This is a genomic window from Erwinia sp. 198, assembly GCF_003937915.1.
Lineage (GTDB): Bacteria > Pseudomonadota > Gammaproteobacteria > Enterobacterales > Enterobacteriaceae > Erwinia > Erwinia aeris.
Genome location: NZ_RHUM01000013.1, coordinates 57319 through 112203 on the forward strand (window position 1 = coordinate 57319; position 54885 = coordinate 112203).

The following is a 54885-nucleotide window of genomic DNA, read 5'->3' on the forward strand; positions in this document are numbered from 1 at the left end:
TTCTGATTTTTGCCCCTGTGTCAGCGCGCAGGGGCCTCTCACTATCTGAAAATTTACTTTCTGTCTGTTTTATTTCTTAAATAAAGCTAATCTTTCTTTTTTTTATTTAAATAATGATTTCGTTCTCCACTACCATAAGCAATTCCTATGGTTTCCATCAGGATAGCCGCTGCGATCGCCGTTATCGGCCGATCAGGCAGGCATTTTTTCTGTCGTACTGTGATTTACCTTCCACTTTTGCTCTTCTGTTAAGTGAAATAACCATTTTGTGAAGGATTTCCCTGGCTTCGCGCTTATTTCCACTTTGAAACGGAAAAATGCGGTCTACAAAATCGCTACCTCCGGCGCTACTTTATTTCTCTCGCGAATAAATTCGGTTTACAGCCGAACCAAACCGGAAAATAAGGGGCGTTGCGTGAAAGACGGAGCAGTGGCGGTAAAAGAAGCCGACGAGCAACAGGCGGTTCAGGCGCTTGCCGACAAAGTGATGATGCAAATCAGCGAGCTGTTTGCTGCCAAAAATATTTATCCTGATGCCGTTCAGCAAAAAATGCTGGCTTCGCACGTGCGGGCAATGGCTTCGCGCTCGCTAACGGGCGAACCGCTGCCGGAAGTCGAGGCTGAACTGTTTGACGAGATCTCGCCGGGATCCATGTTGCTGGCCCAGCAGGTGGTGGATCTCTTTGGCAACTTGCCCCAGGAAGAAGCCTGGCTGCTTTCCGTTCACGTTGAAGTCGCAAAAGAAAACCAACCGTAAATTTACCAGCCGGAGAAAATGCTTATGTCACAAGTCATTGTTGTTATTGGCGATCGTTTAGGGAAAGGCCAGAAAGTCGCGGCAGGCGTCGAGAAAGCGGGCGGGAAGGCCGTGGTGGTGCCGGGCGTGGCGGCGGACATGAGGCTGGGCGACGTCATGAAAGCGGAAAATGCCACTTTCGGTATCTCTTTTTGCGGCAGCGGCGGCGCAGGCGCTATTACCGCGCAAACCAAACACGGCTACAAAGCGAAATATGGCATGCGCTCTGTAGAAGAGGGCGTAACCGCCATCAATGAGGGCGCGAACGTGCTCGGCTTTGGCTTTATGGACAAAGAAGAGCTGGGCGAACGCCTGGTGCAGGCCTGGAACAAGAAGCACGGTGCCTGACCGATGAAGGAGCAATTTACCACAGCGGTAAAGGTCAGCGGCAAAGGCAACAGCAAAGAGAAAGCGTTCGCCGATGCGCTGAGCCGTGTGCAGAGCACGCTGCTAAAGACGACCGGTAAGGTGCTGCTGCGCATTGAGCCGCAGGAGGTCAGGGTGGTGCTGGCGCGGGAAAGCGTCAGGAAAGAACGCTTTTTGTTTTTCTTTCTGGCGAGGGAGCGGCGGAGTTACAGCATCGAACTGGAAATTACCGTCAGCGTAAACGCTATCGATGTCGACAAAATCGATTTCCTCACGCGCTAGCCGGGCAAACATAACTTAAAAACGTTGGCGCAAGCCTGCAAGGAAAGTGTGATGTTTTTAATTATCCTTTTTAAATCTCTTATTATCGGCGGCCTGGTCGGAACAGGCGTTGGCGCTGGCGCCGCGCGTATGTTTCATGCGCCGGCGACTCAGGGCATGGGCGCCTTTCGCACGCTGGGTGAACTCAACTCCTGTGAAGGCGATCCCGCCTCTCACTTCTCGTTTGGTCTGGGCTTCTTCTTTAACGCCTGGGCTTCTTCCGTTGCCGCAGGCTCGTTTACCCAGGACGTCGACCACCGCATTATCCCGAACTGGGGCGCGGCGGCGCTGATGATCCGAAACCGCAACCTGGCAGAAACGCTGCACGATCCGAAAAAAATGGCCATCGCCTGCGGCCTGATCGGCATGGTGGTGGTCGCCTTTCTGAATTCTACCGCTTCGGCCGTGCCGGCGGCGCTCCAGATCACCGCCGTTAAGGTGCTGGTGCCTGCGGCTAACCTGCTGGTCAATACCGTGATGCCAGTGATCTTCTGGCTGGCGGCAATCGATGCCGGTAAAAAATCGGGTTTCTGGGCCACCATCTTCGGCGGCCTGGCGCAGCTGATTATGGGCAATGCGGTGCCGGGACTGGTGCTGGGCATTTTGATCGGCAAGGGCGTTGAGGAGAGCGGCTGGCATCGCGTCACCAAGGTGATGATGTTCGCCATCGTGCTGCTGTTTGTCCTGAGCGGCTTCTTCCGCGGCTTCGATATGAAAATGCTGGAATCTTTCCGGCTGGGCGTGCCGGACTGGCTGTCGATGTTCCATAACGCGCTGAGCGGAAAATAAGGAGAGGAAAATGGAAGCAAAAAGCGGTTTCTGGTATGCCGACTGGTCTTTCCCGATCTTTGTCGGGCTGCTTTCCGCCGGCGTGTTCGCCGGAACGCATATGTATTACGTCTATGGGCTGGGCGCGTTTAACGAGGTCGCCTTTGTCTCTATGCTGCGCGCGGGTATGGAAACCGGCGTCTATGGCGCGGTGGCGGCCTTTGGCGCGAGCTTTCTGTTCGCCCGTATTATCGAAGGGTCGCTGGTGGGCATTCTGGATATCGGCGGCGCCATCCAGACGGGCGTCGGCCTTGGCGTGCCGGCGCTGCTGTTGGGCGCCGGATTTATCTTCCCCGTGGCCAACTTTGCCGCCTCGCTGCTGACCGGCCTGATCCTGGGCCTGGCGATCGGCTACCTCATTATTCTGGCGCGCAGGTTCACCATCAATAACAGCGATTCAACCTATGGCGCCGACGTCATGATGGGCGCGGGCAACGCGTCCGGGCGTTTCCTCGGGCCGCTAATTATTCTCTCGGCTATGGCCGCCTCCATTCCCATCGGCCTGGGTTCGCTCATCGGCGCGCTGCTGTTTTATCTCTGGAACAAGCCTATTACCGGCGGCGCCATTCTGGGCGCAATGCTGCTGGGCGCATTTTTCCCGGTGGCGCTCTAGCCCGATCGCCAGGGCTCAGCGGCACTGGCGACCGCTTTTGCAGACGGAGGAGTTTGCCATGTTTGATTTTATTGTGCGCCGGGCGCGCCTGGCGAACGGCGGGCTGACGGATATCGCCGTACACAACGGAAAAATTGCCGCGCTGGGCGAGATCAGCGGCCAGGCCACGCGCGAGTATGATTTGGCCGGGCGTTTTTACCTGAGCGCCGGATGGATCGATTCGCACGTGCACTGCTATCCCAATTCGCCGATTTATCACGACGAAGCGGACTGCATCGGCGTTGCTACCGGCGTGACGACCGTCGTGGATGCGGGCAGCACCGGCGCGAACGATGTTGACGAGTTCTGTCGTTTAACCCGCAGCGCCCGCACGCAGGTTTACGCCTTGCTGAATATCGCGCGCACCGGCATCGTAACGCAAAACGAGCTGGCGGATATGACGCAAATCGACCGCGATGGCGTGCGTGAAGCGGTACAGCGTTTGCCGGGGTTTATTCTTGGCATCAAGGCGCGCATCAGCAGCAGCGTGGTAGGTAAAAACGGTGTGCAGCCGCTGATCCGAGCCAAAGCGATCCAGCAGGAAAACGGCGGGCTGCCGCTGATGGTGCATATTGGCAATAATCCGCCCGATCTGGATGAAATAGCCGATCTGTTGGAAAGCGGCGATATCATTACCCACTGCTATAACGGCAAGCCCAACCGCATCCTGACACCAGCCGGTCAGCTGCGCGCCTCCATTCATCGTGCCCTGGAACGCGGCGTGCGGCTGGATGTGGGGCACGGCACGGCCAGTTTCAGCTTTGACGTGGCGCGCGTGGCTATCGCGCAGGGCATTCTGCCGCACACCATCAGCTCGGATATTTACTGTCGCAACCGCCTTAACGGGCCGGTGCACTCGCTGGCGCACGTCATGGCGAAGTTCTTCAGCGTAGGCATGACGCTACCGCAAATTATTACCTGTGTAACCGCTAACGCGGCTGACGGCCTGCGGCTACCGCAGAAGGGACGGCTGAGGATGGGCTATGACGCCGATCTGACTATTTTCGACGTGCAGGATTCGTCCTGTGTGTTTACCGATTCCGAAGGCCAGCCGGCTACGGGCGAAAAGCAGCTGGTGCCGCTGGCCGCCGTGGTGGCTGGCCGCTGGTTTGTTACCGAAGAAGGGAAAAAGCATCATGTCTTCGATTTATGAGAAATATGGCTTAAAACAGGTAATTAACGCCTCGGGCCGCATGACCATTCTGGGCGTCTCTACACCTGCCGCCGATGTGGTGGACACGGTAAAGTACGGCCTTAACCACTATTTTGAAATGAAAGATCTGGTTGATAAAACCGGCGCTTATATCGCCAGCCTGCTCGGCTGCGAGGATGCGGCCGTGGTTTCCTGCGCGTCAGCGGGCATCGCGCAAGCCGTGGCGGCGGTCATCGTCAAAGATGACGACTGGCTGCTGGAAAACCTCCACGCCGCGCCGCCGATCGTTCCTCACGATATCGTGGTGCCGAAAGGCCATAACGTCAATTACGGCGCGCCCGTCGGCACTATGGTCACGCTGGGCGGTGGGCGGCTGGTAGAAGCAGGCTACGCCAATGAATGCTCCGCCGCGCAGCTTTCCGCCGCCGTAACGCCGCAAACGGCGGCCATTCTTTATATCAAATCGCATCACTGCGTACAGAAAAGCCACCTCAGCGTCGAACAGGCGGCCGCCGTTGCGCGCCAGCATAATCTGCCGCTGATTGTCGATGCGGCGGCGGAAGAAGATCTACAGCGCTACTACCAGGACGGCGCGGATCTGGTGATCTACAGCGGCGCGAAGGCTATCGAAGGCCCTACGAGTGGCCTGGTGATGGGACGCAAAAAATACGTTGAGTGGGTGAAGCGCCAGTCGCAGGGCATCGGCCGGGCGATGAAGGTCGGCAAGGAAGGCATCCTTGGCCTGACGCAGGCGATCGAAAACTATCTGCAACAGCCGAAAATGACCGGTGCGCAGATGGTGGAGAAGATGACGCCGTTTATCGACAGCCTGAACGCACTGGACGGGATCAGCGCGCGCGTGGTTTGGGATGCCGCCGGACGAGATATTGCCAGGGCGGAAATCCATTTCGACCAGCTTAAGTCAGGTCTGACCGCGGGCGATGTCGTGCAAAGGTTAAAAACCGGCGAGGTGGCGATCTACTTCCGCGGCTATAAGGCCAATGAAGGCATTGTCGAGGTCGACGTGCGCAGCGTCTCGCCAGATCAGCTGCATACTATTTACGTTTCCGTCAGGGCATTATTATCAGGAGGGAAAACAGCATGACGCTTATGCCAAATTTCTATCGCGATCGCGTTTGTCTGAACGTGCTGGCAGGATCCAAAGAGAACGCCCGCGAGATCTGGCAGGCGGCTGAAGGCCACGTGCTGGTTGGCGTGTTGTCGAAAAACTATGACAGCGTGGCAAGCGCGGTTGCCGATATGCGCGACTACGCGGCGCTGACAGACAACGCGCTCTCCGTTGGGCTGGGCGCGGGCGATCCGAATCAGTCGGCGATGGTCAGCGCCATTGCAGCCCGGCTGCAACCGCAGCACGTAAACCAGGTGTTTACCGGCGTGGCGACCAGCCGCGCGCTGTTGGGCCAGCGCCAGACGGTGGTTAACGGCCTGATTTCGCCGACGGGCAGGCCAGGCATGGTCAAAATTTCCACAGGGCCGCTCAGCTCGCAGGCGCCAGAGGGTATCGTACCGATAGCGACCGCGATTGCGCTGCTGAAAGATATGGGCGGCAGCTCGGTTAAATATTTCCCGATGGGCGGGCTGAAAGCGATCGAAGAGTTTCGTACGGTGGCGAAAGCCTGCGCCGAACAGGATTTCTGGCTGGAGCCGACGGGCGGCATCGACCTGGATAACTATGCCGCCATTATGCAAATCGCGCTGGAGGCGGGCGTCAGCAAAATTATCCCGCACATTTACAGTTCGATTATTGATAAGGCTTCCGGCAATACTCGTCCGGACGACGTCCGCGCGCTGCTGGCGATGACGAAAAAACTGGTGGGGTAAGCGCGTGATCGAGGCCGGGCGATCCCGGCCCGTTTCGTCAACGGAGAGCAACCAAGACAACCACAGGAAACCCGGTGAGATTCCCTAACCAACGCCTTGCAAGACTTTTCGATACGCTGCAAAACGAAACGCTGCCTCAGGACGAGCTGGCGCGCCGTTTTGCGGTGTCTACCCGTACCGTACGTACGGATATTACCGCGCTGAATGAGCTACTGGCCGATCACGGCATCCGCTTTGTGCTGAATCGGGGCGAGGGCTATCGGTTAAAAATTGAAGATGCGCAGCGCTATAGCCAGCTGCGGCATCAGTCGCCTTCGTCTTTACGTATTCCACGCACCTCGGCGGCGCGAGTGCATTATCTGTTAACCCGATTTCTCACCTCAGCCTTCTCCCTTAAGCTGGAAGATCTGGCCGATGAATGGTTCGTCAGCCGCGCCACGCTGCAAAGCGATATGGCTGAAGTGAGAGAGTGGCTGGCGCGCTATCAGCTGGTGATTGAAACCCGGCCAAGCTACGGCATGAAGCTGTTCGGCAGCGAAATGGCCGTGCGCACCTGCCTGACCGATCTGCTCTACCGGATTGCGCAGGAGGATGCCGACGATCCGCTGCTGCATCTGGAGGTGCTGAACAGCGGCATTCTGGCTACGCTACAGCCGCTGCTGAGCCAGTCGCTGGGGCGTTTTGCCGTCAGGATGACCGACGAGGGCGAGTTTTACCTGCGCCTCTACTGTGCGGTATCCGTCAGGCGCATCAGCGAAGGCTATCCGCTTTCCGATTTCACGGCCGACGACGTGGATGACGACGTGCGCGGCGCGGCGCGGCATCTGATCGCGCTACTACAGCCGCTCACCGGTAAAGCGTTCTCAGCCGCAGAAGAAGCCTACCTGCGCGTTAATATCGCGGCGCGGCGCGTTGAGGCGATTGCGCCGGATGCCATCAGCCCGGACGACGGCGAATCGCTGGTCAATTACATTCTTGGCTACATCAATACTCACTACAACTTTAATCTGCAAAGCGACGGGCAGCTGCGGGCGGATTTGCTGACGCATATTAAAACCATGATCACCCGTGTGCGTTATCAGATCGCTATTCCCAACCCGCTGCTGGCGAACATCAAGCAGCACTATCCGATGGCGTGGGATGTGACGCTGGCCGCCGTATCCAGCTGGGGAAAATACACGCCTTATACTATCAGCGAAAACGAGATAGGATTTCTGGTGCTGCATATCGGCGTCGGCCTGGAACGGCACTATGACGTCGGCTACCGGCGCCATCCGCAGGTGCTGCTGGTGTGCGATACCGGCAATTCCACCGTGCGTATGATCCAGGCGATGCTGATGCGGAAATATCCGCAGATCGTCGTCAACAATATTATTTCGCAGCGCGAGTATGAGCAGCAGCCGGGTATTGAAGAAGATTTTGTTATCTCCACTACGCGTCTGGCCGAGAAACAGAAGCCGGTGGTGGTGATGTCGCCTTTTCCCACGGAGTACCAGCTGGAGCAGATTGGCAAACTGGTGCTGGTGGATCGCACCCGGCCTTATATGCTGGAAAAGTTCTTTGACGCCGGCCATTTTCTTGTTATCGACCAGCCCGTAACCCAGGCGGAGCTGTTCCGTACGCTCTGCGATCGGCTGGAAAAAGAGGGCGCGGTCGACCAGACTTTTCACGATTCAGTCGTGGAGCGCGAAGCCATTGTCAGCACGATGTTTGGCGAAGGCATTGCGCTACCGCACTCGCTGGGCCTGCTGGCGAAGAAAAGCGTGGTCTATACCGTGCTGGCGCCGCAGGGCATCGCATGGGGAGATGAAACGGCCTCGGTGATCTTTCTGCTGGCGATCAGCAAAAGCGATTATGAAGAGGCGATAGCGATTTACGATCTGTTCGTGACGTTCCTGCGCGAGCGGGCAATGGTGCGGCTGCGCGACAGCAAGGATTTCGTCAGCTTCAAGGCGGTGGCGATGGATTGCCTGAGCCGGCTATAGCGGGCAGGGCGAACGGTAGCGGACAAGCGCGGTTCGCCCTGTCGGGTATCGCCTTTGGCCGCTCTTCTGGCCCGGATAGCACAGGGGCCGAACGCCAGACGCCATCTGCCCCAAACCTATCCCGCTCAGTGTAGCCCAAACCCTGTTGGATAAAGCGGCGAGACGCTGTCATGCGGTGATGCCGGATGCTGCTTCAGCACGCTTTCCTCCGACGAAGGAATTTCAAAAGGCAGTGACCCGCTGAACGGTCGACCATCCGTTAATGCGCGGAACAGGATCTCGTCACTGACGCCAAAGTTGCCAATCAGTATGGAAGCCTTCTCTTTTATCGGCGTTAGGATGGCCGGTCTGTCAAGGTAGACGGTGATAATGGTCGGTATTTTGCTGGCTCTTTGCACCGCCTGCCGGTCACGATTGTCAGCGGTAAACGCCAGGGACCCTTCATGATATTGAGCACCGAAAAAATAGTTTTTATGCGGCTGCTCATAGGGCGCTACGATGCGCATTAACGCGACATCAGCGCTTTCAGGGTTATCCATTACTGCAAAGCCGGCCTGCCTTGCCGCTTCGGGGTTTATACCGTAAAGCCAGACTTTCAGCCCTTTTCGCAGCGGCAGAAGGGGCGCTTTTTTCTCCAGCAGCACCAGCGACGCGCGCTGGGCGCTATCCGCTTCCGTCTGCCAGGCACGAGCCGCCAGCGTTTTTGCGGCTTCGGTCGGATCGACATAGGGGTTTTCAAACAGGCCGAGGGCGAATTTTTGCTCAAGGATCCGTATTACGGATTGATCAAGCCGGCTCTGACTTACGCGACCCGTTTTTACCGCCTGGATCAGCAGCGCGCTGTCCGCCACGCCGCCGAACTGATCGATACCGGCATTAACCGCCAGCGCGAAGCGGTCGGCCGTGCTCATATCCTCCACTCCCCACGGCATCCCCAGGCTGCCCGGGTCGGGCGTTTCACCGGGTGGATAGCCGTACAGGCATTTCTCTTTGCAGTCATTGGCGATCAGCCAGTCGCTGACGATTACCCCCTCAAACCGGTAGGCCTGTCGTAGCAGATCCTGCAACAGATAGCGGTTGAAGCCCGCCGCAACCGGTTCCACGTTCCGACCCTGATACTGCAGATTTTTCAGGATTGAATAGGTGGGCATCACGCCTGCGACACGGGCTTCAAAAGCGCCGGTAAACGGCAGAAGATGGTCGTCCAGCCTGCGCCCGGTAAAATCGGCATATTTGCCATAGCTGTGATGGCTGTCATAGCCTTTTTCAGCCGCGCCATAGCCTACCCAGTGTTTAACTATGGCGCTGACGCTGGCGGCATTCAGTCCCCGGGCGCCATGCTGCATCCCGGTAATATAACCGCGTACCATACGTCGGGTGAGCTGGGGATCGTCGCCGAACGTGCCTGCAATCCGTGACCAGCGTGGTTCCGTGGCGATGTCCGCCATGGGGGACAGCGCCTGCGTGATGCCAAGCAGCCGATATTCCTGACGAACGATATCCGCGTAGCGGCGAGTAAGGTTTTCATCCCCGATGGCTGCAATACCCAGGGGGCCTGGCCACTTTGAAAAACCGTCGTGGTCGGAGCCTGTTGCGGATGGATAGCTGTATACGCTGCGTGGATCGGTGCTCAGGGTAATTGGGATGCCCAGACGGGTTGATTCCGCTATCGCCTGTAGCCGGTTATTTTGTTCCGCCATCGCTGCAGGCGTCGTGTTCAGGCGGGTGATAAAGGTATTCACCTTTTGCTCGACAATCATCCCGGTTACGCTTGCGATATCGTATGTCTGTCCCTGGCCGATAACGCTGCCTGGTGCCGGTGCCGAGCCGTGCATCATGACGCCCGCTTTCTCTTTCAACGTCATGCGGGAGAGCAAGTCTGCGGCCCGCTGGCGAGGAGAAAGGCGCCAGTCTTCATAAGGGTTTAACGTCCCGTCTTTGTTTAAGTCTTTAAAAATGAGGCCCTGATGCGCAATCATTTTTACCTCCCTTTTACCTAAGGCAGGCTGGTTTACTGCATAAGCAGCGAAAGGGAAAAGTAAAGAGACGGCGATAGCCTGTGCGATAAGCCTGTTTTTCATTCTGCACCTTCCTGGCTCTGTTTAAGGAATGAAAAAAAACCTGGTGGCTTATGCTGTTGTCAGAACAGATAAGCCCCTCAGGTTTTGCTCGCTGGAGAGTACTTTAGCGATAACAACCCGCTGCTGTATAAAAAAGCAGCAGGGGGGAGATTAACACATATCATTGTTTGCCTGAGCGAATGCAATGTCTGGAATGTGAGTCGGCAGACAGTAATTCGCCCTCCGTATCGGCTTTTTCTGCGCTGAGCTCGTCAGGCTCGGCATCCCGTTGCAGGTGGCATAAGGCTAAGTAAGGGCTGTAGAAGCGCCTGTCATTAACCGTAATCGCGCACGGAAAGCAAATGAGCGGCAGGTAAGTGATGAGCTTCAGGAAAAGCAGAGCCGTTCGGGTTGTAAACACGCTGGATACTGCATTTAATCGGCGGCAGGTTGAGCAGAGTAAAGTTCTCAACAGGCGGGGCACTCTTTCGGATTAACTCTGCCTTGCGCCAGACGATTTTAAATTTATCGCGGTAATCCCTGCCAGGCAGGGATTACCGCGTTTGTGATGGCCTGGCCGGTGGCTCCGGTCGCCAGGATTACTGCAGAATAGTGAACGCGGTGGTGACGTGCTTCACGCCGCTGACCCGGCTGGCGATATCGGCCGCCGCTTTGGCTTCTGCGGTCGTCACCAGACCTAGCAGGAACACCTCGCCGTTTTCGGTGGTAACCTTCACGTTAGAGGATTTGACCTGGTCACTGGAAAGCAGGTTGGAACGCACTTTGGTGGTGATCCAGGTGTCGGAAGAAGCCGTGCCAAAGCTGGCCTTTTCGCTGGTGCGGATTTCGTTATAAACCTCGGTTGCGCCATCCACGCCGACGGCGATCTGTTTGGCGCGGTTAGCGACATCGGCGCTCGGCGCCTGGCCGGTCAGCAGCACTTTGCCCTGGTAGGCCGTTGCCACGATATGGGCTTCTTTTTTGATCTGGGCGTCTTTCGCCAGCGCGTTGCTGACGCGTAACTCCAGCGTGCCGTCATCAACCTGGGTGCCCACGGTACGCGGGTCGGTGGCCGTTTTGGTGGCGACCGCCGCGCTGCCGATCACGGCGGCGACGCAGCCCTGTAGCATCAGCGCGGTCAGCACGATGGCGGTTGCGGAAATCAGCTTCATCATAGCTCCTTAAACGTCCTGGTGGGGAAACAAGGTGTTATCGATCAAATCGCACAGGCAATTCACGGTTAACATATGCATTTCCTGAATCCTCGCGCTCCGGTGCGAGGGGATACGAATTTCCACGTCCTGTGGACCCAGCAAACCGGCGAGTTCGCCGCCGTCGTAGCCGGTCAGCGCGACAATCGTCATATCGCGCGTCACCGCTGCCTCCACGGCCTTCACAATATCACGGCTGTTGCCGCGCGTTGAAATGGCCAGCAGAATGTCGCCAGCATGGCCCAGCGCTCGGACCTGCTTGGCGTAGATTTCGTCGTGCAGGCGATCGTTGCCGATTGCCGTCAGCAGCACGTTATCCGCGCTCAGCGCTACCGCAGGCAGGCTGGGGCGCTCGGTTTCGTAACGGTTGATCATACTGGCCGCAAAGTGCTGGGCGTTGGCGCTGGAGGTGCCGTTGCCACAGCTCAGCACTTTATTGCCGTTCAGCAGCGACTGGACAATCGTCATCGCTGCGCGCGAAATAGCATCCGGCAGCGCTTCCGCTGCGGCTATCTGCGTCTGAATACTTTCGGTAAAACAAACTTTGATTCTTTCCAGCACGTTTTTCACCTGGCAAGTGGTTGGCGAAATTACTCCGCCGTAAAAGCATCGGACAACCAGTCCGTTCGTGCGCCGGTTATCGCTACCACATCAAAGCGGCAGCGGGCGCTCTCAAGGCTGCTCTGGCGACCGTTCAGCCATAAGGCTGCGGCTTTCAGCAGCTTTTGCTGCTTGCTGTGGGTTACGCTGGCGGCGGCGCCGCCGAACCGATCGTTACGGCGATAGCGCACCTCTACGAAAACCCACGTCTCACCATCGCGCATAATCAGGTCGATCTCTCCGACGCGAAAGCGGACGTTAGCCGCGATAAAAGTTAATCCTGCACCTTCCAGCAGGCGGCGGGCCTGTTGCTCATAGCCCGCCCCCGTTTGCTGACGGCTCAGGATGCCGGAACGATTTGTCCCTGGCGATACTGGCTCCATACCAACTTCCTGTTGATGACGCAGTCCTGGGTGGCGCTCAGGTTGCCGGTTTCCCCCTGCAGCCTGAAGCCCGGCAGCTGGCGCACTTCATTGAAGTGATTGGCCAGGGTCCAGGCATCCACGCCCATGGCATAGAGACGAACCTGAGAGTAATCGTTGTTAAAGTTTTTAGCCGCCTGCTGCATCAGCGCGGGATTAGCGCCCGACAGCAGCGGGATATCGCTGAACTGCACGCCTTCCATCTCCAGACGATAGTCCGGGCCGCTGCCTGCCTGATAGCTGCGCGAGCTGGCATAAATCTGTGCCATATTGCGGCTGCTGACGCGCATGGAGAGGGAAGGCTTGATGAGCGCCATCTCGTCCTGCGTCGCCACCACATACAGCGAATCTACGCTGCCGTCGCCCGCCGCTGGCGTATCCGCCTGCGGCGCCGGAATGGTCAGGCCCGCAATGGTCACGCCCTGCGCCTGCGGCGGCTGAGCAACAATTGGCGTACCGGTCAGACGTAAGCCCGCGCCGCTATTAATGCCCTGCTTCAGCTCGCCCTGCGAGCCGAACTGCTGTTGCAGCACGGTCGCGCCGCCCAGCTGCTGCCATTCTGCAGCAAATGCTTTGCTGACGCGATCGCCTAACGAGCTGCGCGGCACCAGCAGCAGCGGCGAACGCTTGCCCTGATCCCACATATGATGCGCGGCGTCACGCGCTTCGTCTTCAGGAGAAAGCGCAAAGTAACAAAGATTCGGATGGTTCTGTACCGACTCCGGCTCGTTAAGCGCCAGGATATTCAACGGCGTTTGTAAGGCAGCTAAACGCTCGACGTTGCTTTTCAGCAGCGGGCCGACCACCAGCGTGGCGCCGTCTTTCTGCGCCTGCGCCAGCACCTGATCTATCGGCTGGCTGCTGGTGTCGTAGACCTGAACCTGCGCCGAACTGGATGGCGGCGCGGTTTGCGCCACGCTGCCGTTCTGCGCGGCGGGCTGAGCTGCGCTATCGCTGTTTTGCGTAGCCGGCTGGGCGCTATCGGCGGCCGGACTGGCTGCTGCTGGCGCGGCGTTGGCATCGGCAGGCGTGGCGGTATTAGGGGCAACGGGCGTGGTGCTGGCGGCGGCCTGCGGCTGTACCGCTGGCTGGGCCAGCGCACCGTTGCGTGCGTCGTCAAACCCCTTCTGAATCGCTTTAGCGAAAATCTGCGCCTGGCCGCTTAATGGCAGCAGCAGCGCAAGTTTACCGGTCGACGACTGCTGGAAGTTCTGTACCTGGCTCAGCGCCGTTGGCAGCATTTTCGCCGCCGGGTTGTTGGGATAGCGCGTCTGCCAGTCGCTGATGCCCGCTTTCAGCATCGTGGGATCGCTGACGTTGGCCTTGTAGACGTTGAGCAGATCCAGCCAGCCCTGTAGCGTGTTTTCATCGGCGTTGATCACCAGGCCGTTGGCCTGCTCTGGCGTCATCTGGCTCAGCGCCAGCCAGGTTGCATCAATATTTTTCTGCTTATCAGCCGGCGAGCTCAGCAGCGGTTCCTGCGCAATATAAGCGCGCAGCTGCGTTAATCCCTGGCTGCCGGCAATTTGCAGCTGGTAGTAACGGGCCTGCTGCTCCTTCGACAGGGAGGCGGCATCAATCTGCTGTAAAAGTTGCGCCGCGCCGCCCGCATCCTTCTGCATCACCTTGAGCTGCGCCTGGAGCAGCAGCGATTCCTGATGCTGAACATCATTCAACTGCTGCGGCAGGCTGGCCAGCTGGTCGCTGGCCTGAGGAATTTTTCCTTCGTTCAGCAGCGCCCGGATTGCGAGTAATTGCCAGTCAACCTTGTTATCATCTGAACTTTGCTGCATTTGCTGCAAATAAGAGTCGGAAGTGCCTGTCGCGGTGCCCTGCACGTTGACCGTCGGCGCCTGTGGGCCCTGGCCGGAACAACCGGCAAAAATCAGGGCCGCCAGCAGCAGAGGCACGCAGCGTCCTGCTTTGTTATGAATGACTTTCGAAGGAAGCATACTGTATCCAGTTATGTTTTTTTCAAGATGCTCAATATTAAATCGGCAATTCGGATCAAACAATGAAACAACGCGAAGAGATTTCGGCCAGCACGCTCTACATCGTTCCCACACCGATTGGTAACCTGGGCGATATTACCCAGCGTGCGCTCTCGGTGCTTGCCAGCGTCGACCTGATCGCAGCGGAAGATACACGTCATACCGGGCTGTTGCTACAACATTTCGCCATCAATGCGCGCCTGTTCGCATTACACGATCACAACGAGCAGCAGAAGGCAGAAACGCTGTTGGCAAAGCTGCGGGACGGGCAAAGCATAGCGCTGGTTTCCGATGCCGGCACGCCGTTAATTAACGATCCCGGCTATCATTTGGTTCGTCTCTGCCGTGAAGCGGGCGTAAACGTGGTGCCGTTGCCTGGCGCCTGCGCGGCGATTACAGCATTAAGCGCGGCGGGGTTGCCGTCCGATCGATTCTGTTACGAAGGGTTTCTGCCCGCCAAAAGCAAAGGCCGTTGCGACACGCTGCGCGCGCTGGAGCAGGAATCCCGCACGCTGATTTTTTATGAATCCACCCATCGCCTGCTGGAAAGCTTACAGGATATGGTCAGCGTATGGGGAAGCGAGCGCTACGTAGTCCTGGCGCGGGAAATCACCAAAACCTGGGAATCGATTCACGGCGCGCCGGTGGGCGAGCTGCTGGCCTGGGTTAAAGAGGACGAAAATCGTCGCAAAGGCGAAATGGTGCTGATTGTGGAAGGCTATCAGGCCGTGGAAGACGCGCTGCCGCCGGAAGCGCTGCGTACGCTGTCGCTGTTGCAGCAGGAGCTGCCGTTGAAAAAAGCGGCCGCGCTGACCGCCGAAATTCACGGCGTAAAAAAGAATGCGCTCTATAAGTATGCGCTGGAGCAGCAAGAGGGGTGACAAACCGCGCGGAATGCCCTATTATCCGCGCCGAAGCTGACCAGACAGTCGCCGCTTTGTTGCCGTCCTCCTTCGGGGGAGACAGACAAAGGGGAGGAAAGTCCGGGCTCCATAGGGCAGGGTGCCAGGTAACGCCTGGGGGGCGCAAGCCCACGACCAGTGCAACAGAGAGCAAACCGCCGATGGCCCACTTGTGGGATCAGGTAAGGGTGAAAGGGTGCGGTAAGAGCGCACCGCGCGGCTGGCAACAGTTCGTGGCACGGTAAACTCCACCCGGAGCAAGGCCAAATAGGGGTTCACAAGGTACGGCCCGTACTGAACCCGGGTAGGCTGCTTGAGCCAGTGAGCGATTGCTGGCCTAGATGAATGACTGTCCACGACAGAACCCGGCTTACCGGTCAGCTTCAACATTTTCAGTAAAAAACCCGCTTCGGCGGGTTTTTTGCTTTCTGCGGCGGGATAGCTGTCCACGACGCTTTTTATGAAAGGAAAGCGGCTTACCGGTCAGCTTCAACATTTTCAGTAAGAAACCCGATTCGGCGGGTTTTTTGCTTTCTGCGGCGGGGATAGCTGTCCACGACGCTTTTTATGAAGGGAAAAGCCTAAAAGCGCGAATCTTTGCAGCGCGCCGCTATGGCGGAAACCGCCGCGCTGACGTCAGGATCCTTAGCGTAATAGAAGGTCACGCTGGATTGTTGACGGCCTGCCACCGAAATTTCAATCCATGCCACGTTGTCGTAATTTCTGTCCGTCAGATTATATTTTTCAATGCCCTGAGTCAGGCTACCGTCCCGCTCCAGCCGAAGGCGCTGACTTTGCGCCGCAGCAAAAAGACAGTCGGCAACATTGTGTGGATATCCCTTCAGGTAGACCTGTTTCATGTCAGGATGCATCCCAACGCGCCCTAAATCGACACAGCCAACCAGTAAAAACACAAACGTCGCAGCCAGCTTTTTCATTCCCTGCTCCTCGTGTTGTCGCTCGCCTCTGGCAGTATGCCAGAGAAAATCAACGTGCGATTAACGAACGAAATTTACCTGAGGATATAAAATAACTACGGCGTTTTGAAAATTTTAACCGTAAGCGTAACGCTCAGGAGATAAACGATGAAAAGATCGATACTGGCTACCCATTTAGGGCTGTCTGAAGAAGAGCTGGACGAGATGGATCTGGATCCGGAAGATTTAGACGAGGGAAAAGTAGAAGAAGAGAGCAACACCTTCTTTTTTAACGTGCCGGAAAACACGCCTCAGCATATTTTAGGCAAAAAAGGCTGGTCAATCGGCGAAAGAGTCGCCGTACCCATCAGCTTATTTGACGTATCAGGCAGCTAAACCCGTCATGCCCCGCTGGCGGGGTTTACAGAAGCAGGCAACGGCGGCTACCCGGCTAAATCAATCACCAGCGCGCGCGTTGGCGTGGTTGCCGCTATCGTCACGTTCTGCTCTTTTTCGATAAATGCCCCGTCGCCGCAGGCAAGCGCCTGCCGATCCGCTGAAGATGCAGTCACGGTAAAGCCGCCGTGAATCGATTGCAGATAGGCGCGCGAACCGCGTAACGGTAGCGTAACATCTTCGCCCGGTTCCAGTCTCAGATGATAAATCCAGGCCTGTTGGCGAAGCTGCAGGCTCTGTTGTGCGCCGTCCGGTGAGGCCAGCAGCATGGTGCTCGCGTCAGTCGGGAGCGACAGGCATTGTATCGCCGCGTTTTCCCTGTCGGGACAGGCATCCAGCCAAAGCTGCATACGCGTCAACGGCTTCTCGCCACTGATATTATGCTCGCTGTAGCTGATCCCCGGTTGGGCAGCCAGCAGCAATGCTTCGCCCGCGCGCGCCACGACATGGTTGCCGTCGCTGTCGCGGTACTCCGCTTCGCCCTGCAGGATCAGATTAACAACATCGACCTTTGGCCAGGTTCTGGGTTGAAAGGAAGCCCCTGGTGTCAGCACTTCCTGATTGAGCACGCGTAAAGAGGCGTAGCCCAGCAGTTGAGGATCAAAATAGTGGCCGAAGGAAAACGTGTATCGCGCCTGGAGCCAGCCGTAATCGGCTTGACCACACTGCTGTACGGTGCGACTGGTAATCATATTTTCCTCCTTATTAACCGGCAAACCGCGTCGGTCATTTATTATGCCGCTATAGTAAGGCGCTGGACGCCAGATTGTTAGCCAGTTAATCTGCTTGCCATATTCAAAAATCCTGAAAGAGAACCGCTATGGCAAAAGATCGCGCTCTGACGCTGGAGGCGCTGCGAGTAATGGATGCTATCGATCGACGCGGCAGCTTTGCGGCGGCGGCAGATGAACTGGGCCGCGTCCCTTCTGCGCTCAGCTACACCATGCAAAAGCTGGAAGAGGAGCTGGACGTGGTGCTGTTTGACCGCTCCGGTCACCGGACTAAGTTTACCAACGTAGGCCGCATGCTGCTGGAGCGTGGCCGGATTTTGCTGGAAGCGGCCGACAAGCTGACCACCGATGCGGAAGCGCTGGCGCGGGGTTGGGAAACACAGTTGACTATCGTTACCGAAGCGCTGGTTCCTTGCGAATACCTCTTTCCTTTGATTGATAAACTTGCCGAAAAAGCTAATACGCAAATTGCGCTGGTAACGGAAGTGCTGGCGGGCGCCTGGGAAAGGCTGGAGCAGGGACGTGCGGATATCGTTATCGCGCCGGATATGCATTTTCGCGCCTCTTCAGAGATTAACACCCGCAAACTTTACAGCATTATGAGCGTGATCGTCGCCAGCCCGGATCATCCTATTCATCAGGAACCTGAACCGTTATCGGAACCATCACGGGTGAAATATCGGGGAATTGCCGTAGCGGATACGGCGCGCGAGCGTCCGGTACTGACCGTACAGCTTCTGGATAAGCAGCAGCGGCTGACCGTGAGTTCAATCGAAGATAAGCGCCGTGCACTGCTGGCCGGGCTGGGCGTGGCGTCCATGCCGTACCCGATGGTAGAAAAAGATATTGCTGAAGGGCGTCTGCGTGTTGTCAGCCCTGAATACAGCAAAGAGGTCGATATCATTATGGCCTGGCGGCGCGACAGCATGGGCGAAGCCAAATCATGGTGCCTGCGGGAGATCCCTAAGCTGCTGGCGAAACGTCACGCGCCGCTCAGGGGATAACGCCGGCTAGCGAAAGCGTTCATCGCGCCCGTGCGGCTCGTCCCAGTCAAAAGCCGGGCCGGTCGAGATAACGCCGTAGGGATTGATCGTCTTGTGGCTACGGTAATAATGGTGGCGGATATGCGCCAGATCGACCGTTTCAGCGATGCCCGGCAGTTGATAGATTTCTCGTAAAAAGCCGCTCAGGTTCAGATAGTCGCCAATACGATAACGATCGCATTTGAAATGCGTCACATAAACCGGATCGAAGCGAACTAAGGTCGTCCAAAGGCGCAGGTCCGCCTCGGTCAGACGGTCGCCGGTCAGGTAGCGATGCTGCCCCAGTATTTGTTCAAGCCTGTCCAGAGACTGAAACAGGGCGGTGACCGCCTCGTCATAGGCCGCCTGAGAAGTGGCGAACCCCGCTTTATACACGCCGTTGTTAACGGTGTCGTAAACCCAGCCGTTTACCTCATCGATTTTGGCGCGTAAGTCTGCCGGATAGTAATCGCCGGCACGGGCGCCTGCCGCGTCGAATGCGCTGTTAAACATTCGCAAAATATCGGCTGATTCGTTACTGACAATAGTCTGCTGCTGCTTGTCCCAAAGTACCGGGACGGTAACCCGGCCGGTATAGTCCTTATCAGCATGCAGATAAAGTTGATAAAGGAATTCGTTCTGATAAAGGCTGTCGCCTGTCGCGCCCGCAAAATCTTCATCAAACGTCCAGCCGTTTTCCAGCATCAGTGGATGGACTACCGACACGGTAATAAGCTTTTCCAGCCCTTTCAGCTTACGCATCAACAACGTTCGATGCGCCCAGGGGCAGGCAAGCGAAACATAGAGGTGATAGCGATCCGCCTCGGCATGAAAACCCGCTTTGCCATCAGCGCCAGCAGAGCCGTCGGGCGTTACCCAACTGCGCCAGGCGGAATCAGAACGTTTAAAACGCCCGCCAGTGGATTTTGTGTCGTACCAGTTATCGTGCCAGACGCCATCAATAAGCTGTCCCATATAAACTCCCTGATAATTAAACGATAATATAAGAATATAACCTGTTATCAGGAAAAAGCTCGTTACTTTCTCCTAAAAATATTTATGTCATAAAATATACCATATCAGGTTTTGTTAACTTTGCCGGCTAATATGCTCCGGCTTTATAATTAAAGGTGCCCATTGCGTTTTGATGTGTACCATTAACGTAACGCTCATTTTAAGTTACTTTTATTGTTTGTTAATATTGGTCTGCAGATATTTGACTTTTTTTGCTGGCTGTCATTAGAATAGTTCCTCGCCTGTTTTATGGCGTGGAGTTATTAATAAACAAGGAGAGGTTTATGCGTGAATTAAACAGCCGGGAGGTTGAAGTTGTCTCAGGTGCTGGCTTTTTTGCCGATTTAGGTAAAAGCATCGGCGCAGCCATTGGCGGTATTGTCGATCAGGGCACGCTAGCCGGCGGTTTGAAAACTGATGCGACCACGGCGGCGGGTACGCTAGGGTCCGGTATCGGCAGCCTTCTGGAGCTGGACGTCATCAGCGCTATTACGAATATCGGTTCCGGTATTGTCGGTATCGTTAATTTTGGCATTAGCGCTATCTCACAGCTCAAAAATAAAACGGCTTAACTGGCGTATGGTTCGCTGAGTGACATCTTCAGGTGTTATTGTTATACCGTACAGAAAACTGTACGCTGTAGGCGTCTGATTGAGAGATTGATTAATTCTTTAATCAGCTATGCTGGCGTCTATTGAAAGCAGGGCATAATGCCCTGCTTTAATCATGCTTTATTTTTTTCTTTTAATTAAGCGATCGAGGCTGTATGCGCCAGGGCCGGTAATAAAGAGCAGCAGATAACCACCAGAGATACTCATATTTTTCATAAAGTTAATAGAGTTACCGTCCACGCTGAAATTACTGTGAAACACAAATGCGGTAATCAACGTAAAAATGGCGGTGGAGATAGCGGTAAAGCGCGTCAGAAAGCCAAACAGGATAGCCAGACCGCCGCCGAACTCCAGCAAAATGGTCAGCGGCAGTAAAAAGCCCGGTACGCCCATTGCTTCCATATACTGTTGCGTGCCCGCATAGCCGGTAATTTTCCCCCAGCCCGCCACGATGAACAGGACAGGCATCAAAATACGTGCGACCAGAAAGCCGATATCTTCTAATTTTTTCATGTTAATCCCCGATAAATTTTATCTGGCCCGAAAAGCTCCTGGCCGCATGAAGCCCGGTTGTGACGCTGAATGCGCGTTAATCACCGGTCGTTGCAGAAGATAATATTCGTCAGGAGAGAGGATTGTAAGCGAGTTAAACTGTTAAAGTTATTCAGAAAAATTGATTGCTCAGGTTCGGCGAGGCCGAACCTGAAAAAGAAAAGAAAGAATCAACGGCCCGGCAGAAAATTGCGCACCATACGTACCGTGCTCCAGATACCCAGTCCGCGCCTGGCCCAGCGGGTAATTCGGCGTGGATTACGTACCGACCAGATGGCCGCCAGGCCGCTGCCGACCGCAATATAACGCTTCAGGCTGAGCAGCGTTAGCCACCCGCGATCGTAACGGGCGGTACTTTCCAGCCAGAATTTCTTTTGGATGCTGAGATCGAGCCGCTGCTGTTGGATCTGACGCAGCAGTTCGGCCTTGCGCTCGTCACGCTCGCGGCTCATTAATCGTTCTCCAGTAGCTTACGATCGGATTTCAGTTCTTTACGGGTAGCGCCCAGAAGGGTGGAACGACGAGATTTGGCCAGCGTCCAGAGTCCGAAGAACAGGGCTAATGCAAAAAGCACCGCCGTGGTAATGCCGATCGCCATCAGGCGATACTGCGCATCCACCGCCCAGATAATGAGCACCATCAGGCTCATCAGGCCAAAAGCGGTAAAGAGCATGGTCAGCCCTACCATGATCAACAGCTGGATCAGGTTCGCCTTCTCTTCTTCCAGCTCCACGACGGCCAGCCTGACGCGGGTTTCTACAATCCCGACCAGAGTGGTGACGAGGCGCTGCCCGATATTGATGACCCCTTTGCCTGGGCCCTGGCTTTGCTGGGAATCTTTCATTGTTATCGACGCGTCAGCAGCACGCCCAGCACTACGCCGATAGCGGCGCCGATGCCCACGCTGGTCCATGGATTTTCGCGCACGTAAACATCCGCGTTATCGGCAACTTCACGCGAAGTTTTGGCGAGACGATCGCCGGAGTCGCCTAAACGCGCGCGGGTATCTTTCAGCGCGCTCTGTGCTTTGCTACGCAGCTTGTCCAGCTCGTTTTTTGATTTGTCAGTGGTGTTGCTCAGCACTTCTTCCAGCGTATCCGCCAGGTTCTTTAATTCCGCACGCAGATGATCGGAAGTGATATCTTTTGACATAACAAACTCCTTTATAATCAGTAATAAGAACCCTGCCTGCCTCAGTAAGGGGCGGCCTGGACTTCCTTCAGTTCACGTTTTGCTTCTGCCAGCTTGCGTTCACGTTTAGCGATTTTCTCTTTATCATCGCCATCCGCTCTCTCCTGGTTCAGCTCTTTTTGCCGCTCTTCCACTTTCTGCTGCAGCTCATCGATCTTTTCCTGATGGCTGGCCTTCAGTTTGTCGTCCGTACAGCCCGCACGAGCCTCCGTCAACGCCCGCTCCAGACCAGTAACGCGGCGCTGGTTGTCGTGCTGACGGGCTAAATCGATCTCGTGCTGAATGTCCTGCTCTTTTTGCAGGCACAGCGAGTCTGCCGCCTGGGCGAAAGTAGTCAGGGATAAAAGGCTGAGGCCAAGGATCGTGCGGTATTTCATAAAGTGACCTTCCATTGTTTGGGTATCGCTGATACAACCCCGTTAATCCTGTCATGCTTGCCGCTTACGCCGGCCAGTTAAGCATAGTCAGGAAATGCGGAAAGCTCAAAAAGAGAGAAGATTCTTAAGGATAGAGACCCGGCAGGGGCACTGCCGGGCACGTTTCTTAGCCGATGCTCTGCTTATGCGGGGTGATGCGGCCAATCCACCTGGAAGATTGTTCGAGCTGGGCGATATCGAAGCCTTCCGGCAGCAGGCGGCGCAGCACTTTCTCGGCGGCGGTACTTTGCTCCTGTGAATCAAATTTAATCACCAGCGTATTTTTATCCGGCGTGATGCTTTTAATATGGATGCCTTCCGCGTTGAGCCGCTGATAGACATAGAAGCCGTCCGGCACCGTAATACCCTGGCGAGAGGCCCGAATTTGCAACGCCGTTTCACCGCCAAACAGGGCAGGCAGAAGCGCAATCATTGTCAGCGCGACCGATGCCAGCGCCACCAGGCCCAGTATTCGTTTGCGGGAAGCGTGATTTTTCATCATGAGTTTCCTTTCTCATTCATAGTGCGTTTCTTTTTCCATAAAACATAAAGCGACCCAAACAGGCCGACAACCAATAAAATCAGCGGCAGCATCATCAGGCAAGCCATCAGCTGATCTTCATACCGCTGGAAAAGAGGCGTTCTGCCCAGCGCAAAGCCCAGCACCGTCAGGATCAGTACCCAAAGCAGTCCGCTCACCCAGTTGAAGAACTGAAAGCGCGCGTTGTTTAGGCCGGACAGCCCGGCAATGGTCGGCAGCAGCGTACGGACAAAGGCAATAAAGCGGCCGATCAACAGGGCCGAAAGCCCGTGACGGTGGAACAACGCGTGCGCCCGCTGATGATACTGCGCGGGTAGATGGGCGAGCCAGCGCTGCACCGTGGCCGTATTGCCCAGCCAGCGCCCCTGAATATAGCCTACCCAGCAGCCCAGGCTGGCGGCGGTAGTCAATACCAGCAGCGTGAGCGGAAAATTCATCGTGCCTTTGGCAATCAGCACGCCGACCAGGATCAGCAGGCTGTCGCCCGGCAGGAAAGCGGCAGGAAGCAGGCCATTTTCCAGAAATAAGATCATAAACAGCACTAAATAGATTGCCCACACCAAAGAGGGATCGGCCAGCATGACATAATCCTGGTGCCAGAGGGCGTGAACAAGCGCTTTTAAAGTATCCATAAGATTCCCTGAACATCATTGTCGGCCATGTTCCGGCAAAATTCGTCACATTTTAATGATTGTTAGTATGCGTGTTGAATGGCTTCTTAACACGAACGATTTAACCGGCCAGATAAAAAAGGGGCTTTCCATCCTGAGAGAAAAGGGCAAAAACACCCATTTCACAGGTAAAAGCTGGAGATAGCCAGCATATACTTGTTGTACAGGTGTGGCAGGCAGCTGCAAAGAAGTTTTACACAGGCTGACACAATTGCAATTAATTTGATGCAGCAAGGCTGGATCGCTAAAGAAGAAAGCTTCTTATCAGGATCTGACGGGATATTAATGCTTAGTGGCTTATTTTAACATGAAATATAAGCAGCAGGGAGCAAAAGCCGGATTGTTCAGGATGGTTTATTACGGTATCAGCCAACAGGATATTACACTGAATAATTTCCGCCGCGTACCGGACGCGGCGGAAAAAAGGTTAATTCTGCTGCGCTTCGCGACGCTCTTCGGCCATGCAGGCCGCGGCGGTAAACAGAATATCGGCGGAAGAATTTAGCGCCGTTTCGGCGGAGTCCTGCAGAACGCCGATAATAAAGCCTACGGCCACCACCTGCATCGCCACATCGTTAGGGATGCCGAACATATTACAGGCGACGGGGATCAGCAGCAGCGAACCGCCCGCCACGCCGGACGCGCCGCAGGCGCAGATGGAGGCCACCAGACTAAGCAGGATCGAGGTGCCGATATCTACATGGATGCCCAGGGTATTCACCGCCGCCAGCGTCAGCACGGTGATAGTGATGGACGCGCCCGCCATACTGATATTGGCACCCACGGGTATCGAGACGGAATAGGTATCTTCATCCAGATTAAGCTTCTTCGCCAGCGCCATATTAACCGGAATATTGGCCGCCGAACTGCGGGTAAAGAAAGCGGTGACGCCGCTTTCCCGCAGGCAGGTAAAGACCAGCGGATAAGGATTACGACGGATTTTCCAGTAGACCAGAATGGGGTTGATAACCAGCGCCATCAGCAGCATACAGCCCAGCAGCAGAGCAAGCAGATGCGCGTACTGCCACAGCGCCGAAAAGCCGGTAGAGGCCAGAATCGACGCCACCAGGCCGAAGATACCGACAGGGGCGAAGCGGATCACGATACGCACCAGGTAAGTCACGGCGTCGGAGGCATCATTCAGGAAAGCACGCGTTGTATCGCTGCTGTGGCGGAAAGCGAAGCCCAGGCCAATCGCCCATACCAGGATGCCGATATAGTTGGCATGCATCAGCGCGTCGATCGGGTTGGAAACCATGCTCATCAGCAGGCCGTTTAAGACGGCCAGGATACCGGACGGCGGCGTGATTTCATTATTGGCGGCGCTCAGCGTCAGCGTTTGCGGCAGCAAATGGCTGAACGCCACGGCCAGCACGGCGGCAAAAAACGTGCTCAGCAGATACAGCATCACGATAGGGCGGATAGAGGTCTTCTGGCCCTGCTTGTGGTTGGCGATAGAGGAGATCACCAGCACCATGACCAGCAGCGGCGCTACGGCTTTCAGCGCGCTGACAAACAGCGAGCCGAACAGGCTGACGGAAAGCGCGCTCTCTTTGGAAAACCACGCCAGCGCCACGCCAGCGACCAGACCGATTACGATCTGCGTAACCAGGCCTGCCTGCATCAGACGCTGCAACAGGCCGGGACGATTCTTTTCAATACTCATATAAAAACCAGCTGTAAAAGTGATGGAATGCGCCTCAGCGTCGTGTGCGCTGAACTGACGGCATCGGTGTGTTTGCGCAGGCAGTATAAGGAAATGTGTTGGCAGGGGAAGCGAAAAGTGGCCCGACGGCGGCGGAATATTCTGCCGTCGGGCCTGGTTGTTACCTCAGGGTAAAAGTTATTTCCGCTGCGCTAAACGATCGTTGCGACGGTTAACCAGAGCGTTAATCAGCAGCGTCACGGCCAGGATACCGCCGACGATGCTCAGCGAAACCGCTACCGGAATATGATAGAAATCGACAATCAGCATCTTGATACCGATAAAAATCAGCACGATCGCCAGACCATATTTCAGCATAGAGAAACGCTCCGCCACGTTCGCCAGCAGGAAGTACATCGCACGCAGGCCAAGGATAGCGAACAGGTTAGAGGTCAGGACGATAAAGGGATCGGTAGTCACGGCAAAAATAGCCGGGATGCTGTCCACGGCAAAAATGACGTCGCTCAGCTCGACCATAATCAGTACCAGCAGCAGCGGCGTGGCGTAGAGCAGGCCGTTGCGGCGCACAAAGAACTTTTCGCCTTCCAGGTTATCGGTCATGCGCAGATGGCCGCGCAGCCAGCGCACCACCGGCTTATCGCCCACCTCACCTTCATCACCGCCCGCCATCGCCATTTTGACGCCGGTAAACAGTAAAAATGCGCCGAACAGGTAAAGGATCCAGCTGAATTCCGACACCAGCCAGCTGCCGGCGAAAATCATGATGGTACGCAGGACGATAGCACCCAGCACGCCGTAAATCAGCACGCGGCGCTGAAGCGCAGCGGGAACAGAGAAGTAGCTGAACAGCATCAGCCAGACGAAAACGTTATCGACGGCCAGCGCTTTTTCCAGCACGTAACCGGTCAGAAAGGCGAGGGATTGCGTATGGGCGATCTGCGGCCCCACGGTTTCTTTCAGATACCACCACAAACCGGCGGCGAACAGCAGCGAGAGGCTAATCCAGACCAGCGACCAGAAGGCGGCCTGCTTCATCGACATGGTTTGCGCGCCACGCCGCCCCTGCATCAGCAGGTCGATGGCCAGCATAATCACCACCACGACAGCGAAGCTGCCCCAAAGTAACGGCGTGCCTACAGTATTCATAGTTTTGTCCTGTCAAAAATAAAATGGCCAACGTCGGAAGACGTCAGCCACACTATTTTTGCTGTGAGCAAACCTCGCCTTCCGGCAAGGTCTCACTTACAGTCAGCTTGCTGACTGCCCGGCAACCGGGCGCTTACGCACCGTAATGACGATTGACCGACGAAGAAGTTACTCCCCTTTGCAGCAGTGAAGATAGTGGCCGCGAGCACATTGGTCAATCTTACGCAGAAATATTTAGCAATATTTACACGACGGCCAGCGCATCGGCAGGAAAAACCACGCCGGTCTGACGACGGATCTCCGTCAGTAGCGCCGCCGTGATGCGCGTTACGGTCAGGCCAGGATGATCTACATCGTGTTCCTCCACCAGCCGGACAAAGGTTTCCGCTTCGTACAAAAGCGTATTGATATGCTGAGGCTGGCTGAGATCCTGCGGCTTCGCGCCGCGCGGTATGAAATGGATCTGCTGGCAGTCGGCCAGCTGCCCGATAACCAACGATCCCGCTTCGCCCTGGATTTCGCCGGGCAGATCCGACTGGCTGACTTTGGAGTGCAGCAGCGTCACGTCGAAACCGTCGTAGCTCATGACCACCGTACCGTGGGCGTCGACGCCGCTCTCCAGCAGCGAAGCCGTGGCGACCACGCGCGCTGGCTCGCCCCACAGGCTGACCGCCGCTGCCAGGCAGTAATAGCCGATATCCATTATTGAGCCGTTTGACCAGGCCGGATTAAACGTATTCGGGTTCTCTCCCTCCAGATAGCGCTGATAGCGTGATGAATACTGGCAGTAGCTAAACAGTACCTTGCGCAGTTTGCCGACCTTCGGCAGCGCCTGGCGCAAAATGCGAAAGTTAGGCAGGCTGGCGGTTTTAAACGCTTCGAACAGTACCACCTGATTAGCACGCGCGCAGGCGATCATCGCTTCCGCTTCGCGAAGGTTAGAGGCGAGCGGCTTCTCGCAAATCACGTGCTTCTTGTGCTGTAAAAACAGCAGCGCCTGCTGACAGTGCAGCGCGTTAGGGCTGGCGATATAAACGGCGTCTACCGCCTCCGACTGCGCCAGCCGATCGAGAGAGGTAAAAAAATGCTCAACGGGATAGTCGCGGCTGAAGGCCTGAGCCTGCGCCAGCGTGCGTGAATAAATGGCGGTGAGTTTCATTTTACCGGTTTCGTGCGCGGCATCGACAAACTGACGCGTAATCCAGTTGGTTCCAATAACAGCGAAGCGGATCATAATTTTCCCGAACGGTTGATTTATTGAGCCGGGCGCCGTGCGCGCCGTAACCTTATCTACCAGCGTAGCAGGCAAAAAAGCGCGGCGGGCGCGCTGACTATTTGATTTTTAACGCGGTCTCTCTCACGATAAGATCAGTTTAACGGCGGCGAGGTCAAAAATTCATGTCCACAGGCAGTAAACATGCACTTAACTGGACCAGCCTGCTGGTTGCTATTCCTGTGGGGCTGGCGGCTTCGCTGGTGACGCTGGGTTTCCGTTTGCTGATAGAAGGCATCAATCTGCTGATGTTTGGCAGCCGTCAGGATGTGACCCAGGCCATCGGCGTCTGGCCCTGGTATACGTGGCCGTTGATTGTCGGCATTGGCGGCGTACTGGCCGGCTTTTTTCTGCGCTACGCCACCGCTATTGAACAGAAAGCGACGGTTCGCACCGATTATCTGGAAGTGATCAACGCCAGGCTGGACGCGGTGCCGACTAAAACCTCGCTGTTTCGCGCGCTCTCTTCTGTCGCCAGCATCAGCAGCGGCGCGTCCATTGGTAAAGAGGGGCCGATGGTGCAGCTTTCGGCGCTGGTGGGCAGCCTGATGGGACGCTTTTGCTTTAAAAATCTGCCGCTGAAGAACACGGACGTCGTGGCGATGGCCGCGGCAGCCGGGCTCTCTTCCGTTTACCATGCGCCGCTTGCCTCGGCTATCTTTGTGGCGGAAATCGCGTTCGGTATTTCCGCCTTACAGCGTCTGATCCCGCTGATTATCTCGGCCGGCGTGGCCGTTCTGACCATGTCCGCGCTGGGCTACCGTTCCGCTATCTACCCTTTTGCCCACGCGCAGTTTGCGCTGACGCCGGAAAACATGCTGCTGACGGTGCTGATTGGCCTGCTGGCGGGCCTGGCCGGCTGGACGCTGATCTGGCTGATCGCGCAGAGCCGTAAGCGCTTTAGCCGCGTTAAAAGCCTGCCGCTGCGGCTGGGGCTGGGCGGCGTAATGGTTGGCATACTGGCTATCGGCAGCACTAAGGTGCTTGGCAACGGTTATGAGGTGATCGTCGAGATCATGGCCGGCAGCTTTATGCTAAAAGGGCTGATTGCGCTGCTGCTGTTAAAGATGCTGGCCACGGCTATTTCGGTTGGCTCCAACGCCGTCGGCGGGCTGTTTACGCCATCATTGCTGACCGGCGCGCTGTTGGGCGTGGTGGTCGCCAGCCTGGCCGCGCTGGCCGGGCTGCCGGTGGACAACGCGGTGATTTTCGCCGCTGTGGGCATGGGCGCGGTGCTGGCATCGGTCAGCCAGGCACCGCTGATGGCGATGCTGATGGTGCTGGAAATGACGCTAAACAGCAGCCTGCTGTTTCCAACCATGATCGCCTGCGTGCTGGCTTTTATGGTGGTGTATCGCCTGCAGTCCAGCAGCACCTATCCGGTTATTCAGCGCCATTTCAGCCGTTCGGACGCCAAGTTCGATTTCGACAACGGCATTATCTCGCAGTTTATCGTCTCCGGCGCGGCGCTACAGCCGCAGGATCCCGTCGGCAAGGCGCTGGCGGTAAGCTCGCTAAAGCGCGAACGTTTCGTCTATGTCATTAACGAAACCGGTCAGTTTATGGGCGCGGTGTCGATCCACGATATTTCGCGCAAGGTGCTGGATAAGGAGATCACCCTGAACTCACCGATAAGCTGCGTGACGGACGAGAACTTCCCTTATATTTTTGAGAATCAAACCATTACGGAAGGCTGGGAAGCCTTCGCCAGGGTGACGCTGGAGCGTCTGCCGGTGCTGAATAATCCTGTCGAGCGCAAGTTTCTGGGCGCGCTTACCAAAACCAGCCTGATCCAGAAAGCGAAGGACTTTTTATAAGGCAACAGCAGGTCGCGACGAGCACGGAGGCACGTCGCGGCGGCGCTAGCTTTCTCTGCCGCGCAGCGCCTGTTCGGTCAGCCACAGGCGCGTATCAAATTCCAGCTGGTGATACTGCGGCTCCATATGGCAGCAAAGCTGATAAAACGCCTTGTTATGATCTTTCTCTTTAATGTGCGCCAGCTCGTGTACCACGATCATGCGTAAAAATGCCTCCGGCGCCTGTTTAAAAATGGTCGCCACGCGGATTTCCGCCTTCGCCTTCAGCTTGCCGCCCTGCACGCGGGAAATGGCGGTGTGCAGCCCCAGCGCGTGTTTCATTACCTTGATTTTGCTGTCGTAAATCACTTTATTCAGCGGCGGCGCGTTGCGCAGGGCCTGGTTTTTCAGCGTCAGCGCGTAGTCATATAACGCTTTGTCGCTGGTGATAGCGTGCGTGTCGGGATAGCGTTTTTGCAGCACTTCGCCCAGCCGCTGCCGATCGATTAGCTGCTGCACCTGAGCCAACAGTGACTCCGGATAACCTTGTAAATAGAGTAAAGACACAGGCGCTCCCACATAAATAACGGTCGAAAGCCGGATTTTATCATGCGGACGCCGCGCCGGGGGATCTTTGCGTCGACGGCGCGTGACGTTGCAAGCCTTAAGTCCTTTTCGCATACTGTCGGTTTAGTGAATGATTCGGAGTCATGATGATCGATTACAGAGAGCTGTTCGGCGCGGGCGCGGGCTTTGAGGCTTTTGCCAAAACCGGCCTGGCTGGCGAGATTGCCGCCGTCAAAGAGGCGCGCGCGAAGCTGAACTCGGAAGAGTACGTCTCCGGCGAGCTGAAGGAGCAGGTAAAACAGGTGCGCGGCGCCTATTATCTGCTGACCGCAGCGGAATTGTGGTGCCCGGACTGCCAGCGCAACGTAACCGCGATGCAGTTTATCAACGAGCTACAGCCGACCATCTCCCAGGCAATTATCAGCAAAAGCCGGGCGGAACGTACGCTGCTGCCCGCGCTGGCGCTGGATAAGGTGCGGATCCCTTTTACCGTGGTGCTGGATGAGAAGTTTGAGCCGATCGGCACTTTTGTGGAGAGGCCGGCAAAAGCGCTCCACGGCGGTGAAGCCGAGCTACAGGCCTACCGGGAAGGTCGGCTGCTGAACGCAACCGTTGAGGATATTCTCGCTATTATCCATAAGCATCAGGCAGCGCGCGGCTGACAACAGCCGCAGGCAGCGCGCGTCCGTCAGGAAAAAATCAGCAATTTCAGGCGATAACAGCGTCAACGTGGGATGGAGGCAGCAAAAGAAGAAGAGGTGACAGCGGTCGCAGCGCTTGCCTGAACAAGAAAAACATTTACTGTCGGCGCATTTTAGGGGATAACTCGCGGGAATTTTTATCCAGCCGGAGATCCCATGAGCCAATTCGAACTGAGCCACCGCACGCTGACGCTGCACCGTTTTCCCCAGATGCGTGAAGAAAGCCCGTTACAGGCGTGGGACGCCGCCGATGAATATTTGCTGCAACAGGTTGCGGACAAGCCTGCCAACGGCACGACGCTGATCTTTAACGACACTTTTGGCGCCCTGGCCTGTGCGCTGGTGGGCGAAGAACTTTTCAGCGTCAGCGACTCGTGGATCAGCCAGCAGGCGACGCGGCAGAACCTGCTGGAAAACGGCATGGACGAAGGCGACGTGCATTTTCTGGACAGTCTGGCCGCGCTGCCCGCCAGCCCGGCCCGCGTGCTGATTAAAATCCCTAAATCCCTTGCCCTGCTGGAGCAACAGCTGCGCGCGCTGCGTCATGTGGTAACGCCGGAAACGCAGGTTATCGCGGCGGGTAAGGCAAAAGACATTCATACCTCGACGCTGCAGCTGTTCGAGCGCGTGCTGGGGAAAACCACCACGTCGCTGGCGGTGAAAAAAGCGCGGCTGATCTACTGTACGCCAGAGCTGCCGCAACTGGCCGCAGGTGCGGAAACCTACAGCTGGCCGCTGGACGGTACGCCTTACCACATTCATAACCACGCCAACGTTTTTGCCCGCAGCGGGCTGGACGTCGGCGCGCGTTTCTTTATGGCGCATCTGCCGGATAATATCGACGGTGAAATTGTCGATCTGGGCTGCGGCAACGGCGTGATCGGCCTGATGGCGCTGGAGCAGAACCCTACGGCGGAAGTGCATTTCGTTGATGAATCCTGGATGGCGGTCGCCAGCAGCCGGATGAACGTGGAGGTTAATCGCCCGCAGGACATGGCGCGCAGCCACTTTGCGGTCAATAACTCGCTGGCCGGTTTTCCTTCCGATCGCCTGCATGCGGTGCTTTGCAATCCGCCTTTCCATCAGCAGAACACGCTGACCGATCATATTGCCTGGCAGATGTTCCGCGATGCGCGCCGCTGTCTGCAATATGGCGGCGAGCTGCGTATCGTTGGCAACCGTCATCTCGACTACTATCGCAAAATGAAGAAGCTGTTCGGCAACTGCACCACCGTCGCCTCTAACCAAAAGTTTGTGATCCTGCGTTCGGTAAAACTGCGCTAACGCCGCCTGATCCAGGCATACCGCTGCTGATAGCCATGCTGAAAATGGCCGTTGCGGCGATAGCTCGCCTGTTCTTCCGCCATACAATAGGTGCAGATGCCGCTCAGCTCGATTTGCGCTTCCGGCACGCCTGCGCGCATCGCCATGCGTTTTGCCAGCAGCGGCAGATCGAACCAGACGCCCTGCGTGGTGCCGATCGCCTGCGCTCTTACCGCCTGCGGATTGCGATATTGCCGCGTGGAGTACGCCAGCAACGGCCGCAGGTCGTGCGGGTTCTCCTGACGCATAGCCGCGATGCGATCCTCGCCCAGTTCATAACAGCACGGCCCAATCGACGGGCCGACGGCAAGATACAGGCTGTCCGGCGTTGCACCACGCTCGCAAAGCCGATGGATAGCCTGAATAAGCACGCCTTTTAGCGCGCCGTTCAGCCCGGCATGGACGGCGGCGACCTGCTTGTGCCGCACGTCGGCGATCAGCACCGGCAGGCAGTCGGCGGTATAGACCGCAACAGGGCGCGAATCTGTGGCAATCAGACCGTCCGCCTCGCGACTTTTCACCGGCAGCGCTTCGCTGTCCAGCAGGACGTGCGCCGTGTGGCGCTGACGATTCATAATGCTTTCCGGCGGCGGCGGCTCGCCTGCGGGCTGAAAAGCATGATCGAGCCAGGCAAGAGAAGAGAGCAGAGGCGAATGGTAAGCGTGCGGCATCGGGCGACCTTTTTAACAGATGTCCTGAGTCCTGACAGCTTAACCTGGCAATGTGAACGGCGAATAACTTTTGTTGCCGCCGCCAGGAAAAGCTTCGCCGCGCTGGCTTCAAACAGGCTAAATCGTTAACGCCAGGCGCGTGCCCTGAGCGATAGCGCGCCGTGCATCCAGCTCTAACGCGCGATCCGCGCCGCCGATAATATGCACAGGACGGTCGCCCAGCGCTTCCGCCAGACGGCGATCGGGCTGCTGGCCCGCGCAGATCACCACGTTATCCACCGCCAGCAGGACCGGCTCGCCCTGATGCAGAATATGCAGGCCCTCGTCGTCGATTTTCAGATACTGCACGTCGCCCCACATATTGACCTGACGCATCTGTAGGCTGGCGCGATGGATCCAGCCGGTGGTTTTGCCCAGGCTGGCGCCGGGTTTGCCGGGCCTGCGCTGAAGCAGCCAGATTTGGCGCTCGCTCTGCGGCGGCTGCGGCGTCGTGATACCGCCAGGCTGTTGCAGCGTGCGATCAATGCCCCATTCCTGACAGAAAGCCGCAATGTTCTGGCTGGTCGGCTCGCCGTGCTGGGTAAGATACTCGGCAATATCAAAACCAATACCGCCCGCGCCGATAATCGCCACGCGCTTGCCCACCGGTTTTTTATCGCGCAGCACCGCCAGATAGCTCAGCACGCTGGGATGGTCGATGCCAGGGATCTCCGGCGTGTGCGGCACTACGCCTGTTGCCAGCACCACCTGATCATATCCGGCCAGATCTTGCGCCGTGACGGTATGATTAAGCCGCAGCGTAACGTTATTCAGCATCAGCTGGCGCGTGTAATAGCGCAGCGTCTCGCTGAACTCCTCTTTGCCCGGAATTTGCCTGGCGAGCGTAAACTGACCGCCGATAACGGCTGCCCGATCGAACAGCGTGACGCGATGTCCTCGTCCGGCAGCGTTCACCGCAAAAGCCAGTCCGGCCGGCCCGGCACCGACTACGGCCAGGTTTTGCGGCTTTGCCGTGGGCGCAATCGCCATTTCGGTTTCGTGGCAGGCACGTGGATTGACGAGACAGGAGGTCAGCCTGCCCGCAAATATCTGATCCAGGCACGCCTGGTTGCAGCCGATGCAGGTATTGATCTCATCGCTACGGCCTTCCTGCGCCTTACGCACAAAGGCCGCGTCGGCCAGGAAAGGACGCGCCATCGATACCATATCGGCGCAGCCTTCATCCAGTAAAGCCTGCGCCACGTCCGGATGGTTGATGCGGTTGGTGGTAATCAGCGGCACGGTCAGGTGCTGTTTTAGCTGCTTCGTCACCCAGCCAAAAGCGCCGCGCGGGACGGAGGTGGCAATAGTGGGAATGCGCGCCTCGTGCCAGCCGATGCCGGTATTAATCAGCGTCGCGCCCGCTTTTTCTATGGCTTGTGCCAACCGCACCGTCTGCGGCAGCGTGTTGCCCTGTTCCACCAGGTCAAGCATCGACAGGCGATAGATAATGATAAACGCCTCGCCGACCGCCTGACGAACCGCCCGCACGATTTCCAGCGCGAACCGCATTCGCCGCTGCTCGTCGCCGCCCCATTCGTCGTCGCGCTGATTGGTTCTGGCAGCCAGAAACTGGTTAATCAGGTAGCCTTCCGAACCCATGATTTCCACGCCGTCGTAGCCTGCCTGTTTCGCCAGCGCGGCACAGCGAGCAAAATCGGCGATAAGCGTCAGGATGCTCTCGTGACTCAGCGCGGCTGGCTTAAAGGGATTGATTGGCGCCTGTAATGCGGATGGCGCAACCAGACCTGGCTGATAGCTGTAACGACCAGCATGTAAAATCTGCAGCGCAATCTTGCCGCCGGCCTGATGCACAGCTTCTGTGACTGTACGGTGGTGTGCAAGCTGGTCAGGATGGCTAAGGATGGAAGCGCCAGCCGTGACCACGCCTTCCGCCGAGGGAGAAATCCCGCCGGTAACTATCAGCGCTACGCCTGCGGCCGCGCGTTCCGCATAAAAAGCGGCCAGGCGGCGCGGGCCGTCGGGATGCTCTTCCAGCCCGGTATGCATCGATCCCATCAGCACACGGTTTTTTAACTGCGTGAACCCTAAATCCAGAGGCGAAAAAAGTGAGCGGCTCATAATTGCGATCGTCAAAGTGGTCGGATGAGTTTCACTGTAGCGGCGGCGCGCCGTTTCCGAAAGCGGTGCAGATAAAATTGTGATGTATGCCCGCCTGATGGGATAAAACGGGAGCGGGTGTAGTCGGTATTGCAAAAACAGCACAGCCCTCTATGCTGCGTTAGCAAATTCTTGCTTCAGAGAGCATAAAATGAGATTTCCCGGCCTGACCAAAGGATTTTTCCTCTTAATCCTGCTTATTGTGACCGTCGCTTTTTTCGAGGTGCTGCAACCTTATTATTCTGCTGTGTTGTGGGCAGCGATCCTGGCGGTCATTTTCCATCCGATGAAAAACAAAATCCGCCAGTGGATGGGAGAAAGAAACGGCGCCGCCTCCCTGGTGACCGTGGCGATTATCTGTCTGATCGTTATTACGCCGCTGGCGCTGATCCTCTCGTCGCTGGCGGTTGAGTTCAACGTCGTTTACAGCAAAATTCAGGCTAACAGCACGCCGCTACCGACAATGATGACGAATACGGTGCATCATCTTCCGCAATGGGCGCAAAATTACCTGGCCGATCATCAGCTGAATACCGTGAGCGGCATTCAGCAGAAGCTTTCTCAGGTTGCGTTGCGGGGCAGCCAGTATCTGGCCGGCAGCGTGTTTCTGATCGGGAAAAGCAGCCTGAGCTTTGCGTTAGGCTTCGGCATCATGCTTTACCTGCTGTTCTTCCTGCTGAAAGACGGTTCCTGGCTGGTCAACATTATCCTGAAATCGCTGCCGCTTTCACGCTATGCAAAACATCATCTGCTGGCGAAGTTCGCTGCGGTGGCCCGCGCCACGGTAAAAGGCACGGTCGTGGTAGCGGTGGTGCAGGGCGCGCTTGGCGGCTTTGCCTTCTACGTGACCGGCATCGATGCCAGCCTGCTGTGGGGGGCATTGATTGCTTTCCTTTCGCTGGTGCCGGCCGTAGGTTCGGCTATTGTCTGGGTGCCCGCCGCCATCTTCTTTTTCTCTACCGGTTTAATTTGGAAAGGCATTTTCCTGGTCGCTTTCTTTGTGGTGATCGTAGGCCTGGTGGATAACTTCCTGCGGCCGCTGCTGGTGGGCAAAGACACTAAGATGCCGGATTATCTGATCCTCATTTCAACGTTAGGCGGGATGGAAATCTACGGCATCAACGGTTTTGTCATTGGCCCGCTGATTGCCGCGATGTTTATTGCCTGCTGGAACCTGCTTTCCGGCCGCGACCACGAAGGCAACAGCGAAGAGCTGGACCCGGAGTTTATTGAGGAAGGCAAAACACCGCCGGCCAGCTGATTAAATGCGGCCCTGCGGGGCCGCTTTTATTTCTGCGCTTCCTGAGGCAGCTCACGATAAAATCCCATCCCTATCAGCCTGCCGAATAAAAATGGCAGGAAAGGGCGACGACGCAGCCAAAGCTCCATGCGACCCGGCGGCTTGCGTCGCGGCTTTTTCCCCGCCTTGCTAATCATTATTTGCAGCGACTGCGTAGCCCAGGTAGCGAAAGCGCGCCGCCGCTGGACTTTCTCCAGGTCTTTCAAAGTCAGCGAACCCTTTCTCAAAGGCCCTGACAGAAGATTAGCGGTCGCTACGGCATCCTGGATCGCCAGGTTGACGCCAACGCCGCCGATGGGCGACATGGCGTGCGCGGCATCCCCAATACACAGCAGGCCAGGTTTGGCCCACTGCTGCAAACGGTCGATGCGGATCTCCAGCAGCTTAACCCGATCCCAGTCGGTAATTTCCAGCTGGAGTCGCTCAAGGGAAAATGGCGAAGCGCTGGCGACCTGCTGCAGAAAAGCGGAAAGCCCGCTCTCCTGCAAAGCAGTAAAACTGCCCTGGGTAATCGAATAGCCGCACTGCCAGTAGTCGCCGCGATCGATCATAATAAAATGGTTCTTAGGCCCACGATGACCCGGCGACCATTCAGGATCGTCGGCTTGTTTAGCCATCTTCATCCACAGAACATCGCGTGGTGAACCGAAACGCTGCACTTCCAGGCCAGCGAGCGCTCTAATAACGGAATGACGGCCATCGCAGCCAATAACCAGCTCGCTGCGGAATTCGCGCGCTTCGCCCTCCACTGTCGCCTTAACACCTTTGATCTGACCCTGCTCTTCAATTAATGCGTCAACCTTTGCGTTCTGGATCAGCTGAAAACCGGGCAGCTGTAAGGCTTTAGCGTGCAGAAAGTTCAGAAAATCCCACTGCGGCATAAAAGCGATATATTTACAGCGGGTAGGCAGACGAGTGAAATCCGCCATCGTAGCGGGCTGGCCATCGATCTCGCCGTAAAGCCTTTCTGCTTTTTGGTGCGGCAGCGCCAGAAACTCATCCAGAAAGCCCAGCCGCCAGATAATTTCAAGCGTAGAGGGATGGATAGTGTCGCCACGAAAATCCCGTAAAAAATCTCCGTGTTTTTCCAGTACCGTTACGGGAATGCCGTTACGCGCCAGCAGGTAACCCAGCATCAGCCCGGCCGGGCCTGCGCCAACGATACAGCAGGAAGAAGGGGTAGGGGTGTTCATTCTGGACCGTCCGGCTAGCTCAATAAATGATAATTGTTATCATTGGTCAGCAAGAAGATCAAACTACATCGGGCCGGGCAGCACTAATGTTTCATGTTGCCGCTTACAGGGCTGCGCTGCGGCAAGCAGATACAGGCGGGCTGTTTAGCATAGATCGGCCGGTTTTAACGCTATGAGAAAATATATGGTTTTTTATTATTAACAGGCTAACTCTTGCTTCACTTAATCAAAATAAGAGCGGTTGTTGTAGCGTTTCACCAGCGGATGATCAGCATGGCGATTAATAACTCCGCTTTTTAAGGCTGCAAAGAGGGCCATAGCGTAATAGCGGCAGCAGCGACCTTCCGGCTGAGGCCGCCTTATGATATCCCCATGTCTGTTTTGGCTAAATTCTAAATTCATTTATGTTGTTATCAACGCCGGGAACGATAAATTTATCGTGAAATTATAGAGATGATTATTATATCGGGGGTTTTACCTGATTCTGAATGAGTGACCAGGTGAGGCAGTATTTAATAAATGAATATAACTCACGGCCCTCAGGTAAGGGATATAAAGTATTTACAGATTATTTTAGCGCGGTATGATTTGTAACCACATCCACAAACCTATGGATCACTATACACAAGGAAGCGATACCGTGTCAGCACTACAATTTCCCTGTAATATTTTCAAGACTCAGAAACGGATGGACGATTACAGCGCCAGTGATATGCGCTATGGTGATTTGTCCGCAGCACAGTTGAAATCGCATTATCATCTGGTTGATGTCTCCACCAGGGTAAATCCTTATACACTGGTGAAAATCACCCCGTTCAGCCAGCCACAGTCTATGTTTTACGGCTCTCGGGGAGAGGGCAAGAAAATTACCCGGCAGGAGTGCGCCGGTATCCTGTTTGATGAATTCCGCCACCTGTCTCAGCCGTTCGCCACTTATGGACCTTACAGGCACCTTATTGAAAAGATGATTAGCCATATGCAGCATGGAAATGGCACATCTTTCCGGGATGCGTCGTTGGACAGGGCACTGAAGGAACAGATCATGAATGATAGATCGAGGGAAAACAGTACATGCTTACGGCTGGATGAAGTTTTTAAAAGCCATATAGATTGGGAAAATAAATTTTATCCCGTAAGCAGAAAAGACGAATTAAGGAACGCCATATCTCGTGGAAAGCTTCCAAAATTTGACCGATTCCAGGATGATTTTAATGGCATGGGAATAACTGTTCATGATACATGGGCAACGCACATTGCGATTAAATCGTTACAGATAGATAAGAACCATTACCGGGCAATAGTTCATTACAGTATTCAGGATCATTTCGGCCTGGATATAGACGACATTTCAAATTTTAAATTTAGTTATTTTCGATTCTTTCGTATCTGGTTCGTGCTTCAGCGATATAATCAGTTTGGTTTTAAACCTTTTATGACCAATATGGAAAACACCATTGAAATTTCTGGAGGGCGCGATGAAAGAGAAAAATAAGAAAATTTTCGCCATTATCTCCCTGGCTGTCTGTATGTTAATCGGTTACTGGCTCTGGCTCTCACTACGCCCTGTAGAAGTTGTCGCAGTCCACCAGGAAAATAATTATAGTGATGTTTTAGTCAAAAACTTTCCTTTTACCACTCAGGGTAAAATAAACTGGTGGTCAAAAAATAAAAAAATGCTGAAAGAAAAATATGGCATCCCAAAGCCTGCAGCTTATGGAAGTTTTACTATCATTTTCTGGTATTTCGGTGATGGCTACAAAGAAGAAGGAAAATATGACAGGCTTTGTTTTTATGATATGAAAGAAAAAGAAAATTGCATAGAAAAAGAACGTGCTCTTGAAGTCAGCTATAGCAAAAGTATGGGGACTACGTTTACTGTCCATGATGGAATATACCGTATTGGTAGCAAGGGGGAAATAATTAAGAACCACCCTGACCAGGCATGTCTCTCGTGTGGTAACCTGCAGAAAGCTTTCGCCCAGCCTTGATTTGTAGCTGGACAGCACTGTGGCTATTTCGTAATGGCGTAGCCTTATAGTCTCATAGCCCCTTGAACAGTCTCCTGACAGCCGGTAACGGGATACTTTTCTCACCATCCCGGACGGAAACAAGTTTGCACCGGGAACGTGAAGCGTTGTCCTTTCACAAACCATGTTGAGAACGAATTAACAAGTTTGATATGGTTTTTTTTGAAGTCGGCGCTGCCAGGCACTAAGTTGGCAATTGTGAAGGATAGAGCCAGCTTACTGGCTTTAGCCGATGCATGATCTGCCGCTTTGCCTGACAATTTTGAATGTGAGACACAAGGTTATTGCTTTTTTCATTGCCAGGCCTTGTTAATTTTTTACGAAAGTAAAATTCAACCAAATCCAAAGCTACATCATTTTTTCTATATGCCTCACCTAAAGAAAGAGCTAACCTTTTTTCCTCTCTCCTGATGTCACGGCATGAAATATTATTGATTCGGGACAAGGCACGAAACATAATTGATAAAACGTTGCCCGCCTAATAGTAGATATACAATCTGCATGGATGTGATTAAATGAATTTTTTAGTGCAGTAGCTAATTTTTTATTGGCCTGCATTTTAAACTGCAAACAGTTTTATGACCTGTCTTGTGTCCTTGTTGTATCATCTTCCCAATTTTTGATCATGTTCGCCAACAAGGGAAAGAAAGAAGATGGGAAAAACAAAGAAAACGCTGATTTATATTCCAATTGTTATTATTTTTTTTCTAATTATACCGGAGGTCATTCTTCGCACATTGACGCCTGAACAGCTGGCGAGGGTGAGTGATTTCACAAGTTTAGGGGGACTCTTAAACCCTTTACTCTCCCTGATAATTTTTTTGGGCCTTTTCTCCGTCATTTTGGCTGTTCTCACTGTCTCTACAGTGAGCAAAATCTATCGTTCGAGATCACGCTCTGAGGGCAAGTGAAGCCTTATATTGCCGATAATCAGCTTTAGCAAAGCTATGCATGCACTGGGTGCTTATTTTGCATGCATTTCCTGCCCTTATTCCCGTTGTTCCCGGCCTGTTCTGGCGCAGTTTCTGAGGCTGGATGCAGTTGCATGAAAATCGATGAACAAAGCGGGCAGGCGTGGCGGGGATGGCATTGCCGCCGAAAAAACCAATTCACGCTGTAACAACGGCAGCGACGTATTGAGGAACTGCCCCCGTGAAAATGAAGCGTTTCGCCGTTGGGCTACTGCCCCTATACCTGGTACTGTTATCCGGCAGCGGCAGCGACCAGCCATCACCGGCGATCAATCTTTCCGTAACTGGTTGTCGCACAATAACGCGCTGCCGCCTGAAAGTCGCCAACCCGCACAATAACGGCGATCTGAATCGCCTGCTGGATGAAACTGAATCTGCCTGGGCAAACTGCGCGGAAAAGGTGGGTACCATCGTAATCTGCCAGGAACGCAATGATGAACAAGCCGTAATCCTTACGCAAAGCCCTGAATGATGCCGTTTCGTATGTTCGGGAGAATCCGGACCGGCTCCTCCTTTTTGTGGATAACGGGGCGCTGATCGCGACGCCTGCCGCGTCAATTGCATGAGAATACCGCTATACCCTGAACATAGTGGTAACGGATTTTACCGGCGACCAAAATTTATTGATGGCTCCGATCCTGTTCTGGCTGCGGGAAAATCAGCCGGACCAGATGCAGAACGTAACGGAGCGGGAAAGGCTGTTTACGTTTGAGGTCGATATTCTGGGCAACGGAGCCTGCGATCTCAGCCTGAACCTGAAATTAACGGAGCGTGTGCTGGCATGTGAGGTAAACGGCGCTATGGAGGTTGAAGCACTGGCAGAGCCAAAGTTGCGTGATGATTACTGGGCTGGTTACTGATGGATGACCTGCATCAGGTAGACGCCTGGCTGGCCGCGCTGCTGGCGGATCTGGAACCAGCAGCCCGCACGAAGATGCTACGGGAAGTAGTGCGGGATGTGCGACGTATTCAGCAGCAGAACATGACCGCGCAAAGAGCGCCGGACGGTACGGCATGGGAGCCGCGTAAAGTGACGGCCCGGACAAAGCCGGGGAGGGTAAGGCGTAAGATGTTTATGAAGCTGAAAACGGCGAAGTATCTCAAAGCGCAGGCTGACGCCAGCCAGGCGGAGATCTTCTTTGCCGGACGGGCGCAGCGTATAGCTCGTGTGCATCATTATGGTTTACGCGACAGAGTGAATCGATTCGGCTTTAAATTACAATATACTAAGCGCCCACTGCTGGGCGTTAGTGACGGTGTTAAAAATAAAGTACTATGGATTTTTGTTAATTGACTTGCTTAAGATAAAAAAAGTGAAATACGATTTCATGACTTTCACTATTTAAAATAGGAGTTAAGTTCGTAAATCGCTTTATTCTTAACTTTTGGGTTAAAGAGGTGATGCCTTTCAAAAATGAATTTTTTGCTGAATTTAGTTTTGGATAATTCCCAACCTAAAAGACTAAATATGCATCTTATTAAGATGGTTCGAAGGTGTTCTGACGCTATGGCAATATTTATCAGTTGATCGCTTGGGAGCAAGTCCCCATGAATAAGAACATTTCTAATAGTAGTTAATCCGGTTGTGTTGTTTTTTTTATCATCAAATAAAGGCCACGTATCACCTATTTCAATGCTATGTTGATCAAGGAATAGCATGGCCGATTCTTTGAAGGAAAGTCGGTTGAGTTCGTTTATTTTATTATATATTTTCCCTCTTTCTTTTTTCAATAAAGGTAATTCTTTTTTTATTGTTTCTTCTAATTTAGATCTCAACCGCCCAAACCTAACTTTGTCAAGAATAAATTCAATTCCATTCTGCCTTTTATACGCTAACACTAAGGATTCCAATGCCTGGAAATAGGATAAAAAAGTTAATTCAACAACACTTTTCCTTCTGATGGTTAGGCAGTTAATTCCGTTTTTAATTTCTTTTCTGTAAGGTGAAGTATGATAGTTTGGCAGTGTAATATCAAAGAAATTTTGTATGAAGTTTCTCTCTATTAATTCACTTGTTTGATTATCTTTTATGTCTTCAGCTTTAAAATTATTGCTTTTGTAGTGAGTTTCTATTTTGTCTTTATACTGTACCTGCCAAGACACGCAGTGTACTTTATGATCATTTAAAAATGACATTAATAGCAAAACATCCTCAATATAAGGGTTTATATTTTTTCGATTGTCTCTATAACGTTTATTGATTTTCTTATTTTTGTTGTAATTAATTGATACCGGTCGAGTTCTATGTGACCTTGATTAGAAATGCCAGTGTATAATGAGTCTGCGGTTAATGTGATGTTATTTGGTATTTTTATTTTTAATGTTTCCCCTTTGCTTTGTTTTACGTGGCCACTTTCATCTATCTAAATGTGTCTGATTATATGGGGCATACATTGGAGCTTTGTTTATGTAGTATCTTATAAGTGTATTGCGATTCAGCTTCTGCTGATGATCCCAATAGCTTATAACCGTTTTTTTAGGGAGTAGTGTGAATCTAATAATAATTATATTTCCCCAGCTAACTCCTAAGTTCCTAATGTAGCAGCTGAACATGGTCGTTTCTTTGGAGATTACACCACTTATATTTGGAGTGGAAACGCTTACGTTTACGTCTTTCTTGTTTTCAATCTTTAAGATGCTTGCATCATAACAAGTTACATGTACTTTATTCCAGTGACTGTCATCTTCTATTTCTATATTGCATTCAATTTCTTTCAATTCTTCGTTTTCTAACTTAAACGTCAAAAGCTGATTTTCTAATTTTTTTCGCCATATGGTGACCTTTGTATAGTTGTTAGCACAATCTCTAATACTTACCTTTAATACTATAGCCCCCCATAATAAAAACATGAACACACAACTCACCGAACTAATGCGCCTTATCACCAACCTGATCCGCACCGGGACCATCTCGGCGGTGGATAAGGAGAGCTGGCTTTGCCGCGTGAAAACAGGCGACCTTGAAACCAACTTGATTAACTGGCTTACCCTACGGGCCGGGAGTTCGCGTACCTGGTGGAAACCTTCCGTTGGTGAGCAGGTGCTGTTGCTGAGTCTCGGCGACCATCTGGATACCGCTTTTGCGCTACCTGCCATCTATTCCGATGCCTGTCCGCCGCCGTCTGCTTCTGAAGAAGGCAGCATTATCCTGTTCCCGGACGGTGCCCGGTTTGAGTACGAACCTGAAAACGGTCAGCTGGCGATCTCCGGCGTTAAAAGTATTCGTATTGATACGGCGGATAATATCGAGCTGAACACAGAAAAACTGTCCATTACTGCCAGTCAGATGCATATCAGAAGCGACGTGGTGATTAACGGCAGCGTGAAGCAAAGCGGCGGGGAGATGAGTGCAAACGGCGTTGTAGTGGATTCGCATAAACATGGCGGCGTGAAAGCTGGCAGTGACACTTCCGGGGGACCGCAATGATGATGTATACCGGCATGAATCAGCAGACCGGTCTGGCGCTCACCGACACAGATCATATTCGCCAGTCGGTGCGGGACATTCTGCTGACGCCGCAGGGCAGCCGGATAGCCCGGCGTGAATATGGTTCAGTGCTGTTTGCCCTGACGGACCAGCCACAGAACAAGGCGTTAAACCTGCAAATTATGGTGGCAGTCTATGGTGCGCTGAGTTGCTGGGAGGCGTACATCGGGCTGAATATGGTAAATATCACGTGCAATTATGATGGTTCAATGCAGGTTGAGCTGACCGGACAGCGTGCTGATGGTTCGCCGCTGGCGATGAATGTTTCTGTGGAAGTTGGTCATGGCAGTTATTGACCTTTCACAGCTGCCTGCACCGGATGTGGTAGAGGTGCCGGATTTTGAACCGCTGCTGGCAGAACGCAAAGAGGCGTTTATTGCGCTCTGTCCTATAAAGGAGCAGGATGCGATGCGCTGCGCGCTGGCGCCGGAACCCATTTTAAAGCTGTTGGAGGAAAGCACTTACCGGGGTTGCTGCTGCGTCAGCGTATCAACGAGACGGCGCAGGCGGTGAGGGTAGCCTATGCGCTCGGCAGCGATCTGGAGCAACTGGGCGCTTGTTACACCGTGCAGCGCCTGACCGTCACGCCCGCTGACACGGACGCGGTGCCGCACCAACACTACAAGATATTATCAGGCTACTGGGTGGTATAAAGTGAAATTTATTACAAAGTTTATATTAAACATTGCTATTGATTACGCTCCGGTATTATTGGTGATAATTGCCGGGGTATTCTATGTGGTGTTTTTCCCCGATTACTGGGGAAGGTTGTTGTTAATCACTATCGGTGTAATATTTGTATTAAGCGTTAAAGTTTTCAGTAAGATACAGTTTAAATCTAAACGAAAGTAGTGCAGGTGGCTGATGATAAGCCATCTGTCTTTGCTGATTCTTTTCCCTTCACCACATCGATTTTCTTTGTGGTTGCTTAAACACCTCACCACAAATGCATCTTAAGCCTGTTTGACACACCATAGCGAAACCCCTTAAAAGGAGGCTCGCTATATGGCTGATAACTATTATCAAGGCGTGCGCGTTACGGAAATTTACGCAGGCACCCGCACCATATCTACGGTGAGCACCGCAGACGATGCCGACGCGGCGACCTTTCCGCTCAATAAACCCGTTTTACTCACTGACTTGCTGGCAGCCAGCGGCAAAGCTGGCGAGTCCGGCACGCTGGCCCGTTCGCTGGATGCAATCGCCGACCAGGCTAAACCTGTTGCCGTTGTGATGCGTGTTCCACAGGGCGAAACCGAAGCGGAAACCATATCCAATATCATCGGTGGCGTGACGGCTGAAGGTAAGCGCACCGGCATGAAAGCGCTGCTGGCCTCGCAGGCGCAGCTGGGCGTGAAGCCCGGTATTCTTGGCGTTCCGGGACACAACATGCAGGCCGTGGCAACGGAGCTACTTAGCGTGACGCAGAGCCTGCGCAGCTTCGCTTACCTCTCGGCTTATGGCTGCAAAACAGTGGAAGAAGCGATCGCTTATCGCGCTAACTTCAGCCAGCGCGAAAGGATGCTTATCTGGCCGGACTTTATCCATTTCGACAGCGTGTTACAGGCGGACGCAACAGCTTATGAAACCGCTCGTGCGCTGGGGACTGCGTGCCAAATTTGACCAGCAGACCGGATGGCATAAAACGCTGTCCAACGTTGGCGTAAACGGCGTTACCGGTATTTCCGCTGATGTGTTCTGGGACTTGCAGGATCCGGCAACTGATGCGGGCCTGCTGAATAAAAATGACGTCACTACGCTTATCCGCCAGGATGGTTTCGCTTCCAGAGTTCACGCTGCCTGAGTGATGACACGCTGTTCGCCTTTGAAAATTACACCCGCACTGCCTGGGTGCTGATGGACACCAAGCATACATGCCATCGGTGGATAGTGCGCTTAATCCGACTGCTGGCTGGACGCGGCCAAGCATCTGCGAACCGACAGTTTTGCGCAGGCTATCATCTGCTATCGCCAGCATTCTCCTGACAATCCGGTGTTTGTTGCGAGGGATTTATGGCGGACCTGCAAAACGCTGATGGGTGAAATCGGTGTCTCGAAAAAGCTGCGCGACCGTATTCAAAACCATGCATTGCAGGATGTCAGCTCGAAGCACTATGACCGTTATGATTATCTCGTAGAGAAAAGAAGGGCATTAGAACAGTGGGAAAACAGGGTTAATCATGTTGAGCAGGCCACCAGCAATGTAGTGAAGTTATTCCAGAGAGGATGAGAATTGGCTAAATATAGTCTCAATTCTTTGAAGAGCATACGCCAGTCTGGTTATTGTTAAATAGACTGGGCATTATCGATGAAGCAGATTTTGATGTGTTATCAGTTCAGGCAGATGCTGGGTTACAGTCTTTTTGGCGAGCATAAAGCGTTTTAAAAACTATTCAGGCCGAAATCACTGACAACTATATGCCGATGATACAGCTTGTTGAAGATTTTTTGCCGAATTAGCGAACTAAACCGATAGCTTTTGCTTTAGCTTGATACTGCTTAAGATTTTGCTCAATTTTCTGCACAGCTTCGCCCGTTTCAATAGCCGTTGAGCTGGCAACGGAGCGGTAAATTTTTTGCTTAATGATTTTGGCGCTGGTGGCTCGATTTTGCATTGTGAGGTCCTCATCGTGCTTATCGGGTTTGTAGTGGGTGGGAGATGAGCTTACAAGATGGTTTAGGGCGTTTGCCGGGAGGTAGCCCACCATTGAGGTGGGCTAAGCTGCTTAATCCTGATAGCTGGCTCTTGCTCTCACTTCCTGCATGTTCATGCCGTGATGAAAGCGCTGATGTCCACACATCCAGCATGAACAGAGACATGGCGTATGATAAGCCTTACCGATATTGACGATAGTCGCACCTTCAGGCCAGCTGTAAGCCGCATTATTGTAACGACCGCGTTTAGTTTTGAGCCTTTTCATATGATGGCGACGAAACGCTCGATTTCTTGTATGCATGGGTAATCCCCGAATATACCGTCGGGGCAGCCACACCTTCGTGTGACCGCCGGAACGTGTATTCGGAGTGGAGGATTTTACGCATTGTTAAGATCCTTATTAAAATCCATTCGCCTGAATGCCGGAAAATTCTACTCGTTAGTATTCCAGTTTATGAAGTAATTTTTCAATCTTTCAACAGTGTGTCGCCACTTTGGCGTTGTCGGCTTACAAACGGTATTTTGATTACCGAAGAATCCAAGTTCATTTACTGCATCCTGTTCACTAAGGGTCTGAAGCCATTTCACTGAGACAAAATACTCAGATTTATCGGGATCACCTGAGTTATCACGATAAAGGTCTCCATGCTTAAGCACGTCCATCGCGAGTTTTTCACCAGCCTCAGTATTAATTGTAAAGCTGCTGGCTGGCTCAACGGCGCTTTGCACAATACCGACGCCTACATAACCTGTTTTTGGGATGTTAACCCAGACGCGTTGACCGGGCTGAAGCTGTTTTAAGGTCTGGCTGTACCAGCTTCCGCCACCGGCACTGATAAAACCGTAACGGCGCGCCTCTTCCCAGTTACGACTATTTGAGTCACCAAACGAGACATAGAACTCTCCGTTCCAGGGTTCTTTTGATTGAGCACTCGTACCTGCGGTGGCCTGAGCAGCGTTAGTTTGCGTCTCGCTGGGATCGAGAAGCCAGGCGCGACTTAAAAACTGTTCATCTCCGTGCTGAAAGACTTTGAAGAACAGCACGTTGATAGAGATACCATTTTTGCTCAGGTAGTCGACAATGCGTTCGGTGGACGGATCCAGTTCCGCCGCTACGATAATGATTTGATGCGACTGGTTAATAGACTCTTCTTCTAACTCAGTATTGAAACGTTGCTTAAAGGCATCGCCTAAATTGCCGCCGCCAGAGAATTTTTCATAAATTTGTGACAGGCGGTCTGCGGTTAAATCGTCCACCCATGAAGCGTAATCCAGCGCCTGAGCGACTACCTCGCGCGGTGTGCGGTCGCGTTTCAGCTCTATCAGGATTAGCGAGGCATCAGGCGCTATCGCCAGCAGATCAATACGCCCCTTATCGAGCGTATTTTCCTGATGCCCGATAATCATCCACTGGTCTTGACCTGCTCCCCGTTGGTTAATACATCGCGATGTCAGTGATGTCTTCATCAGCAACGTGAGGATACCCCCATGAAGAAGCGTTTTTCCGACGAACAGATCATCAGTATTCTCCGCGAGGCCGAAGTCAGGGTTTCGGCCCGGCAACTCTGCCGCAAGCATGCTATTTCAGACGCTAATTTCTACACCTGGCGTAAGAACTTTGGTGGCATGGAAGTCCCTGAGGTAAAGCGGCTTAAGTCACCTGAAGAGGAGAACGTCCGCCTCAAGAGGCTGCTCGCCGAAGCCATACTGGATAAGGAGGCGCTTCAGGTAGCTCTGGGTCGAAAGTACTGACGACAGACCTGAAGCGGGAAGCCGTAGAAGTCATGTGTGAGGCCGCCGGTCTGTCGCAACGTCGGGCCTGCAGGCTGGCAGGTCTGTCCCTGTCAACCTGTCGTTATTCAGCTCAGCGTCCGGCTGGTGACGCGCTGCTGTGTCTTCGCATCACAGAGCTGGCGCTTGAACGCCGTCGCTTTGGTTATCGGCGGATCTGGCAGTTATTGCGTCGTCAGGGCCTTCACGTCAACCACAAGCGGGTATACCGCATTTATCACCTTAACGGCCTGAGTATGAAGCGTAGACGTCGTCGTAAGGGGCTGAGGATCGAACGGCTTCCGCTGCTTCGCCCGGATGCGCCCAATCTGACCTGGCCGATGGATTTCGTCATGGACGCACTGGCCACCGGTCACAGGATCAAGTGCCTTACCTGCGTGGATGACTTCACGAAGGAATGCCTGACGGTCACTGTTGCCTTCGGTATTTCAGGCGTTCAGGTCACGCGTATTCTGGACAGCGTTGCGCTGTTTCGCGGCTATCTGGCTACGATAAGAACTAGCCGGGGGCCGGAGTTTACCTGCAGAGCAACTGACTAGTAGGCTTATGAGCATGGCGTGGAGCCGTGCTTAATTCGGTCGGGCAGGACAACGCAGAACGGATTTATGAGAGTTTTAACGGGCGATTCAGAGAGGAATGCCTGAATGAGCCCTGGTTCAGCGATATTGTTCACGTCGGGAAAATCATTAATGACTGGCGGCAGGACTATAACGAGTCCAGACCTCATTCATCGCTAAATTACCAGAAGCTGGCTGAGTTTGCAGCAGGCTGGAGAAATGGAAAATTAGAAGGTAATTAAACCGACATTACTGACTGATCGTTGTATCCAGGACTGGGGGCAGGTCACATCAACAGCACATTTACAAGATGACCATGTAGAAAGCCCGAAAAACCGGCTGTCGTGCTAAAGCCATCGATCTGGTGAAAGCTAGTCACCAACCACATGGCAAAATACATATTCCAAAAACACTGGTGGCTACGCGTTCGGCGGCTAGTTGGACGACAGCAGCAAAGAGCTGAAGGAGCTGCGCCAGCTATGTACGTATGGGCAGCTTGCTAGTGTATCCGTCGGCTCCATTTTATTGGCTATTTGCCGGTACGGTTTACCACGATCGGTACCGCATGACTGACAGCGAAACGACGCAAGTTTTAAGCAATAAGCTTGGCATCGCGTGTGATTCAGTGGGCGTGGGCGACTGGACAAAAAACGTCAACGTCCAGGGCGAGTCGTTCTTGAAACGTGACGAGCGGGCCATGCGCACTTGATATCAGGTAAACGAGGGCCGCAGTGAGTACGGCGAGAAAGCTTTATGTATCAAGGACGCCTGATAAAAGCTGGGTATAACCTGTCAATGCTTGTTGTAATGATGCGGATTTTTGGGTGAAAAATATGTTTTTATTTCAAAATATAGAAAATATCTTATTTATTACTGGTGTGGGTTGTTGATCTGATTGCCAGCAAAGAATAGTCTTTAGATTCTTATATCTAGTTAAAGGGAATTAATGTGAGTGACGAACAGGGAGTAATGATAGCAATTTCACCCGTGCAAATGGTTGCGATTGTAAATGCAAAAACGGTAAGCGAAGGTGAGATCTGGAATAACCGGCTTTGGGGTGGTCTGAATTTGATTGGCGGTGTAGTTGAGTCATTTGGCGCAGGCGCTCTTTGCGTGGTGCCTGAGCCAACAATGCTATCAAAAGCTGGATGTGTGGTCGTAGGTGCACATAGTCTTGATACCATTAAGACATCTTTAAATCAGATTATTACTGGACGTAAATCACAAACTGCAACCTCTCAACTGGCGAAGTTAGCCGCCGAACAGTTTGGGGCTGATAGCGCAACGGCATACAAAGTCGGCGTCACAGTTGATCTGATTGTTCCATTTGCGTTCGCCAGTGCTGCAGGCGCGGCCCGTATTGCTTCAGTCTACTCCGGTCGTGTTAGATTAGCAGAGCACGAGGGTGGGGCGTTGGGTCATACAATTGCACGTCATATAGGACAAACGCCTGCACAAATGATAGCTCGGCTATCAGCTCCACGGGCACCGGCACGAGCCAGTACTTTCTTTAATACCCGACATGCTGAGTTATTGATATCGGAAGTTTTATCAATTAAACGATTTCAAATTCAAAGTGCTTTAAAATATATGCAGTCAGGCTCAAGGCTGCGTCTTGATCATCGCTTTTTCTTTTCTACTGGAAAATATATTGAAAAGGGGAGTACAACAGTAAAAAAAGCCTATGGATTAAGAGTGATTATCGAGGCTAAAAAATATGGTAATAAAACATATTATATCGTAACGGCATATCCTGTGCCATAAGAGGAAATGATGGATAGTAATATTGAAAAAACATGTGAACTGGATAATCTGGTCATCATATACTTTGGACAGGACTGTGACATCTTTGACGAAGAATGTGATTTTGATAATTTGCTTAATGAGTATCTCAATACGTCATCGGAATTCTCTCTGAGAATGTTGTTAGCAAACCTGATTGAGCTGAACGCGCAGAATGACAGATGTGAGGTGCTGTTATCCCGTTATAATGGCGAGTTTGCACCAGATCGCTGGGAGATGACTGCTCAGGAATGGCTTGATATTGTCAACCGGCGTCTTGTTGACTACATGAATGAGAAGGGCTACTCCACCGAACTTTCATACTTCTAAAGTTCTTTCTTTCCCCGTCGCAAGCCATGCATGTAACTGGTGCATGGCTTTGCATGCGTGGCCCCCCCGTGTGGATCCTTTTCAATGCCGGCTCTGGTGACCTGCTCCCCGTTGTCCGACAAGCTGGCGCAGCAATCCCGCATTCCCGAAAGCAGATTACTGAATGAAGCCATCGCTGGCTTATTGAAAAAGCACGGCTTTTCTGACGGCGAGATTAATGAGAAGCAATAAAAGCACCAGCGCAGGCCAGTAAATATCTCGTTCGGTATTGCGCTGGGGATCACGTAGGGCTGATAAATTATGCTGATTTTAGCTCACGGTGTTTGGCAAAATTCCCGACCGTATGGCCTGGAAAAAGACTTCACCGGCTGGCGCTTATTGGTTTGCGGCAAGAATAAGCAATTTGCCGATTACCGTGCTTGCGTATGGTTTATGCCTGATGAAGCATCAGCGATGTTGGCAGTTGTCCTGGCGGATTCAAAAAATCCTAAGGTGTCCTCAAATCAGCCGGTGAAAACAAAAGCGAATAGCCGTACCGCGAAAATTTTTCCTGCATCACACAGTATAGAAACGAGTGTTAATTTACGGTCAATCTATAACTAAAAAAGAGGAAGGGAAGGGTGCCACGATCGCTTATGCGTGTACATGAATGCTGCCAGGCGGACGGCAATGAAACACGAACTGCCGACCTTTTACCGCCAAGCTTCTTTCGCCATGCATTTGCAGAACGCGGAAGATTTTTTCGAGTTACGCTTTGACAGAAAGCTCACTTAAAGACAGAAGGGCGCATGTTTGCTTTGATCAGGCGTGGTTTGAAAGAAGTAGCCAATCACAAAGAAGTGGCCAGTCATACAGTACCTGTTGAACACTGTAAATCCCTGTCCAAAATATCCTATAGATATACTGGAAAACAAAAAGGACCCACGCCACTAACGTAAGTCCTTGATAAATTTGGTGGCCCCTGCTGGACGTGAACCAGCGACCAAGCGATTATGAGTCATATGAATAGCTTGTTTCATCATTTTCCAGCTTTAACCATTCCTGCCTTTTTAATGCTATAAAACAGTAGCTTGTGTCTGTTTCTTTGTTTCATATTGTTCCGGAATCTTCCTTTCAGTATCATCCTTACGTCACCTGCTACATCACCCAGAAAACGGCAATAAAATTCTCGTAAGGACTCGCTTTTGGCAGACAATTTAACGGACTCAATGGTACGCGGCCTAAAAGCTCGAGACTCGGCTTATCAGGTATGGGACAAAAGTGGTGAGCGCGGAGCAGGGCGTCTGGGCGTGAAAGTTGAGCCATCCGGGCAGCGGGTTTTCTACTATCGCTACTACTGGGATGCTAAGCGCCATTTCATTCAGTTGGGTCGTTACCCTGAAATGTCGTTAGCTCAGGCTCGTCAGCTTACGAAAGGTTATGCCGGTACGCTGAAGGAAGGGAAGAACCCTAAGGTCGAAAAGGCTGAACAGGAAATCGCGCTGGAAAAGCAAAAACGTGCCGAACAATTAAAGGGCAGTATCGAGCAGCTTATTCAGGGCTACACCAACAAAATGCGGGAAGATGGCAAGCGGACCTGGCAGCAGGTGCTGTACCGTCTGGAAAAGGAAACCTATTCCTTTATCGCCAAAGATACCAAAGCGAACGAAGTCACACCGCTACATATCAAACAGATTTTGTCTGCTATCATTCAGCGCGGGGCGAGCGTTGAGGCTAACCGTGTCCGTTCTTATCTGATGGCAGCGTTCAACTATGGTCTTAAAGCGGATAACGATCCGGCCAACCACCAGCAGAACGTGATGTTTGGACTTGAGATGAACCCGGTGAGCGTCATCCCTAAGCAGTCGGCTGCAGAGAAAGCGGGAACCAACTGGCTGAAGTTGAATGAGCTGCAACAGCTGATGGGTGACTTTCCCAAAACGCCAGGCGTTGGCAGCACGGTGAGCTTGCTGCTTAATTTATGTGTTTACGCTGGTGGTCAGCGCCCGCATGAACTGGCTTCCAGTCGGTGGGATGCCGTGAACTGGGAAGAGAAAACACTGTTGATAGTGGCTGACGTCTCAAAGAACAAGCGCGACCATTTGGTGCCATTAACGGATTCATCTATAGAAATTCTGGAAAGGCTGAAGAGTGAGAACGTTAATGATAGCCCGTATATTTTCCCGCAGCGATTGGATGTAGGTAAGCATCTACGAACTGACAGCTTTGCGCAGGCAATCATCTATTATCGTGAACATTTTCCTGACAATCCGGTGTTTGTTGCGAGGGATTTGCGGCGGACCTGCAAAACGCTGATGGGCGAAATCGGTGTGTCGAAAGAGTTACGCGACCGTATTCAAAACCATGCATTACAGGATGTCAGCTCGAAGCACTATGACCGTTATGATTATCTTGTAGAGAAAAGAAGGGCATTAGAACAGTGGGAAAACAGAGTTAATCATGTTGAGCAGGCCACCAGCAATGTGGTGAATTTATTTAGATGATTGTTTTAGAGAGATCTGGAGGTCCATATGAGTTTTCATAGTGAAGGGTTATACGAAGTTGCTTGGTATCTCTCCCGCTTCGGCAAGGAGAAACCGCCTGCCTTACTGGGCGTTAGTAGCTGGAAAGATGCCTGTGCTCTTTTTTATCCATCTTTCGGGGAGGGTAAAAACTCAAAGGAGTTTTACAATAGCCTAAAAAATTGTAGAGATCGCTTCGATTCTTGGCTAAGCGATATAAGGGTTGGTTGGCGAAATGAAGATAGATCACCTCGCGAACTACCCGCTGCTTACAAAGCAGCAATGGAGAGAATGGAAAAGCTCACTACAGAGCAGGTTGAGGAAAAAATACTGTCCTACATAGCAGTAGAGGATATTTATGAAGAAGGGAGGGACATTCAGGCAATAAAATCTGATTTAAGCCTTGATGACACCACTCGCAAGCAATTGGTTGCCGCCAGAGTCGGGCAAGGTTGGTTTAGAATTCAATGTATGAAACTTTTTCCGTCTTGTCCTCTGACTGGTATTTTTTTTCCTGCATTACTTCGTGCCAGCCACATAAAACCTTGGCGCGCTTGCCAAAGTAGACTAGAGCGCCTAGACCCATTTAACGGCATCATGTTAGCTGTTCATGTAGATGTATTGTTTGATAAGGGATATATATCTTTTGCAAATAGTGGGGAAGTATTGGTTAGTAATGAGTTGGATAAAGATTTGCTACAACAAATGAAGATCAGCATGACCAAAGTGCCGGCTTTCCCGGCTCACGCACATAAATATTTGGAGTGGCATAGGAGAAAATTATTTAGAGAATAATGTGATGTCCAATGCCACAGTTTTAAGGGGTAAAGGTGGGACGTGTATCTCCTGCAAATTTTTTTTTAATATAAAGACCAATTAATTTCTTGGTGTTTTTCAATTGCTATTGTTTTCACTGCCAGCATTGACTCATTCGTTCCCTGTAACGCAAAACCGTAGTGAGCAAGTAAGCCCGCCTGGGATGGGTAAATCAGCTGCAAATTAGGAACCTTATAGCGACCTGCATAGGCATAAAGCTGATACATATCACTGCTCGAAACGCCTAGTTTGCGGTCCGCTTCATTCAATAATTTCCACTTGGTATCCGCTATCATCTGCGGAACTCCATTGTCATCAACCAGTGCAATATCTGGCCGCAATTGAAATTGTTGGGAATCATTGTCGCGCATTGCCAGATATTTTCGAGGTCCTTGTGTACGGAGATGCCAGCCTTGCTGATGGGCCCAGGGTTTTAACTTTTCTGCCACCCATGCTTCAAAAAGGCGATTCATATCAAACAGTAATGAGAACAACGGTGTGCTGCCCGCTAATACATCCGGTTTAACGGCGGCAATAAACAATCGACACTGTTCAAGTACAGACTGAAATCGTTGCGTAATGCGATCCTTTTTAAGGAGGTGGAATGATTGCAAGGTGATGGGCGCATCGCTAATGCCGTCAAAATGCATTAACAATTCGGTTAACTGCTTTTTGGTTTTACCGGAGCGTGTCCAGGTAAGCAGCAGACGCAGGGTAAACCGGAGTATCTGATTCAGCAGCATATCTTCGCTGAATTCGTCGAAGCGACAATAAAGACGTTCTTTATGTACTAAGTTGTGCCGGACATGTTGTGCGATAACTAAGCGGCCGCGCATTACTGACAGGTTTTCTTCCTGTTCTATGTAATTGCGTAACTTGCCCTGAAGGATCTGCGTATGCAAATCATGGCAAAAGTGCTG

Annotated in this window: 58 protein-coding genes, 1 tRNA gene, 1 other RNA gene and 5 pseudogenes (2 of these 65 cut by a window edge); 36 read left to right on the forward strand and 29 right to left on the reverse strand. The window is 53.2% G+C overall.

Translation table 11 applies throughout. From position 1 onward, the window contains the following. From EGK14_RS17295 to EGK14_RS17340, 10 genes are all read left to right on the forward strand, one after another. On the forward strand, nt 1-6 hold the final stretch of the coding sequence (locus EGK14_RS17295) for a hypothetical protein (protein WP_125290341.1). It extends 426 nt beyond the left edge of the window; the window shows 6 of its 432 coding nt (coding positions 427-432); its start codon lies beyond the left edge, outside the window; its stop codon occupies nt 4-6. Nucleotides 7-415: 409 nt separating this feature from the next. Next, nucleotides 416-757 carry a glycine dehydrogenase gene (locus EGK14_RS17300; protein ID WP_125290342.1) on the forward strand — a complete coding sequence of 114 codons (342 nt, stop codon included), beginning with the start codon at nt 416-418 and terminating at the stop codon, nt 755-757. 24 nt (nt 758-781) lie between these two features. After that, on the forward strand, nt 782-1144 hold the full coding sequence (locus EGK14_RS17305) for an SFCGS family glycine-rich protein (RefSeq protein ID WP_125290343.1): 363 nt from the start codon (nt 782-784) through the stop codon (nt 1142-1144). Between the two features lie 3 nt (nt 1145-1147). Next, nucleotides 1148-1444 carry a DUF4312 family protein gene (locus EGK14_RS17310; protein WP_125290344.1) on the forward strand — a complete coding sequence of 99 codons (297 nt, stop codon included), beginning with the start codon at nt 1148-1150 and terminating at the stop codon, nt 1442-1444. Between the two features lie 51 nt (nt 1445-1495). Further along, nucleotides 1496-2272: a DUF4311 domain-containing protein gene (locus EGK14_RS17315; RefSeq protein ID WP_125290345.1), complete on the forward strand. Its 777-nt coding sequence runs from the start codon at nt 1496-1498 to the stop codon at nt 2270-2272. A gap of 10 nt (nt 2273-2282) precedes the next feature. Then, nucleotides 2283-2924: a DUF4310 family protein gene (locus EGK14_RS17320; protein ID WP_125290346.1), complete on the forward strand. Its 642-nt coding sequence runs from the start codon at nt 2283-2285 to the stop codon at nt 2922-2924. 58 nt (nt 2925-2982) lie between these two features. Beyond that, nucleotides 2983-4116 (forward strand): amidohydrolase/deacetylase family metallohydrolase, encoded by a 1134-nt coding sequence (locus EGK14_RS17325; RefSeq protein WP_125290347.1) that lies wholly within the window; start codon nt 2983-2985, stop codon nt 4114-4116. Next, nucleotides 4100-5221 carry a DgaE family pyridoxal phosphate-dependent ammonia lyase gene (locus EGK14_RS17330; RefSeq protein WP_125290348.1) on the forward strand — a complete coding sequence of 374 codons (1122 nt, stop codon included), beginning with the start codon at nt 4100-4102 and terminating at the stop codon, nt 5219-5221. Before EGK14_RS17325 ends, EGK14_RS17330 begins: the two co-directional genes overlap by 17 nt. After that, nucleotides 5218-5958 carry a KDGP aldolase family protein gene (locus EGK14_RS17335; protein ID WP_125290349.1) on the forward strand — a complete coding sequence of 247 codons (741 nt, stop codon included), beginning with the start codon at nt 5218-5220 and terminating at the stop codon, nt 5956-5958. Before EGK14_RS17330 ends, EGK14_RS17335 begins: the two co-directional genes overlap by 4 nt. Nucleotides 5959-6032: 74 nt before the next feature. Next, on the forward strand, nt 6033-7943 hold the full coding sequence (locus EGK14_RS17340) for a transcription antiterminator (protein WP_125290350.1): 1911 nt from the start codon (nt 6033-6035) through the stop codon (nt 7941-7943). Between the two features lie 125 nt (nt 7944-8068). Here EGK14_RS17340 and EGK14_RS17345 read toward each other — a convergent pair whose 3' ends face one another. The 5 genes from EGK14_RS17345 to EGK14_RS17365 form a co-directional block, all read right to left on the reverse strand. Beyond that, the gene (locus EGK14_RS17345; RefSeq protein ID WP_125290351.1) at nt 8069-10024 is read right to left on the reverse strand and encodes a glycoside hydrolase family 3 protein; all 1956 of its coding nucleotides are present in this window, start codon (nt 10022-10024) and stop codon (nt 8069-8071) included. A gap of 578 nt (nt 10025-10602) precedes the next feature. Then, entirely contained in the window at nt 10603-11175 is a 573-nt protein-coding gene (gene dolP, locus EGK14_RS17350) for a division/outer membrane stress-associated lipid-binding lipoprotein (RefSeq protein ID WP_125290425.1), read from the reverse strand. 9 nt (nt 11176-11184) lie between these two features. Continuing rightward, nucleotides 11185-11775: a DnaA initiator-associating protein DiaA gene (diaA, locus tag EGK14_RS17355; RefSeq protein ID WP_125290352.1), complete on the reverse strand. Its 591-nt coding sequence runs from the start codon at nt 11773-11775 to the stop codon at nt 11185-11187. Nucleotides 11776-11804: 29 nt separating this feature from the next. Further along, nucleotides 11805-12197 (reverse strand): YraN family protein, encoded by a 393-nt coding sequence (locus EGK14_RS17360; protein ID WP_125290353.1) that lies wholly within the window; start codon nt 12195-12197, stop codon nt 11805-11807. Further along, nucleotides 12155-14188 (reverse strand): penicillin-binding protein activator, encoded by a 2034-nt coding sequence (locus EGK14_RS17365; RefSeq protein ID WP_125290354.1) that lies wholly within the window; start codon nt 14186-14188, stop codon nt 12155-12157. Before EGK14_RS17365 ends, EGK14_RS17360 begins: the two co-directional genes overlap by 43 nt. 62 nt (nt 14189-14250) lie before the next feature. Between EGK14_RS17365 and rsmI the strand changes: the two genes are divergently transcribed. Further along, complete coding sequence (rsmI, locus tag EGK14_RS17370) at nt 14251-15108, forward strand: 16S rRNA (cytidine(1402)-2'-O)-methyltransferase (RefSeq protein WP_125290355.1); 858 nt, start codon at nt 14251-14253, stop codon at nt 15106-15108. Nucleotides 15109-15140: 32 nt separating this feature from the next. Continuing rightward, an RNA gene (gene rnpB / locus EGK14_RS17375) (RNase P RNA component class A) lies at nt 15141-15518 on the forward strand. Nucleotides 15519-15710: 192 nt separating this feature from the next. On the opposite strand, the gene EGK14_RS17380 is transcribed toward rnpB, so the two are convergent. Continuing rightward, complete coding sequence (locus tag EGK14_RS17380) at nt 15711-16067, reverse strand: hypothetical protein (protein ID WP_125290356.1); 357 nt, start codon at nt 16065-16067, stop codon at nt 15711-15713. A gap of 147 nt (nt 16068-16214) precedes the next feature. Between EGK14_RS17380 and EGK14_RS17385 the strand changes: the two genes are divergently transcribed. Beyond that, a complete protein-coding gene (locus EGK14_RS17385) occupies nt 16215-16442 on the forward strand; it encodes a hypothetical protein (protein WP_125290357.1) in 228 nt (75 codons plus the stop codon). Nucleotides 16443-16489: 47 nt separating this feature from the next. Here the strand turns inward: EGK14_RS17385 and EGK14_RS17390 are convergent, their stop codons facing one another. Continuing rightward, on the reverse strand, nt 16490-17194 hold the full coding sequence (locus EGK14_RS17390) for a pirin family protein (protein ID WP_125290358.1): 705 nt from the start codon (nt 17192-17194) through the stop codon (nt 16490-16492). Nucleotides 17195-17322: 128 nt separating this feature from the next. Here EGK14_RS17390 and EGK14_RS17395 point away from each other — a divergent pair, with 128 nt between their 5' ends. Beyond that, the gene (locus EGK14_RS17395; protein WP_125290359.1) at nt 17323-18237 is read left to right on the forward strand and encodes a LysR family transcriptional regulator; all 915 of its coding nucleotides are present in this window, start codon (nt 17323-17325) and stop codon (nt 18235-18237) included. A 6-nt stretch (nt 18238-18243) separates the two neighbouring features. On the opposite strand, the gene EGK14_RS17400 is transcribed toward EGK14_RS17395, so the two are convergent. Further along, the gene (locus EGK14_RS17400) at nt 18244-19230 is read right to left on the reverse strand and encodes a glutathione S-transferase family protein (protein ID WP_125290360.1); all 987 of its coding nucleotides are present in this window, start codon (nt 19228-19230) and stop codon (nt 18244-18246) included. A 323-nt stretch (nt 19231-19553) separates the two neighbouring features. Between EGK14_RS17400 and EGK14_RS17405 the strand changes: the two genes are divergently transcribed. Next, nucleotides 19554-19841 (forward strand): hypothetical protein, encoded by a 288-nt coding sequence (locus EGK14_RS17405; protein ID WP_125290361.1) that lies wholly within the window; start codon nt 19554-19556, stop codon nt 19839-19841. A 159-nt stretch (nt 19842-20000) separates the two neighbouring features. Here the strand turns inward: EGK14_RS17405 and EGK14_RS17410 are convergent, their stop codons facing one another. The 10 genes from EGK14_RS17410 to EGK14_RS17455 all read right to left on the reverse strand — a co-directional run bounded on the left by EGK14_RS17410 (nt 20001) and on the right by EGK14_RS17455 (nt 27297). After that, nucleotides 20001-20393, reverse strand: coding sequence for a DoxX family protein (locus tag EGK14_RS17410; RefSeq protein ID WP_125290362.1), 393 nt, complete (start codon nt 20391-20393; stop codon nt 20001-20003). 209 nt (nt 20394-20602) lie between these two features. Continuing rightward, on the reverse strand, nt 20603-20884 hold the full coding sequence (locus tag EGK14_RS17415; protein ID WP_125290363.1) for a YqjK-like family protein: 282 nt from the start codon (nt 20882-20884) through the stop codon (nt 20603-20605). Beyond that, nucleotides 20884-21276, reverse strand: coding sequence for a phage holin family protein (locus tag EGK14_RS17420; RefSeq protein ID WP_125290364.1), 393 nt, complete (start codon nt 21274-21276; stop codon nt 20884-20886). Before EGK14_RS17420 ends, EGK14_RS17415 begins: the two co-directional genes overlap by 1 nt. A 2-nt stretch (nt 21277-21278) precedes the next feature. Beyond that, entirely contained in the window at nt 21279-21584 is a 306-nt protein-coding gene (locus EGK14_RS17425; RefSeq protein ID WP_125290365.1) for a YqjD family protein, read from the reverse strand. 41 nt (nt 21585-21625) lie between these two features. After that, nucleotides 21626-22000 (reverse strand): DUF1090 domain-containing protein, encoded by a 375-nt coding sequence (locus EGK14_RS17430; protein ID WP_148101255.1) that lies wholly within the window; start codon nt 21998-22000, stop codon nt 21626-21628. A 166-nt stretch (nt 22001-22166) separates the two neighbouring features. Further along, nucleotides 22167-22541, reverse strand: coding sequence for an EnvZ/OmpR regulon moderator MzrA (gene mzrA / locus EGK14_RS17435; protein ID WP_125290367.1), 375 nt, complete (start codon nt 22539-22541; stop codon nt 22167-22169). Further along, on the reverse strand, nt 22538-23212 hold the full coding sequence (locus EGK14_RS17440; protein WP_125290368.1) for a DedA family protein: 675 nt from the start codon (nt 23210-23212) through the stop codon (nt 22538-22540). Before EGK14_RS17440 ends, mzrA begins: the two co-directional genes overlap by 4 nt. Before the next feature lie 466 nt (nt 23213-23678). After that, nucleotides 23679-24917 carry a serine/threonine transporter SstT gene (sstT, locus tag EGK14_RS17445; protein ID WP_125290369.1) on the reverse strand — a complete coding sequence of 413 codons (1239 nt, stop codon included), beginning with the start codon at nt 24915-24917 and terminating at the stop codon, nt 23679-23681. Nucleotides 24918-25094: 177 nt separating this feature from the next. Then, nucleotides 25095-26063, reverse strand: coding sequence for a TerC family protein (locus EGK14_RS17450; RefSeq protein ID WP_125290370.1), 969 nt, complete (start codon nt 26061-26063; stop codon nt 25095-25097). 244 nt (nt 26064-26307) lie between these two features. Continuing rightward, on the reverse strand, nt 26308-27297 hold the full coding sequence (locus EGK14_RS17455; RefSeq protein ID WP_125290371.1) for a Gfo/Idh/MocA family protein: 990 nt from the start codon (nt 27295-27297) through the stop codon (nt 26308-26310). A gap of 164 nt (nt 27298-27461) precedes the next feature. On the opposite strand from EGK14_RS17455, the gene EGK14_RS17460 reads away from it, so the two are divergent. Then, on the forward strand, nt 27462-29153 hold the full coding sequence (locus tag EGK14_RS17460; protein ID WP_125290372.1) for a chloride channel protein: 1692 nt from the start codon (nt 27462-27464) through the stop codon (nt 29151-29153). Nucleotides 29154-29198: 45 nt separating this feature from the next. Here EGK14_RS17460 and EGK14_RS17465 read toward each other — a convergent pair whose 3' ends face one another. Further along, nucleotides 29199-29699, reverse strand: a complete 501-nt coding sequence (locus EGK14_RS17465; protein ID WP_125290373.1) for a M48 family metallopeptidase — start codon at nt 29697-29699, stop codon at nt 29199-29201. Between the two features lie 143 nt (nt 29700-29842). On the opposite strand from EGK14_RS17465, the gene EGK14_RS17470 reads away from it, so the two are divergent. Then, on the forward strand, nt 29843-30361 hold the full coding sequence (locus tag EGK14_RS17470) for a thioredoxin family protein (protein WP_125290374.1): 519 nt from the start codon (nt 29843-29845) through the stop codon (nt 30359-30361). 195 nt (nt 30362-30556) lie between these two features. Next, nucleotides 30557-31684, forward strand: coding sequence for a 23S rRNA (guanine(1835)-N(2))-methyltransferase RlmG (rlmG, locus tag EGK14_RS17475; RefSeq protein WP_125290375.1), 1128 nt, complete (start codon nt 30557-30559; stop codon nt 31682-31684). On the opposite strand, the gene EGK14_RS17480 is transcribed toward rlmG, so the two are convergent. Both EGK14_RS17480 and EGK14_RS17485 read right to left on the reverse strand, forming a co-directional pair. Continuing rightward, the gene (locus EGK14_RS17480) at nt 31681-32394 is read right to left on the reverse strand and encodes a polyphenol oxidase family protein (protein ID WP_125290376.1); all 714 of its coding nucleotides are present in this window, start codon (nt 32392-32394) and stop codon (nt 31681-31683) included. The genes rlmG and EGK14_RS17480 overlap by 4 nt on opposite strands. A 117-nt stretch (nt 32395-32511) precedes the next feature. After that, on the reverse strand, nt 32512-34515 hold the full coding sequence (locus EGK14_RS17485; RefSeq protein WP_125290377.1) for an NADPH-dependent 2,4-dienoyl-CoA reductase: 2004 nt from the start codon (nt 34513-34515) through the stop codon (nt 32512-32514). 190 nt (nt 34516-34705) lie between these two features. On the opposite strand from EGK14_RS17485, the gene EGK14_RS17490 reads away from it, so the two are divergent. After that, nucleotides 34706-35815: an AI-2E family transporter gene (locus tag EGK14_RS17490; protein WP_125290378.1), complete on the forward strand. Its 1110-nt coding sequence runs from the start codon at nt 34706-34708 to the stop codon at nt 35813-35815. 26 nt (nt 35816-35841) lie between these two features. Here EGK14_RS17490 and EGK14_RS17495 read toward each other — a convergent pair whose 3' ends face one another. Next, complete coding sequence (locus EGK14_RS17495) at nt 35842-37047, reverse strand: FAD-dependent oxidoreductase (protein WP_125290379.1); 1206 nt, start codon at nt 37045-37047, stop codon at nt 35842-35844. Between the two features lie 640 nt (nt 37048-37687). On the opposite strand from EGK14_RS17495, the gene EGK14_RS17500 reads away from it, so the two are divergent. From EGK14_RS17500 to EGK14_RS17525, 5 genes and pseudogenes are all read left to right on the forward strand, one after another. Beyond that, nucleotides 37688-38539, forward strand: coding sequence for a YPO3983 family protein (locus tag EGK14_RS17500; RefSeq protein WP_125290380.1), 852 nt, complete (start codon nt 37688-37690; stop codon nt 38537-38539). Further along, on the forward strand, nt 38523-39035 hold the full coding sequence (locus EGK14_RS17505) for a DUF943 family protein (RefSeq protein ID WP_125290381.1): 513 nt from the start codon (nt 38523-38525) through the stop codon (nt 39033-39035). Before EGK14_RS17500 ends, EGK14_RS17505 begins: the two co-directional genes overlap by 17 nt. A gap of 1197 nt (nt 39036-40232) precedes the next feature. Further along, nucleotides 40233-40517, forward strand: coding sequence for an Rz1-like lysis system protein LysC (gene lysC / locus EGK14_RS17515; RefSeq protein WP_370256501.1), 285 nt, complete (start codon nt 40233-40235; stop codon nt 40515-40517). Further along, nucleotides 40510-40905 (forward strand): annotated as a pseudogene (locus tag EGK14_RS17520) (phage tail protein). The gene lysC and the pseudogene EGK14_RS17520 overlap by 8 nt, the downstream one beginning before the upstream one ends. Then, complete coding sequence (locus EGK14_RS17525) at nt 40905-41339, forward strand: phage virion morphogenesis protein (RefSeq protein WP_125290384.1); 435 nt, start codon at nt 40905-40907, stop codon at nt 41337-41339. The pseudogene EGK14_RS17520 and the gene EGK14_RS17525 overlap by 1 nt, the downstream one beginning before the upstream one ends. 44 nt (nt 41340-41383) lie before the next feature. On the opposite strand, the gene EGK14_RS17530 is transcribed toward EGK14_RS17525, so the two are convergent. Both EGK14_RS17530 and EGK14_RS17535 read right to left on the reverse strand, forming a co-directional pair. After that, on the reverse strand, nt 41384-42148 hold the full coding sequence (locus EGK14_RS17530) for a hypothetical protein (RefSeq protein ID WP_148101256.1): 765 nt from the start codon (nt 42146-42148) through the stop codon (nt 41384-41386). Nucleotides 42149-42400: 252 nt separating this feature from the next. Then, nucleotides 42401-42895 (reverse strand): hypothetical protein, encoded by a 495-nt coding sequence (locus EGK14_RS17535; protein ID WP_125290386.1) that lies wholly within the window; start codon nt 42893-42895, stop codon nt 42401-42403. On the opposite strand from EGK14_RS17535, the gene EGK14_RS17540 reads away from it, so the two are divergent. The 5 genes and pseudogenes from EGK14_RS17540 to EGK14_RS17560 all read left to right on the forward strand — a co-directional run. After that, a complete protein-coding gene (locus tag EGK14_RS17540) occupies nt 42894-43472 on the forward strand; it encodes a phage baseplate assembly protein V (protein ID WP_125290387.1) in 579 nt (192 codons plus the stop codon). The two genes, EGK14_RS17535 and EGK14_RS17540, sit on opposite strands and share 2 nt — an antisense overlap. Next, nucleotides 43469-43828, forward strand: coding sequence for a GPW/gp25 family protein (locus tag EGK14_RS17545; protein WP_125290388.1), 360 nt, complete (start codon nt 43469-43471; stop codon nt 43826-43828). Before EGK14_RS17540 ends, EGK14_RS17545 begins: the two co-directional genes overlap by 4 nt. Next, nucleotides 43815-44143, forward strand: a pseudogene (locus EGK14_RS17550) (baseplate assembly protein); the annotation flags it as partial. The gene EGK14_RS17545 and the pseudogene EGK14_RS17550, both read left to right, overlap by 14 nt. Nucleotides 44144-44537: 394 nt before the next feature. Then, nucleotides 44538-45425 (forward strand): annotated as a pseudogene (locus tag EGK14_RS17555) (phage tail sheath subtilisin-like domain-containing protein); the annotation flags it as partial. A 37-nt stretch (nt 45426-45462) separates the two neighbouring features. Next, a pseudogene (locus EGK14_RS17560) lies at nt 45463-45762 on the forward strand (integrase); the annotation flags it as partial. A gap of 226 nt (nt 45763-45988) precedes the next feature. On the opposite strand, the gene EGK14_RS21425 reads toward EGK14_RS17560, so the two are convergent. From EGK14_RS21425 to EGK14_RS17570, 3 genes are all read right to left on the reverse strand, one after another. After that, nucleotides 45989-46147 (reverse strand): hypothetical protein, encoded by a 159-nt coding sequence (locus tag EGK14_RS21425; RefSeq protein ID WP_199746465.1) that lies wholly within the window; start codon nt 46145-46147, stop codon nt 45989-45991. Between the two features lie 111 nt (nt 46148-46258). Beyond that, entirely contained in the window at nt 46259-46489 is a 231-nt protein-coding gene (locus EGK14_RS17565) for a hypothetical protein (protein ID WP_125290389.1), read from the reverse strand. Between the two features lie 131 nt (nt 46490-46620). Continuing rightward, a complete protein-coding gene (locus EGK14_RS17570; RefSeq protein ID WP_125290390.1) occupies nt 46621-47655 on the reverse strand; it encodes a nuclease in 1035 nt (344 codons plus the stop codon). A 21-nt stretch (nt 47656-47676) separates the two neighbouring features. On the opposite strand from EGK14_RS17570, the pseudogene EGK14_RS17575 reads away from it, so the two are divergent. The 5 genes and pseudogenes from EGK14_RS17575 (at nt 47677) to EGK14_RS17595 (ending at nt 51251) form a co-directional block, all read left to right on the forward strand. Continuing rightward, nucleotides 47677-48778, forward strand: a pseudogene (locus EGK14_RS17575) (IS3 family transposase). Between the two features lie 706 nt (nt 48779-49484). Beyond that, a complete protein-coding gene (locus tag EGK14_RS17580; protein ID WP_125290391.1) occupies nt 49485-50300 on the forward strand; it encodes an RNase A-like domain-containing protein in 816 nt (271 codons plus the stop codon). A gap of 6 nt (nt 50301-50306) precedes the next feature. Next, a complete protein-coding gene (locus EGK14_RS17585) occupies nt 50307-50648 on the forward strand; it encodes a contact-dependent growth inhibition system immunity protein (RefSeq protein ID WP_233598527.1) in 342 nt (113 codons plus the stop codon). Between the two features lie 84 nt (nt 50649-50732). Beyond that, nucleotides 50733-50879: a ribbon-helix-helix domain-containing protein gene (locus EGK14_RS17590; protein ID WP_125290392.1), complete on the forward strand. Its 147-nt coding sequence runs from the start codon at nt 50733-50735 to the stop codon at nt 50877-50879. A gap of 69 nt (nt 50880-50948) precedes the next feature. Further along, on the forward strand, nt 50949-51251 hold the full coding sequence (locus EGK14_RS17595; protein ID WP_125290393.1) for a hypothetical protein: 303 nt from the start codon (nt 50949-50951) through the stop codon (nt 51249-51251). 349 nt (nt 51252-51600) lie between these two features. Here the strand turns inward: EGK14_RS17595 and EGK14_RS21330 are convergent. Further along, nucleotides 51601-51685, reverse strand: a tRNA-Met gene (locus tag EGK14_RS21330). Nucleotides 51686-51832: 147 nt separating this feature from the next. On the opposite strand from EGK14_RS21330, the gene EGK14_RS17600 reads away from it, so the two are divergent. Both EGK14_RS17600 and EGK14_RS17605 read left to right on the forward strand, forming a co-directional pair. Next, entirely contained in the window at nt 51833-53131 is a 1299-nt protein-coding gene (locus tag EGK14_RS17600; RefSeq protein WP_125290394.1) for a site-specific integrase, read from the forward strand. A 27-nt stretch (nt 53132-53158) separates the two neighbouring features. Beyond that, nucleotides 53159-53944, forward strand: a complete 786-nt coding sequence (locus EGK14_RS17605; RefSeq protein ID WP_125290395.1) for an HNH endonuclease — start codon at nt 53159-53161, stop codon at nt 53942-53944. Nucleotides 53945-54009: 65 nt separating this feature from the next. Here EGK14_RS17605 and EGK14_RS17610 read toward each other — a convergent pair whose 3' ends face one another. Next, nucleotides 54010-54885, reverse strand: partial view of an McrC family protein gene (locus EGK14_RS17610; RefSeq protein ID WP_125290396.1) — the 3' portion only. Its footprint extends 363 nt past the window's final position; 876 of the gene's 1239 nt are visible here — the last part of the coding sequence; its start codon lies off the right edge, out of view — the gene reads right to left on this strand; its stop codon occupies nt 54010-54012.

Excerpts from the sequence above, each read along its gene's own strand:
- EGK14_RS17305 (WP_125290343.1), top strand. The coding sequence starts at position 782 with ATGTCACAAGTCATTGTTGTTATTGGCGATCGTTTAGGGAAAGGCCAG.
- EGK14_RS17505 (WP_125290381.1), top strand. The coding sequence starts at position 38,523 with ATGAAAGAGAAAAATAAGAAAATTTTCGCCATTATCTCCCTGGCTGTC.
- EGK14_RS17535 (WP_125290386.1), bottom strand. The coding sequence starts at position 42,895 with ATGTTTTTATTATGGGGGGCTATAGTATTAAAGGTAAGTATTAGAGAT.
- EGK14_RS17545 (WP_125290388.1), top strand. The coding sequence starts at position 43,469 with ATGATGATGTATACCGGCATGAATCAGCAGACCGGTCTGGCGCTCACC.
- EGK14_RS17325 (WP_125290347.1), top strand. The coding sequence starts at position 2,983 with ATGTTTGATTTTATTGTGCGCCGGGCGCGCCTGGCGAACGGCGGGCTG.
- EGK14_RS17485 (WP_125290377.1), bottom strand. The coding sequence starts at position 34,515 with ATGAGCCGCTCACTTTTTTCGCCTCTGGATTTAGGGTTCACGCAGTTA.
- EGK14_RS17410 (WP_125290362.1), bottom strand. The coding sequence starts at position 20,393 with ATGAAAAAATTAGAAGATATCGGCTTTCTGGTCGCACGTATTTTGATG.
- EGK14_RS17450 (WP_125290370.1), bottom strand. The coding sequence starts at position 26,063 with ATGAATACTGTAGGCACGCCGTTACTTTGGGGCAGCTTCGCTGTCGTG.
- EGK14_RS17425 (WP_125290365.1), bottom strand. The coding sequence starts at position 21,584 with ATGTCAAAAGATATCACTTCCGATCATCTGCGTGCGGAATTAAAGAAC.
- mzrA (WP_125290367.1), bottom strand. The coding sequence starts at position 22,541 with ATGATGAAAAATCACGCTTCCCGCAAACGAATACTGGGCCTGGTGGCG.
- EGK14_RS17470 (WP_125290374.1), top strand. The coding sequence starts at position 29,843 with ATGATGATCGATTACAGAGAGCTGTTCGGCGCGGGCGCGGGCTTTGAG.
- EGK14_RS17360 (WP_125290353.1), bottom strand. The coding sequence starts at position 12,197 with ATGGAGCCAGTATCGCCAGGGACAAATCGTTCCGGCATCCTGAGCCGT.
- EGK14_RS17420 (WP_125290364.1), bottom strand. The coding sequence starts at position 21,276 with ATGAAAGATTCCCAGCAAAGCCAGGGCCCAGGCAAAGGGGTCATCAAT.
- EGK14_RS17590 (WP_125290392.1), top strand. The coding sequence starts at position 50,733 with ATGCCGGCTCTGGTGACCTGCTCCCCGTTGTCCGACAAGCTGGCGCAG.
- EGK14_RS17415 (WP_125290363.1), bottom strand. The coding sequence starts at position 20,884 with ATGAGCCGCGAGCGTGACGAGCGCAAGGCCGAACTGCTGCGTCAGATC.
- EGK14_RS17395 (WP_125290359.1), top strand. The coding sequence starts at position 17,323 with ATGGCAAAAGATCGCGCTCTGACGCTGGAGGCGCTGCGAGTAATGGAT.
- EGK14_RS17480 (WP_125290376.1), bottom strand. The coding sequence starts at position 32,394 with ATGCCGCACGCTTACCATTCGCCTCTGCTCTCTTCTCTTGCCTGGCTC.
- rsmI (WP_125290355.1), top strand. The coding sequence starts at position 14,251 with ATGAAACAACGCGAAGAGATTTCGGCCAGCACGCTCTACATCGTTCCC.
- EGK14_RS17405 (WP_125290361.1), top strand. The coding sequence starts at position 19,554 with ATGCGTGAATTAAACAGCCGGGAGGTTGAAGTTGTCTCAGGTGCTGGC.
- EGK14_RS17430 (WP_148101255.1), bottom strand. The coding sequence starts at position 22,000 with ATGAAATACCGCACGATCCTTGGCCTCAGCCTTTTATCCCTGACTACT.
- lysC (WP_370256501.1), top strand. The coding sequence starts at position 40,233 with ATGAAGCGTTTCGCCGTTGGGCTACTGCCCCTATACCTGGTACTGTTA.
- dolP (WP_125290425.1), bottom strand. The coding sequence starts at position 11,175 with ATGAAGCTGATTTCCGCAACCGCCATCGTGCTGACCGCGCTGATGCTA.
- EGK14_RS17310 (WP_125290344.1), top strand. The coding sequence starts at position 1,148 with ATGAAGGAGCAATTTACCACAGCGGTAAAGGTCAGCGGCAAAGGCAAC.
- EGK14_RS17540 (WP_125290387.1), top strand. The coding sequence starts at position 42,894 with ATGAACACACAACTCACCGAACTAATGCGCCTTATCACCAACCTGATC.
- EGK14_RS17440 (WP_125290368.1), bottom strand. The coding sequence starts at position 23,212 with ATGGATACTTTAAAAGCGCTTGTTCACGCCCTCTGGCACCAGGATTAT.
- sstT (WP_125290369.1), bottom strand. The coding sequence starts at position 24,917 with ATGAGTATTGAAAAGAATCGTCCCGGCCTGTTGCAGCGTCTGATGCAG.
- EGK14_RS17460 (WP_125290372.1), top strand. The coding sequence starts at position 27,462 with ATGTCCACAGGCAGTAAACATGCACTTAACTGGACCAGCCTGCTGGTT.
- EGK14_RS17570 (WP_125290390.1), bottom strand. The coding sequence starts at position 47,655 with ATGAAGACATCACTGACATCGCGATGTATTAACCAACGGGGAGCAGGT.
- EGK14_RS17455 (WP_125290371.1), bottom strand. The coding sequence starts at position 27,297 with ATGATCCGCTTCGCTGTTATTGGAACCAACTGGATTACGCGTCAGTTT.
- EGK14_RS17380 (WP_125290356.1), bottom strand. The coding sequence starts at position 16,067 with ATGAAAAAGCTGGCTGCGACGTTTGTGTTTTTACTGGTTGGCTGTGTC.
- EGK14_RS17605 (WP_125290395.1), top strand. The coding sequence starts at position 53,159 with ATGAGTTTTCATAGTGAAGGGTTATACGAAGTTGCTTGGTATCTCTCC.
- EGK14_RS17365 (WP_125290354.1), bottom strand. The coding sequence starts at position 14,188 with ATGCTTCCTTCGAAAGTCATTCATAACAAAGCAGGACGCTGCGTGCCT.
- EGK14_RS21425 (WP_199746465.1), bottom strand. The coding sequence starts at position 46,147 with ATGCAAAATCGAGCCACCAGCGCCAAAATCATTAAGCAAAAAATTTAC.
- EGK14_RS17400 (WP_125290360.1), bottom strand. The coding sequence starts at position 19,230 with ATGGGACAGCTTATTGATGGCGTCTGGCACGATAACTGGTACGACACA.
- EGK14_RS17495 (WP_125290379.1), bottom strand. The coding sequence starts at position 37,047 with ATGAACACCCCTACCCCTTCTTCCTGCTGTATCGTTGGCGCAGGCCCG.
- EGK14_RS17315 (WP_125290345.1), top strand. The coding sequence starts at position 1,496 with ATGTTTTTAATTATCCTTTTTAAATCTCTTATTATCGGCGGCCTGGTC.
- EGK14_RS17490 (WP_125290378.1), top strand. The coding sequence starts at position 34,706 with ATGAGATTTCCCGGCCTGACCAAAGGATTTTTCCTCTTAATCCTGCTT.
- rlmG (WP_125290375.1), top strand. The coding sequence starts at position 30,557 with ATGAGCCAATTCGAACTGAGCCACCGCACGCTGACGCTGCACCGTTTT.
- EGK14_RS17390 (WP_125290358.1), bottom strand. The coding sequence starts at position 17,194 with ATGATTACCAGTCGCACCGTACAGCAGTGTGGTCAAGCCGATTACGGC.
- EGK14_RS17345 (WP_125290351.1), bottom strand. The coding sequence starts at position 10,024 with ATGAAAAACAGGCTTATCGCACAGGCTATCGCCGTCTCTTTACTTTTC.
- EGK14_RS17565 (WP_125290389.1), bottom strand. The coding sequence starts at position 46,489 with ATGCATACAAGAAATCGAGCGTTTCGTCGCCATCATATGAAAAGGCTC.
- EGK14_RS17320 (WP_125290346.1), top strand. The coding sequence starts at position 2,283 with ATGGAAGCAAAAAGCGGTTTCTGGTATGCCGACTGGTCTTTCCCGATC.
- EGK14_RS17595 (WP_125290393.1), top strand. The coding sequence starts at position 50,949 with ATGCTGATTTTAGCTCACGGTGTTTGGCAAAATTCCCGACCGTATGGC.
- EGK14_RS17585 (WP_233598527.1), top strand. The coding sequence starts at position 50,307 with ATGATGGATAGTAATATTGAAAAAACATGTGAACTGGATAATCTGGTC.
- EGK14_RS17335 (WP_125290349.1), top strand. The coding sequence starts at position 5,218 with ATGACGCTTATGCCAAATTTCTATCGCGATCGCGTTTGTCTGAACGTG.
- EGK14_RS17525 (WP_125290384.1), top strand. The coding sequence starts at position 40,905 with ATGGATGACCTGCATCAGGTAGACGCCTGGCTGGCCGCGCTGCTGGCG.
- EGK14_RS17385 (WP_125290357.1), top strand. The coding sequence starts at position 16,215 with ATGAAAAGATCGATACTGGCTACCCATTTAGGGCTGTCTGAAGAAGAG.
- EGK14_RS17330 (WP_125290348.1), top strand. The coding sequence starts at position 4,100 with ATGTCTTCGATTTATGAGAAATATGGCTTAAAACAGGTAATTAACGCC.